Raw genomic sequence first — 57,671 nt, 5'->3', positions numbered from 1 at the left:
CGGCCACGTTTCTCCGTGCCATCGGACCGGAAACCTGGAACGCCGCCTACGTGCAGCCCAGCCGCCGCCCCACCGACGGTCGTTATGGTGAAAACCCCAACCGCCTGCAGCACTACTACCAGTTCCAGGTGGTCCTGAAGCCCTCCCCGGATAACATCCAGGAACTGTACCTGGAGTCCCTCAAGGCTCTGGGTCTGGATCCACTGGTTCACGATATCCGCTTTGTCGAGGACAACTGGGAGTCGCCAACCCTGGGCGCCTGGGGCCTGGGCTGGGAAATCTGGCTCAACGGCATGGAAGTCACCCAGTTCACCTACTTCCAGCAGGTGGGAGGACTTGAGTGCTACCCGGTCACCGGCGAGCTGACCTACGGCCTTGAGCGAATCGCCATGTACCTGCAGGGCGTCGACAGCGTTTACGACCTGGTCTGGACCGAAGGCCCTGAAGGGGTTGTCACCTATGGCGACGTGTTCCACCAGAACGAAGTGGAGATGTCGACCTACAACTTCGAGCAGGCCGACACCGAGTTCCTGTTCCACAGCTTCGATGTCCATGAGCGGGAAAGCAAACGGCTGATCGACGCCGGCCTGGCACTGCCAGCCTATGAACAGGTGCTGAAGGCGTCTCATACCTTCAACTTGCTGGATGCCCGTCATGCCATCTCGGTTACCGAGCGTCAGCGTTTTATTCTTCGGGTCCGTACCCTGGCCCGCGCCGTCGCCCAGGCCTACTTCGACAGCCGCAAGTCCCTTGGCTTCCCGCTGGCACCCGAAGCCCTGCGCCAGGAACTGCTGGCCAACGCAGATGACGAACAAGCGAAAGACTCCGGTAAAGGGAACGCATAATCATGGCAACACAGGATTTTCTGGTCGAACTGGGTACCGAAGAGCTGCCTCCCAAGGCGCTGAAAACCCTCTCCCATGCGTTCACCCAAGGCATTACCAAGGGGCTTGAAGACGCAGGTATCGAATTTGGCGCCGTGGAAGCGTTCGCCGCACCACGCCGTCTCGCACTGCGCATCCGCAACCTGGCCGATGCCCAACCAGACAAAGCGGTTGAAAAGCGGGGCCCTGCGGTCAAGGCGGCCTTTGACGATTCCGGCAACCCGACCCGGGCACTCACTGGCTTCGCGACCTCACTGGGTGTCACCCCCGATCAGCTCGACACCATGGAAACCGACAAGGGTGCCTGGCTGGTATACCGCACCGTGGAGCAGGGCAAACCCACCATCGAACTGCTGCCACAACTGATCGAACAATCGCTGGCCGCCCTGCCGATTCCCAAGCGTATGCGCTGGGGCGCCTACCGCACGGAATTCGTTCGTCCGGTGCACTGGCTGGTACTGCTTTATGGCAACAAGGTCATTGATGCCGAGGTGATGGGCCTGCAAGCTGGTAACCAGACCCGCGGCCACCGTTTCCATTGCCCCCATGAGCTGATTGTCCCAACCCCGGCAGACTATGAAGTGGTGCTGCGGGAAGAAGGCCATGTGATTGCCAATTTCAGCGAACGCCGTGATGCCATTCGCGCCGGTGTCGCCGCCATTGCCGAGAAAGAAGGCAACGGCCAGGCCGTCATTGACGACGACCTGCTGGATGAAGTCACCGCCCTCAACGAATGGCCGGTGCCGCTGCTGGGCCGCTTCGAGGAGCGCTTCCTGGAGGTGCCGTCCGAAGCCCTGATCTCCTCCATGAAGGAACATCAGAAATATTTCCACGTGGTCGATGACGACGGCCGGATGTTGCCGCTCTTCATCACCGTGGCCAACCTGGAAAGCCATGATCCGGCCCAGGTGATTGCCGGTAACGAAAAGGTGATTCGCCCGCGTCTGTCTGACGCCGCGTTCTTCTACAACACCGACCGTAAGGTTCGTCTTGAAGACCGCATCGACCGGCTCAAGCCGATCGTCTTCCAGGAAAAGCTCGGCAGCATCTACGACAAATCGGTTCGGGTCGCGGCCCTGGCGGCAAAAATCGCCGATGCCATTGGCAGTGATCCCGCCCTGGCCGAGCGTGCAGCCATGCTCGCCAAGACCGACCTGGTTACCGAGATGGTGCTGGAGTTCACCGATCTCCAAGGCATCATGGGTCAGTACTACGCCGATAACGACGGTGAACCCGCCGATGTCGCCAAGGCGTTGAATGAGCAATACATGCCCCGCTTTGCTGGCGATGACCTGCCGACAACCCTGACCGGTTGCGCAGTGGCGATCGCTGACCGTCTCGACTCCCTGGTGGGGCTGTTCGGCATCAACCAGCCGCCGTCCGGAACCCGGGACCCCTTCGGTCTGCGTCGGGCCTCCCTCGGCGTACTTCGCATCATCATCGAGCGCGCACTGCCGCTGGATCTGCAAACCTGCTGCGAGTGGGCTGCCGAGAACTTCGACAACCTGACCGAGCAGAACACCGCCACCACGGTGGTGGACTACATGCTGGAGCGGTTCCGAGCCCATTACGAAGAGCAGGGCATCGGCGCGGAAGTGTATCTCGCGGTTCACGCTCGCCGACCGACCCGTCCGCTCGACTTTGATCGCCGGATCAAGGCCGTAGAAGCCTTCCGCCAGTTGCCAGAGGCCCAGGCCCTGGCCGCGGCCAACAAGCGGGTGTCCAACATCCTGACCAAGCAGGGTGGTGAAGCCATCGGTGAAGCTGTGGATAACAGCCTGCTGCAGGATGACGCCGAGAAGGCCCTGGCCGAACAGGTTGCGGCTCAATCTGAAGCGGTGTTGCCACTGTTCGAACAGGGCGACTACGGTGCCGCCCTGAGTTCCCTGGCCAACCTGCGTCAACCTGTGGATAACTTCTTCGATCAAGTCATGGTCATGGCCGACGACGAAGCGATCCGCAACAACCGCCTGGCACTGCTGAACCGTCTGCGCAACCTGTTCCTGCGGGTCGCGGATATTTCACTGCTGCCCACGGCTGGTTAACAGGGCGGGGCGTTAGGCGCGATGCTGGTCATCCTCGACCGGGATGGGGTCATCAATGAGTACGATGGCAGTTATATCTGTTCTCCAACTCAGTGGCACCCCCTTCCCGGCAGCCTGGATGCCATCGGCCGACTCTGTGTCGCCGGGTATCGCGTCGCCATTGCCACCAACCAATCCGGGGTCGGGCGGGGCTACTATGACCTCGACACCCTGGAGGCCATGCATGACAAGCTGCGGCAGTTACTGAAAGGGCATGGCGGTGTCATCGACTTCATCGCTTTCTGTCCACATCATCCCGACGAACGTTGCCAATGCCGCAAACCTGCAACCGGTCTGTTTGACCAGATTCGTGAACACTTTGGTCTGGCTACGCTCGAAGGCGCAATCATGGTCGGGGACAGTCGCAAGGACCTGGAAGCCGGGCTTGCTGTCGGCTGCGAGACCTATCTGGTAAGAACCGGAAATGGGGTCGAAACCGAAGCTCACCTACAGGAACGACCACTTGAGGGCGTTGGCGTGTTCGATAACCTTGCCAGCCTCACCGACCACCTCCTCGCTAACAACAGCCTGTAAATTTCACTCTCGGGGCACTGGAATTCGTCCGGCGATTCCGTATAATGGCGGCCTTGATTCGGCGTGTGGCGCAGCCTGGTAGCGCACTTCGTTCGGGACGAAGGGGTCGGAGGTTCGAATCCTCTCACGCCGACCAATATCTCCCCTTGCATTATTCTGTCCGTTTTTCTTTTTGCCTGATCATCCCCACTTTAAGTCCCCACAAACGCCTTAAAGCACGCTAGACTTAGCATCTGTCCTGTATAGCCCACCCGTACCTTGTGTGGCTGACGCCGCTTCGACATCTGATAAGGGATTCATCATGCGCTTTGCTCGTCCGCTTTCTCTGGTTGCTGTGACTTTGATGGGCCTCTCAGGCTGCAGCAGCCTGCAGCAACTCACCGCTGGTACCGACGATGTGTGCGGCGGCCTGCAGCAGCTGATTGCTGACTACGATACCGGCTTTAGCAGTTTCCGGGGAAAGGGCACCACCATGCCGTTGAGCACAGTCTATGACGCCAAGATCGAACTGGTGCATCGTCATTGCCAAATCTGGAACTGGGGTGCTGGCGACTCTGTGTACCTCTGCTCCGCATCCGACCCCGATATTGAAGTCGCCAAGCAACGTCACCAACAGTCACTCACCTCGGTTCGTGCCTGTCTTGGCCCGGACTGGCGGGAAGAAGGAGATTGGCGTGAGCGAAATGGCCAGACCGACGGCTATGCCTCCCGCTTTCGCTCTGCGGACACCAACGCCGTGGTGTCTATCCAGACCGCGGTACAGACCACTGGACCTCGCCGACGTTACACCAACTTTCTCTACATCGGTGACGAAGCCCGTTCTTCTTCACTCGGCACACAGCAATAACCCCAGGGTCACAAAAAGCCCCTTCGGTCACCGTGGCGTCCATCGTATACTGGTTGGGCGCTACCCCGTCACACTGTTTCGGACATGATAAGAAAGTTATCCACAGGCCGTTTTATGAACCAAGTGTCGCAAACACCACGTCCCAACCACAAACCCCGTCCCTGGGTTGACCTGCTGGTCAGCATCGTCATTCCCTCGGTTATTCTGATGAAGCTCAGCGGTGACGAGTACCTGGGAAGTACCTGGGCACTTATCGTCGGACTCGCATTCCCGTTGGGCTGGGGGTTGTTTGAGCTGATCCGCTACCGCAAGTACAACTTTATCGCCGTGCTGGGGGTCATCAGCGTCGGGCTGACCGGCAGTATCGGACTGATGGAGCTTGATGCACAGTGGCTTGCCATCAAGGAAGCGGCGGTTCCTCTGCTGATCGGCCTCGCCGTTTTAGTATCCACAAGGACCCAGTACCCGTTGGTGCGAACCCTGCTCTATAACCCATCGGTGCTGGATGTGGATAAGATTCAGCAGGCTTTGGAGGCCAGGGACGCCGAAGTGGAGTTTGAACGCCGCCTGCTCAATGCCAGCTACCTGTTCAGCGGTACCTTTTTCTTTTCTTCCGCCATGAACTACATCCTGGCGAAGTGGATCGTCACCAGTCCCGCCGGTACCCAGGCATTCAATGAGGAACTCGGCCAGATGACCCTGGTCAGCTATCCAATGATTGCCATTCCGTCCATGATCATGATGATCGGCATTTTCTATTACCTGTGGCGCACCATCCGCCGGCTCACCGGTTACACCCTCGAAGAGGTGATGTCGCCCCACCTGCACCAACACCAGGAACAGGGCGGCGACCAATCCTCGTCGAAATAGCCAGTTATCCACAGGCATAAAAAAAGCGACCCAATCGGGTCGCTTTTTTTTGGGGAAAACCAGACCTCAAACGTCGAGGTTGGTCACTTCCAGCGCGTTGGTCTGGATGAATTCCCGCCGTGGTTCGACGTCGTCGCCCATCAAGGTGGTGAAGATCAGGTCTGCGGCAATCGCATCCTCGATGGTCACCTTCATCATACGACGTGTTTCCGGGTCCATGGTGGTTTCCCACAGCTGTTCCGGGTTCATCTCGCCCAAGCCCTTATAGCGCTGGATATTGAGGCCTCGCTGAGCCTCCTTCATCAACCAGGCCAGCGCACCTTCGAACGACAGCACCGCCTGCTTGCGCTCGCCACGCTGGATAAAGGCGCCGTCTTCGATCAAACCAGACAGGGTTTCGGCCATCCGGGCAATCGCCCCGTAAGACGCAGACTCAAAGAACTCGTGACTGAACACGTGCTCATGGGGGATCCCGTGGGTATACATGACAACCTGCGGCAGGAACAGGTTGCGTTCGGAATCCTTTTTCACCGAAAACTCGAACTTGGTGCCAGTGCGCGTGTCCAGAGTAAGGCCTTCACCAAGCACCTTCGCCCAACTCGCTACCGCAGACTCGTCCTTCAGGGCGTCCGACGTCAGGGTTGGAGCCTGTAGCATCTGCTCCAGCACTTTAGCCGGGTAGGCACGGGACAGCCGCTCGATCATTGCCATCACCGCCTGATAGTCCTTCACCATGCCTTCAAGCGCGGAATCCTTGATGGCAGGTGCCTCCGGATTGACGAACAGCTGAGCGCCTTCCAGGGCGGTCTGGGTCAGGTAGGCTTCTTTCGCCTTTTCATCCTTCAGGTACTGCTCCTGTTTGCCCCGTTTGACCTTGTACAGCGGAGGCATGGCGATAAAGACATGGCCACGTTCGATGATTTCCCGCATCTGGCGGAACAGGAAGGTCAGCAGCAGGGTACGGATGTGGGAACCGTCGACATCAGCATCCGTCATGATGATGATGGAGTGGTAACGCAGTTTGTCCGCGTTGAACTCCTCGCGACCGATACCACAACCCAGTGCGGTGATCAGGGTGCCAACCTCAGCGGAGGACAGCATTTTGTCAAAGCGGGCTTTCTCGACGTTAAGAATCTTACCTTTCAGCGGCAGGATCGCCTGAGTCCGACGCTCACGGCCCTGTTTGGCACTGCCACCCGCAGAGTCACCCTCCACAATGAACAGTTCGGAAAGGGCAGGGTCCTTCTCCTGGCAGTCCGCCAGTTTCCCGGGCAGGCCGGCAATATCCAGTGCGCCCTTACGACGAGTCATGTCACGGGCCTTACGGGCAGCTTCCCGAGCCCGGGCAGCCTCGATCATCTTGTTGACGATCAGTTTGGCTTCGCTCGGTTGCTCCTGCAGGAAGTCAGCGAACGACTGATACATCTCCTGCTCCACCGCCGTTTTTACTTCCGAAGAAACCAGCTTGTCCTTGGTCTGGGAAGAAAACTTGGGGTCTGGAACCTTGACGCTGATGATCGCCGTCAGGCCTTCACGGGCATCGTCGCCGGAGGTGCTGACCTTGGACTTCTTGCCCAGACCTTCATGCTCGATGTAGGTGTTCAGGGAGCGGGTGAGGGCAGAGCGGAAGCCTGCCAGGTGGGTACCACCATCGCGCTGGGGAATGTTGTTAGTGAAGCAGTAGATGTTTTCCTGAAAGCCATCATTCCACTGCATAGACACTTCAACAGCGATCCCGTCTGCACGCTCACGGCAGAAGTGGAATACCCGGTTGATGGGCGTTTTGGCGGTGTTGAGATGCTCAACAAACGCCTGCAGACCGCCTTCATACTCAAACACTTCTTCCTTGCCAGTACGCTCATCCTGTAGACGAATACGTACGCCGGAGTTCAGGAAGGCCAATTCCCGCAGGCGCTTGGCGAGGATATCGTAGTGGAACTTGATGTTAGTAAAGGTTTCAGGTGACGGGATAAAGTGCACCTCGGTGCCACTTCGATCCGTGTCGCCAACCACCGCGAGAGGCGCGTCAGGTACACCGTGGGTGTAGGTCTGCTCGTGGACTTTGTTAGCGCGGCGGATGGTCAGCTTGAGGCTGGAGGACAGCGCATTAACCACCGACACCCCAACACCGTGCAAGCCGCCAGAGACCTTATAGGTGTTGTCATCGAACTTACCGCCGGCGTGCAGTACCGTCATGATGACCTCCGCCGCGGAAACCCCTTCCTCCTCGTGCATATCCACCGGGATACCACGCCCATTGTCACGAACAGTCACCGACTCATCGGGGTGGATTACCACGCCGATTTCCGAGCAATAGCCGGCCAACGCCTCATCGATGGAGTTGTCCACAATCTCAAAAACCATGTGGTGCAAACCGGTCCCGTCATCGGTGTCACCGATGTACATTCCAGGCCGCTTACGGACCGCATCGAGCCCTTTCAGGACCTTGATGCTGGAGGAGTTGTAGTTCGATTCAGTCATTAGACGCTCCCTAAAAGCGCGGGTCTTATTCTTCCGTCAACCGGCCATGTTCCACGTGGAACATTCGGAAGTCGGGGATGGTTTCCCGCCATAACAATTCTGGCTGGGGCCGTTCGATGGAGGTCACAAATACCTGGCATCGCAGCTCGTACAGTTTTTGCGCCAACATGGCGCGATGTTCGGCATCCAGTTCCGCGTTGATATCGTCAAGCAAAAAGGTCACTTGTTTGCCCAGGTCAGCCAATACCTTGCCTTGGGCAATCTTCATCAAGATCACGAGTGTTTTCTGCTGACCACGGGAAAAAGTTTCAGCAACCGGGCGCCCCTGAAATCGCAAGCGCAGATCTGCCCGGTTGGGACCATACAGCGTATGTCCCATTCTTAATTCCTGCTCTCGATGCCTGGCCAACACCTCAAGTAGCGGTTGTTTCCGATCCCAACCGGGATAGAAATCCATCTTGAAGCCTTCGACCCAAGGGGTCTCTATCTCCCTCAACAGGCTATGAAACGCCTCCTGAAACAGGGCCACCACCGATTGCCGTGCCTCCGTTATCTGGTCTGCCAATGCTGAAAATTGCGCGTCCCAGGCCCGGAGTAGATGCTCGTCTAGTCTACCATTTCTCAGCGTTTGATTCCGCTGTGACGTGACTCTTTGGCATTGCTGCCACAGTGAAGCAAAGGAAGGTTCCACGTGGAACACTGACCAGTCTAGAAATTGGCGCCGTTGGCTTGGCCCCCCCGACACAATCTCAAACACGCCAGGATCAATCACTGATACCGGCAGCAACCGCGCCAGCGCGGAAAGATTCCGTACGTTCTCCCCATCGACCCTCAGCAGTGTTTCCTTGCCCTGGATGTCGCGGGCAAACCCGAGCCGGTGAACCTCTGCCACACCACCCGCTTGCTGCTCGGCGGCGTTGCGCCCAGGATCAACCGCTCCGAACACGGTAAACCGGACTTGACCGTGGCGGCACACCGCCTGGTGACGACTGATCCGGAACGAACGCCCCAGGCCAAGATAGCCGATGGCTTCGAGAACACTGCTCTTGCCGCTGCCATTTTCACCATAGAGAAGATTGAACGATGAGGAAAATGAAACCGGGTCTCCGGCGAGATTACGGAACTGGTCCGTCTGAAGCTTGAGCAGAGCCATAGAGTCCTGGGCTGGGAAAGGTGGTGGGTTTCAAGATTGGAACGGCTACGAGCCGAGTCATTATTACCTACACGGGGGGTTTACGAAAGTCAGCACGCCGACAACCTGCTCATCGACGATACCTAGATGTCAAAGCCCCCCGACAAAACACCCATAATAAAAAAAGCCATCGGTTGGGATACCCGATGGCCTTTCTTGTCAGCGCCTGGTGTTCGTCAGAACCACACGCGTGGCCCAACGATTTCCGGTCAATGCAACATGTTCAAACGCTCATCCATAAACACATCCATCTCTGGCGCCAGGATATGAACGTAACGATCGAAATATAGGAACTGCTTGAGCAGCAGCGCGAACTCCCTTGGGAAATGAAGGCCGTGGCTTTCCCCAATCTTGACCATCTCCATCAGGATATTATTGACGTCGTCATCAGCCTGCTCAGGCTGGTAGGGCACCTCGTCCGGCACCATCCGGTCCATTTGCTGATACAGTTTGCGCAGATCGTTGGCGAGATCGGACACCACGACGGTTTCATGGGTAATGCCGATTCGGATCATCGCATCGGCAACGCCATCGAAGTTCCCCACCATGACCGCGGAAATAAAATCCGATACCGCCTGCCAGGTATCCGGGCGAATACGCCCGACAATACCAAAATCGATAAAGCCGACCCGCCCATCCTTCAGCACCATCAGGTTACCGGCGTGAACGTCAGCGTGGAAAAACTCACACTGGGTCAGGCTGGCGAACCAGGTGTTCATCGCCGTAATCAGGGTACGTTCGGGATCACGGGCGTAGCCGCGAATACTTTCGAGATCCGTGAGTGGTACCCCGTAAAAGCGCTCCATCGTCAAAATGCGTCGGGTACTGCAGTGTTCGTAAACCTTTGGTACGGTCGCATCTTCATTATGGGTATTGTGGAGGAAATCGCGGAATACCTTGAGGTTGTTCGCTTCCTTGATGAAATCACACTCTTCCATCATGGTCCGTTGAATTTCCTCAACAATCCCGGACAGCGACGTCCAGGACAGCTTCGGTGCCAGGGTTTCGAGAATTCGAGCCGACAGGTACAGGAAGTTGAGGTCGGTCAGCAGGGTATTTTCCACCCCGGGCTTCTGTACCTTGATCACTACGTCTTCACCGGTAACCAGACGAGCAGCGTGAACCTGGGCAATGGAGGCAGACGCCAACGCGACGGGGTCGATCTCCGCGAACACCTGGTCAATAGGGCGGTCGAGTTCTTCGGCAATGATTCGGCGGATTACCGAAAATGGCAGGCTGGGCGTGCGGTCCAGGCAGTACTGGAATTCTTCAACGTAAGCCTTGGGGAAAAAGGTTGGGGAGCTGGCAATGAACTGACCCAGCTTGATATAGGTCGCCCCGAGGGATTCGAACGTTTGTCGTAACAGCTTTGGCGCAGGGGGGCGTTCGCCCAGCATCCAGTTGACGCCGGTGCGACCAAGTACTGACAGGGTCTGGCCAATTCGAAATGCGCCCTTTAACGTGTTGGTCACCGCAGTCATAAGAGCCTTCCTTTTGAACATAGTGTCCTCTATGACGTGACCCCGGAAAACCAGCGCCCACAGCAACTGGGATTTCCGGGCCACAAGTGAGAGCCATCCATGGCGCCCAATGCTACAGTCGCATGGGCATGACCACGTACAGGCTCCGGTTGTCGTTCTGTGCCTCCAACAATGCACTGCTATTGGGGTTCGCCAGGGTGATCTTGACCAGCTCTTCATCCAGCACGTTCAGCACATCCACCAGATAGCCTACATTAAAGCCGATCTGCAGTGATTCGCCCTGGTACTCAACCGCCAACGCATCTTCGGCCTGTTCCTGATCCGGGTTGTTGGCAAACACCTGAAGCTGGTTGGACGACAGATTGAGGCGAACCCCACGGATGTTTTCGTGGGACAGAATACCGGCCCGCTGCAGGGTACTTTTCAGCGTCGCGCGATCTGCCAACACAACCTTGTCGCCGCCCCGGGGAATTACCCGGTTGTAGTCCGGGAATTTGCCTTCAATCAGTTTTGAGGTAAAGGTATACGAACCAACCGTGGCGCGCAGGTGGTTATCACCAATCACCAAGGTCACCGGCGTTTCAACATCGTCCAGCAACCGGGCAAGCTCCAGTACACCTTTACGCGGCACGATCACCTGACGCGGCTCGGGGCAGCCCGTTGCCATATCCAGGTGCGCCATCGCCAGACGGTGACCGTCGGTCGCCACCGCGCGGACATGATCCTGGTCCACTTCCAGCAACAAGCCGTTGAGGTAATAGCGGACATCCTGTTGGGCCATGGCAAACGCTGTTGAATCGAGCATACGCCCGAGTTCTTTCTGCGGCAGCTCAAGTCGGAAGCTTTCGGGCTCATCTTCCACATTGGGAAAGTGTTCCGCCGGCAGCGTAGACAGCGTGAAATGGCTGGCGCCGCTACGCAGGTGCAGGCGATCTCCTTCCAGGGCCAGCTCAATCGGCGACTCATCGCCAAGCGCCCGACAGATATCTGCCAGCTTACGAGCCGGCACCGTAATGCGTCCGGGCTGATCAATATGAACCGGCATCACCCGGCCAACCAGTTCCACTTCCATATTGGTACCGGTCAGGGTCAGGGTATTACCTTCAGCCTCCAACAACACGTTGGACAGCACGGGCATGGTCTGTTTTTTTTCCACAACCCCGGCAATGGAGAGCAGGGGGGTTAACAGGGACTCGCGGCTGATCGTCAGTCTCATGGCACTCGGCTTTGTTATCAATGAATTAAGTTAGCGTTGGGTCAAACAGCAATTCACAGTATCGGTCAGTTGGCGATCAAGTCGTCAACAGACGCATGAAGTTCTGGTAGTCCTCACGGATGTTCGGATCCGTTTCCTGCAATTCGACAATTTTCTTACAAGCATGCAACACCGTGGTGTGATCCCGTCCACCAAAGGCATCACCAATCTCTGGCAACGAGTGATTGGTCAGTTCCTTGGCAAGGGACATTGCGACCTGCCGCGGACGGGTGACAGTACGGGTTCGCCGCTTCGACAGCAGATCGGCCACCTTGATCTTGTAATACTCGGCCACGGTACGCTGAATATTGTCGATGCTGACCTGCTTCTCATGCAGAGCCAACAGGTCTTTCAGACTTTCCCTTATAAAGGGTGGGGTTATTTCCGAACCGGTAAAATGGGCATTGGCAATCACCAGCCGCAACGCTCCCTCCAGTTCCCGGACGTTGGAGCGGATCTTCTGGGCGATAAAGAAAGCCGCCTCACTGCTGAGTCGGACATTCGCCTGCTCAGCCTTTTTCATCAGGATAGCAACCCGTGTTTCCAGCTCCGGCGGCTCAACCATCACCGTCAGTCCCCAACCAAACCGCGACTTGAGGCGCTCCTCCATGTCCACGATCTCTTTGGGGAAGCGGTCACAGGTCACGATGACCTGCTGGCCACCTTCAAGCAGTGCATTAAAGGTGTGGAAAAACTCCTCCTGGGAGCGTTCCTTGCGGGCAAAAAACTGGATGTCATCGATCAACAACGCGTCAACAGAGCGGTAATAACGTTTGAACTCATTGATCGCGTTGAGCTGCAACGCCTTGACCATATCCGCCACGAACCGTTCCGAACGCAGGTAGGCCACCTTGGCTCCGGGATTACGGCGTACGATTTCATTGCCGATGGCATGCATCAGGTGAGTTTTACCGAGACCAACCCCACCATAAAGGAACAGTGGGTTATAGGCACCGCCGGGATTCTCTGCCACCTGCATGGAGGCCGCTCTGGCCAGCTGGTTCGACTTACCCTCAACAAAGGTCTCGAAGGTAAAGCCTTCATTAAGGAAGCTTTGGTGCTTGATATCCCCTTCAACCTGGACCGACCGGCGATCCTCAACCTTGGGCTTCACCTTCGGTTCTGCCACCGTGGCCGCCACGCCCTTTTCCTCTTCCGTCACTGATACCGATTCCTCGGTCAGTGCCGGTCGTACAGGCACGGCCTTGCGGACAGGTTCCGCCGCTGGTTCGGAACTGTCGCCGGGTTTAGGGGCAGAGCCCACCTTCATATTAACCCTGGGCGCTTGGCCGCCCAGCAAATCCTTAAGTACTTCTTCTATACGCCGCAGGTATTTCTCATTGACCCAGTCCATCACAAAGCGGTTGGGGGCGAACAGCATCAGCTGCCCTTCGCGATGATCAGACTGCAACGGCCTTAGCCAGGTATTGAATTGCTGCGCGGGAAACTCATCCCGGAGTACTTCGAGACATTGATGCCAAATCGTCTGCGGCACGAGCCTGCCTCCGATGCTAAACATAGCCCGCCGCTTCCTGACATAAAGGAACGGGGGAACGAGTAAAAGATGATCCCGAATTCTACCTCGCAGGGCGGTCCAGTAAAAGGGCAAAACAAAAGTAACTAACAGCCTGTGGAAATCTATTCTTATATTTATCATATTATTACAGACTTACCTACAGCCTTGTGTACAGAAAAATTATTGTGAAAAGTTACCCACAGCAGGTTGTTAACACCCTGCATAGAACCCTGTTATCAGCACCCCTAACAAAACGTGGACAACCCGGGCCATTTTCGGAACCAGGACTTTTCCCCATTTCTTTAGATCGTTACTCACAGCCCTCAATGGCACTCTTCAACCTGGTTGTCATTCATCCAACAACTTGGATCTATTAAGATTTTTTGACATTTCCACAGAAACCAAGATGCTCTATAACAGTAATAAATAATCTTTAAAAAAAATTTCAAAAGAACTTTTTAAACTTATTAGTTTTCCATTCAGTCTTCCGTTCGCCGGCCACCGACAACACCGGTTACAAACTCCTCGTTTTCAACCATTGAATTACCGCGCCAGTTTGCATAGAATGCCGCTCCTGTTTTGGCTGTTCATTTTGCAGCCAGCCACTGAATATCAATTTCTGTTATGTGAGAGCATTCCCATGAAAAGAACGTTTCAACCGAGCGTACTGAAGCGTAAGCGCACCCACGGCTTCCGTGCCCGTATGGCTACTGCCAACGGCCGCAAGATTCTGGCCCGTCGTCGTGCCAAGGGTCGCGCACGTCTGTCTGCATAATCAGACAACCTGCTGCCATGAAGGCCTTGTCTTTTCCCAAGAACGTACGCTTGCTGCGTCCAGGGGACTACGGCAAGGTCTTTGATAATGTTCAGGTTCGGGTACCTCACCGACACTTTTTACTACTGGCAACCCCCAATCAGCTTGGGTACGCCAGGGTCGGGCTGGTATTTTCAAAGAAAAACCTGAAACTTGCTGTACAGCGCAATCGCATCAAGCGACTGGTACGGGAAACATTTCGGCAGCAGAGCGATCTGCCGTCTCTGGACATTGTTGTTCTTGGACGGCAAGGTCTTGCCAGCATTGAGAATCCGCAACTTCATAGCATCCTCAATGAACTCTGGCATCGCCTGAAACGAAAGGCACAACCGGAACACCCCAGGCCGGACTCAGCATCGGCCAAACGACACGACTCCCAAACTGACCAGCCACCTCCTGGTGACGGATAAAGGAACGGGTCAATGCGCAAGCTGCTGCTTCTGCCCATTCGCTTTTACCAGTACGCGATCAGTCCCCTGATGGCCAGTCACTGCCGCCACTACCCCACTTGCTCTGCTTACGCGATTGAAGCCATTGAACACCACGGCCCCCTCAAGGGTTTGTTTCTGGCAACAAAACGTTTGTTAAGGTGTCATCCATGGGCAGAAGGCGGTTATGATCCTGTTCCGGGTACCTGCCAGCACCACCCAGATCCGGAGTCGGTGACCCACTCAACCCATGCTGCTCACGCCAACAAGACGACACAGTAGGTTTATGGACATCAAACGCTTAGTGCTATTCGCCGGCCTCGCCATTGTCAGTTACATGATGGTTTTGGCCTGGAACGAAGACTATAACCAGCCACAACCAGTGGCGGTTACCAGTCAGGCCTCAGGTGAAACGCCTGCTCTCGCGTCCGGGACTGCCGGTTCTTCAGGGGTCTCTTCATCCGCTGGAGAAGAGTTTTCAACCCCGGAAAACGCGTCCGGTACCACAAGCCTGACGGACAGCACAGGCAATGGTCAGATCAGCGATCAACTGATCACCGTAACCACTGACGTAATGAGCCTGAAAATCGACCGGGTTGGCGGCAACCTGGTCGAAACGGCGTTGCTCCAGTACGACGACAGCCTCGACAGTGGCCAGCCACTGAAACTGCTGGAAAATTCCAACGTCCGTACCTACCTGATGGAAAGCGGTCTGATTGGAAAAAACGGCTTTGATAGCCGTCGCAATGGACCAACCCCGGTATACCAGACCAGCGCCACCGACTTTGAGCTGACCGAAGGCCAGGACGAACTGGTCGTTGACCTGGTGTTTGTTGCCGACAACGGTGTAAAAGTCACCAAACAGTACCGGCTGGCACGGGATAGCTACCAAATCGATGTCCGGTACCTGATTGATAACCAGTCCAACGCTCCCTGGGAAGGTAATTTCTCAGGAAAGATTGTCCGTGACCTGAGTCAGGACCCAACCGCCCAGCACTCCTTGGGTATCCAGGCATTTCTCGGCCTGGTCGTCAGCACCCCGGACGACCCCTATGAGAAATTTACCTTTGACGACCTCAAGGAAAGTCCAATCAACCAGGCCGTTACCAATGGCTGGATGGCATTCCTGCAACACTACTTCCTGACTGCCTGGATTCCCCAGCCGGATGCCCAGCAGCAGTTCCAAAGCACCACCCGTGGCAACCTCAACGTGGTTGGTTTTGTCAGCCCCGCCACCGTTGTTGCTCCTGGCGAACAGGGCGAAGTGGGTGCGACTGCTTACGTGGGTCCAAAGATCATCGACCGCCTCGAACAGGTTGCCCCGAACCTCGACCGTACCGTTGATTTCGGCTTCCTGTTCTTCATTGCCCTGCCGCTGTTCTGGATCCTCGAATGGTTCCATAGCTTGGTGGGTAACTGGGGTGTTGCCATCATTCTGCTGACGGTGCTGGTAAAAGGGGTGTTCTTCCACCTCTCCGCGACCAGTTACCGCTCCATGGCCAGAATGCGTGCTGTTGCGCCGCAGCTGACGCGGCTCAAGGAACTTTATGGCGACGATCGTCAGCGTATGTCCCAGGAAATGATGGCGTTGTACAAGCGGGAAAAAATCAATCCGCTGGGTGGCTGCCTGCCGATTCTGGTGCAGATGCCGGTGTTCATTTCGCTGTACTGGTGTCTGTTTGAAAGTGTCCAGTTGCGCCATGCGCCGTTCATGCTGTGGATTCAGGATCTTTCGGTCATGGACCCGTATTTCATCCTGCCGATCCTGATGGGTGCCAGCATGTTCATTCAGATGAGCCTGAACCCGTCGCCGCCTGACCCGATGCAGGCCAAGATCATGAAGATGATGCCGCTGATCTTTACGGTGTTCTTCCTGTGGTTCCCATCAGGCCTGGTTCTGTACTGGCTGGTGAACAATATTCTGTCCATTGCCCAGCAGTGGTACATTACCCGACAGATTGAAGCTGAAAGCGGCACCAAGAAGAGCTGACGCAGCCACTGACACTGTCAGGTTATCCACAGGGGCCCCTCTTGGGGCCTCTTTTCGTTCACTGACCGGAGCTCACCATGCAACCAAGTACCGACACCATTGCCGCTGTTGCCACCGCACCCGGTCAGGCCGGCGTTGGTATTGTGCGGGTGTCCGGACCCAGGGCGAAGGCGATTGCTATCGACCTCTTGGGCTTTGAACCCCGCCCGCGGTTTGCCCATTACGGGCCTTTCGTCGATGGTGACGGGCTGGTGATCGATGAAGGCATCGGGCTGTTTTTCCCCAACCCCAACTCGTTTACCGGTGAGGATGTGTTCGAGCTCCAGGGCCACGGTGGCACTGTGATCCTGGATTTGCTCCTGCGACGGGTGTGTGAATTGGGGGCCCGACTGGCTCGCCCCGGAGAATTTTCAGAACGGGCGTTCCTCAATGACAAACTGGACCTGACCCAGGCCGAAGCCATTGCCGACCTGATCGAAAGCAGCTCGGAGCAGGCCGCTCGTTGCGCGGTTCGTTCTTTGCAGGGTGAGTTTTCGCGCCGCATCAATGCCCTGGTGGAGTCCCTCACGCATTTGCGGATTTACGTAGAAGCTGCCATCGACTTCCCCGAAGAGGAAATTGATTTTCTGGCCGACGGCAAGGTCTCTGAAGACCTGTCCGGCGTGATGGCGGAGCTGGATGGCATTCTGGCGGAGGCCCAGCAGGGCACCATCCTCCGCGATGGCATGCGGGTGGTGATTGCCGGACGGCCAAACGCCGGTAAATCCAGCTTGCTCAATGCCCTCGCCGGGAGGGAAGCAGCCATTGTTACCGACATCGAAGGCACCACCCGGGATGTGCTGAGGGAACATATCCACATTGATGGTATGCCGCTGCACATCATCGATACCGCTGGGCTAAGGGAAAGCCCGGACGAAGTGGAACGGATCGGTATTGCCCGGGCCTGGGACGAAATCCGCCAGGCCGACCGCATACTGTTGATGGTGGATGCCACCACCACGCCGGAAATTGAGCCCCATGAAATCTGGCCAGACTTCATAGACCATCTGCCGGATTCGGCGCCAATCACCGTGATTCGCAACAAAGTGGACCTGTCAGGTGAAGCGGTCGGGCTTGTGGATAACTCTTCGGCTCCGGTGCTACGCCTGGCGGCAAAGTCCAGTCAGGGTCTGGAGCAGCTTCGTGACCATCTCAAACAATGCATGGGATTTGTCAGTACCACCGAAGGTGGTTTCCTGGCGCGCCGCCGCCACCTTGATGCCCTGCAGCGGGCCAGGGAGTTCATGATCCAGGGGCAGGACCAGCTCAACGGCTATGGTGCTGGTGAATTGCTGGCTGAAGACCTTCGCGCTGCCCAGGATGCGCTGGGTGAAATCACCGGTGCGGTAACCCCGGACGACCTGTTGGGCAAAATCTTCAGCAGTTTCTGCATCGGCAAATAAGCCTTAGCCCGGTTAACCCCAAACTATTCCACCTGTTATCGGGCTGCACATCCGGCAGCCTGAGGCGCCCCTGTGCCCGGATGCGCCTGTGGATAACTCTCCGGATTCGGGGTATGGGTTTTCCACAGGTGTTTGGGTGCGGTATGATCATATGATTAACATGTAATTATCACGTTTCCATCATTGGTAAGGTTGCTATGCTGGCACTTTGGGAAGCCAAGAAAGCTGGACTTCTGCGGCGGGATCACTGGTTAAGGAACTGTATATCCGGGGTGATAGTTGGCGTCGTGGCGCTGCCCTTGGCGATGGCGTTTGCCATAGCCTCAGGGGCGCAGCCGGAACAGGGGTTATATACCGCCATTGTCGCTGGCTTCGTGGTATCGGTCTTTGGTGGCAGTCGCCTCCAGATTGCCGGGCCGACCGGGGCCTTCATCGTCATCCTGGCAGGAATTACTGCGGAATATGGGATTGAGGGCCTGCAAATTGCCACACTCATGGCAGGCATCATATTGATGCTACTGGGCATGGCCAAGCTCGGTTCGATCATCAAATTCATACCGGACCCGGTTATCGTTGGTTTTACCGCCGGTATCGGCGTGATTATCTGGGTTGGCCAATGGAAACCGTTCTTTGGCCTGCCGGAAGTCACCGGCGAGCATTTCCATGAAAAATTGTGGCAGACCCTCCAGGTGTTGCCGGAGCTTCACTGGACCACCACTTCGTTGGCGGTGCTTTCTCTGGTGTTGGTTATCTATGGCCCCAGGATTCCGGGGTTGAGCCGGGTGCCGGGGCCACTCACGGCGCTGGTGGTGGCAACGTTGCTGCAGGTGGTATTTGCCCCGGCCGGAGTTGCCACCATTGGCAGTGCGTTTGGGGGTATCCCCCAGGGGTTGCCGGGATTCCAGGTTCCAGACATCACCTGGAACAAAGTCGTCGAACTGATCGGGCCGGCGTTTACTATTGCCATGCTCGGTGCGATTGAATCTTTGCTGTCGGCCGTGGTTGCGGACGGTATGGCGGGTACCCGTCACGATTCCAACCAGGAATTGGTCGGGCAGGGCTTGGCGAATATGTTAACGCCGTTGTTTGGCGGGTTCGCGGCGACCGGTGCGATTGCACGTACGGCGACCAACATCCGCAATGGCGGTACCGGACCACTGTCCGGTATCGTTCACGCGATTACCTTGGTGCTGATGCTGCTGTTCCTGGCGCCTTTGGCAACGAACGTTCCTCTAGCTGCCCTTGCTGCGATTCTATTTGTGGTTGCCTGGAACATGAGTGAGGTGAAGCACTTCGCCAAAATGGTCAGACGGGCGCCCCGGGCTGACGTGGTGATCCTGCTGGTAACGTTCGGGTTGACGGTGTTTGCAGACCTGGTTGTGGCGGTGAACATCGGGGTGATCCTGGCAACCCTGCATTTTTTGCGACGGATGGCGACCAGTGTGGAGGTTCGCCAGGCAACAGAAGAGGAGCTGTGCCGGGAGATCGACCAGTCCGGGCAGTGCCAGTTGCCGCCGGACGTACTTGTTTACAACGTAGAGGGGCCGTTTTTCTTCGGGGCTGTGGAAAATTTTGAACGGGCCCTGGCGGGAACCCATAGTGACCCCAGGGTATTGATTATCCGACTGCGATGGGTGCCATTTATTGACATCACCGGACTACAGACTTTGGAAGAGGTTATTACAGACCTGCAGCACCGCGGTGTCAGCGTTGTGCTGTCCGGGGCCAACGCTCGGGTGACTGGCAAATTACGTCGGGCCGGAATCATCGACCTGGTAGGCGAAGACGCGGTCTACGACGACCTGGGGCAAGCTCTGGCCGTCTATGCCAGGGAGGCTACTTGACCTGGGGGTTCCTGGCAGGTGCGTCTGCTCCGTAGGACACCTGGTGCTTTTCCAGATAGTCACGAATCAGCTGACGGACGACCTGGGAGGTGGTGAGATCCTGTGAGGCACATAACTGCTCGAATGCCTGTTTCTTGCTGGGATCGATCAGTACGGTCAGGCGGGCGCTCTTGGTTTCCATGGTTTTTATGATTCCGGAAAAGTAACACAAATGATGATCATCAAATTGTAATTCAATTCACATAAAGGGCCCAGCCGGGTTGGTGCCGCCTGCTTAATTCCCAGCGTACTTTCTGCAGCCTGGTGGCTATCCGGGTAACGACAAATGCGTATGTGGCGCGACAAAACTCTCCTGGCCAATTGCAGTAAACTCAGGGTATCCGTATTTCACCCTTGTACCATGCCCGAAGGCATCAGGAGGCTTTGATGCGATTGTTTGCAGCAGCGCTGTTGGTGTTGGCCGTGTTGGGGTCAGCAGCCGTGGCCCAGGCGGACGAAAAGCTTTATCTCTATACCGAAAACTTTCCGCCCTACAACATGAGCTCCACCGGCAACGCCTTTGAGCACGACGGCGACAATGTTGAGGGTGTCTGCGCAGACACGGTCAAGGCCATGCTTGCTCGGACCAATCTGGATTACGTGATCAAGTTACGGAACTGGGACTATGGCTATGGCCGGGCTCTGGAACGGGCCAATCACGGTATTTTCTGCACCACCTATACCGAGCAGCGGGCTCCGTTGTTCAAGTGGGTAGGGCCTCTGGCGACTCACCAGTGGACGATTTTTGGTCCCCCTGGGTCGGATCTCGAGATCGGGGCACTGGAGGATATCGGGGAGATGACGGTTGGCAGTTACCGCAATGATGTCAGGGCGCAGTATCTCAAGGAGCGCGGTTTTAATGTCATCGAATTTGACCGTGATGACCTGAACCCCAAGCGTTTGGCCCTGGGCCAGATTGACCTGTGGATTGCCGACCGCCAGGCAGGACCCTACTTTGCTGCGCAACAGGGGGTTGAAGGCCTGGTTCCACTGTATTCCTTCAATGACTCGGAGCTCTATCTGGCCATCAACCCGCAGACTTCAGATGAGGTCGTCGACCAGCTGAATGAGGCGTTGGAGGCAGTGAAGGCGTCCGGCCTGTTAGAGACCCTTGTGGATAAGTACGGTCTGTAAGTGAGATTGTGGATCGGGTCTGTCAAAAAGGAGCCTTAAAGGCTCCTTTTTTGTGGATAACCAGGCCTGTGGATAACTCCTTTGAGATAGCAAGGAGTCAGCACCACGATGATTCAGAACTGATACTGCAGCACGGTGGCTGCCGAGGGGCGGAAATCGTGGGTACTCTGTTCCAGCATTTCTTGCACCCGCTGGTGTTCACGTATCTCATCGTAGCCAAATTCTATGCGGCCGCCGGTCTGGTCGTCGTCACTGGCTCGCCAGTTGGCGTTGCTGCCGTCAGAGCGCCATTCGTTCTGGGTTTCCAAAACCTGATTCTGGAAGGTAGATCCGTACATTTGCGATAGGTCCAGGTCGCTCAGTCGTTCCGCCGCCACCACTGCCAGCGAAGCGGACAGTGTCAGTAACCCGGCCAGCCAGAACCGGGCATCCATGGTATGTGTCATGGTGTCTCCTTACTGAGCTGCAACTCGGGTTTGCCAATCGAGACTCTTGAACCAGTAAGCGTAGTTGGTATCGAGCCAGCCATCGGCCTGATGGACGGTTACCCAGGCGTTAAGGAAATTGAGCCATTCCTGTTCACCTCTACGGACGGCCAGTCCGGCTTTGGAGGCCACCAGCGGTTTGCCCAGGGGCAGGTCAATGGTGCCGGGGTTGTCCAGAGCCAGGTACAGGGTTTCCGGAACGCTGGCAACATAAGCATGGGCCCGTCCGCTGGTTATCGCTTGCTGGGCCTCTTCCTTGGTGGCAAACGGAAGCTGTGTGGCCCGGTCGAACAGGGTCGCGGCTAGCTCATTGCCAAAACTGTCGGTAACCGACGTAATCACCACCGACTCCTGGTTGAGCTGTTCGAGGGAATGGATACTCTGGGTTTTGCCGGTATTGGTCGCCAGCGTGACACCGGAGGTCATATAAGGCAGGGAAAAGTTCACCTGAAGGGCGCGATGAGGCGTAATTGCCATACCAGCGGCAATCACATCAATTTCGCCCTGCTGCAGGGCGGCGATGATCTTGTCCCACTCATAGACCTTGAGCTCGGTATCAACCCCAAGGTCGCCAGCCAGTTTGTTGGCCAAGTCCACCTCGAAACCGATCAATTGATCATCGGCAGCCTCGATCGTCCAGGGGGCAAACATCGACACGCCAACGCGAAGCGTTTTGCGTTCGAGGATATCGTCAAGAGTATCGGCCTGAGCCAGGGGAAAAACAGCGAGCCAGGTGATGAACAGGGTCAGGGCTGAAAACAGTCGCGTCACAGTAACGTCCTTTGTTGAGGGATGGTTTTTCTTATTGGACTCAGTATAGGAAACGTACAGTGATCGGCGAGGGGGGCTTTGCTGACGGGTTCATGTTTTGGTGAAAAAGCGGCCAGATGCAGGAAGCCGGCGCGGAGCTGTTGTGCCCCGGCCGGCAGTGACCAAGCGGAGAGATCAGCCGTGGAAGGCCATATGCTCAACGTCCAGCTGCATAAGGTTGCTGGTAGGCGACAGCATACTGGTGGCATGGCTCTGGGCCCGGGGCAGCAGGCGCTCGTAATAGAACTCTGCGGTGGCCAGCTTGGCGTTGTAGAACTCGGTGGATTCGCCGCCTTCGCCACTGGCCAGGTTGCTGGTGGCAACGGCGGCCTGACGGGCCCACATGTAGGCCATGGTGACGTAGCCGCTGTACATCAGGAAATCGTAGGCGGCAGCGCTGATGGCGTCGCGGTCCTTGCGGGCGGTCAGCATCAGGCGCAGCGTCAGCACGTTCCACTGGGCGGTGAGCTTGAGCAGCTCCAGGGCGAACGGGCGCATGCGTTTGTTGGTCAGTTGCTTACGGGCAAAGTTGGCCACCTTGAGGGTGAACTCCCGCACGGCGCCGCCCTGGGTCATCAACAGCACCTTACGACCCAGCAGGTCGAGGGCCTGGATGCCGGTGGTGCCTTCGTAGAGGACCGCAATCTTGGTGTCGCGGATGATCTGCTCCATGCCGTGTTCACGGATGTAGCCGTGACCACCAAACACCTGGGCACCGTGGTTGGCCGCTTCAAAGCCCATCTCGGTCAGGAAGCCCTTGAGGATCGGGGTCAGGAAGCCCAGTTTGTCGTCGTAGGCTTCGGCCTTCGCGGTGTCACCCTGTTCGTGTCCTTCCACCATGTGGTCGGCCAGGCGGGCGGCGTAATACATCATGGCACGACCGCCTTCGGCGATGGCCTTCTGGGTCAGCAGCATGCGGCGGACGTCGGCGTGGTGGATCAGGCTGTCAGCGATCTGCTCCGGCTCCTTTTTGCCCGACAGCGCACGCATGGAGCGGCGATCCTTGGCGTATTCCAGAGCACCCTGATAAGACAGCTCTGCGGCGCCCACGCCCTGGATCGAGGTACCGATGCGGGCGGTGTTCATGAAGGTGAACATGCATTCCAGGCCCTGGTTTTCCGGGCCAATGAGGAAGCCGGTGGCGTCGTCGAAGTTCATCACGCAGGTGGCGGACGCCTTGATGCCCATTTTCTTTTCCAGGCTGCCACAGCTCACCCCGTTACGCTCGCCCATACCACCGTTGCCATCCGGCAGGAATTTGGGAACGATGAACAGCGAGATACCCCGGGTTCCCTTGGGGGCATCCGGCAGGCGGGCGAGAACAATGTGGACAATGTTCTCGGTCAGGTCGTGTTCACCGGAGGAAATGAAGATCTTGGTGCCGGTGATCTTGTAGGAACCGTCCGCCTGGGGCTCCGCCTTGGTTTTGACCTGGCCCAGGTCGGTGCCACACTGAGGCTCGGTCAGGCACATGGTGCCGCCCCAGCGGCCTTCCGTCAGCGGTACCAGATAGGTTTGCTTCTGCTCATCGTTACCATGCAGGTAGATGGTGTTCATGGCACCGAGGGACAGGCCCGGGTACATGGAGAAGGACCAGTTGGCGGTGCCCATCATTTCCTGCTTGAGCAGGCCCATGGATGCAGGGAGGCCCTGGCCACCAAATTCTTCCGGTGCTGACAGGCCTTGCCAGCCGCCCATCACGAACTGGTTGTAGGCTTCTTTGAACCCTTTCGGGGTGGTCACTTCGCCATCTTCAAACTTACAACCTTCCTCATCACCGATCTGGTTCAAAGGACCGACCACTTCCTCACAGAATTTGCCGCACTCCGTCAGGATGGCGTCGACGATATCCGGAGTGGCATTTTCACCACTGGCGAGGGAGGCATAGTGCTTGGGGTAATCGAAAACTTCGTTGAGCAGAAACTTCATGTCGCGCAGGGGCGCCTTGTAAGCCGGCATAGTCAACAACCTCTGTCATTCTTCTCATTGGCGGGAATGGCGCAGCGTTGGCCATTCATTGGCGTCAGTTTTACGGCGCGCCAGGGATGCAGGCATTGACCCATCGGCTTTTGCGCCTGTCAGGAAAGACAATGGATTGAAATGAGGGGGCATATTGAAGCGGGTAAATTTCATGTAAAAACAGCGGAAACGGGGCCTTAGCCGTGGCAGGATGGGCTTGGCAGCACTGTTTGAACTATTTGACCGAGTTCAGGTCATCCAAGATCTATGGCCTGAAATGCCAATTCCAGGCGACGATTTTCGATAAGGGGTAGGGAGTGAAACAAGGGCTGATCGCACTGGCGATTCTGATGGTGGCTGTGATCACGGCCATGGGTTATCAGTGGCTGGCGCCAACGGAAGAGGCGGGGACTGGCCGCAGCCGTCCACCGAGCTTGGTCAATATCACGACTCCGCTGGTGGAGGTGGTCGCTGATGCCCTGACTGCCGTGGGAACCCTGAAATCCCGCCAGGCCGTGGCGGTAACGGCGGAAGTCAGTGGCCGGGTTGTCGAACTGAACGTTCAACCCGGTGAGGTAGTGGCCAAAGGTCAATTGCTGGTTCGGCTGGATGATCGTCAGGCCCAGGCCGACCTGCAGGTAGCGGATGCCCAGTTTGCCGATGCCCAGCGTCAGTACGACCGCGCCAGCCGCCTGGTCGCCAACAACAGCATTGCCCAGTCCCGTCTCGATGAATTGCGTACCGCCCTCGATGTTGCCCGGGCCCAGCGCGTGGCCGCGCGAATCCGCCTGGAGAATCACCGGATCGAAGCGCCATTTGCCGGGATTGTCGGTTTGACCGATATCTCCCTGGGCAGCTACCTGAGTGAAGGCGAGACGATCACCACCCTCGACGATACCCGTGAGATGGAGCTGGAGTTCTCTGTGCCGGAGCGCTACCTGGGTCAACTGGCTCAGGGCCAGCAGGTGGCGGGGGAAACCCCGGCTTACCCCGGACAGGTCTTCCATGGAACCCTGGTGGAGTTGGGAGCCCGGGTCAGTGAACTGAGCCGGACACTGCCGGTGCGGGCGCTTGTGGATAACTCCGAGGGCCGCCTGCGCCCGGGGCAGTTCATGTCCGTCAGCCTGACCCTGGGCCAGCGCGAGGCACTGGTGATTCCGGAACAGGCGATCCTGATGCGGGGAGCCGACAGCTTTGTGTTTGTGGTGGAAGACGGGGTGGCAAAGCGAACCCGAGTGACACTTGGTAGCCGCGAGCCCGGGCTGGTGGAAATTCAGAGTGGGTTGAGTGCGGACGATGCGGTGGTAGTGACCGGTCAGGACCGTCTCAGCAATGGTGAATCGGTCCAGGTTAGCACCGATGATGAAGCGATGCTGGATCATCATCTGGCGGACCGGACCTGGGCCAGCAGCGGAGCGAATCCGGCACCATGATCCTGTCAGACGTTTCCATCAAACGACCGGTTTTCGCCACCGTTCTCAGCCTGCTGATCCTGGTGTTTGGCCTTGCTGCGCTCTTGGGGCTGCCGGTGCGGGAATACCCGGACATTGATCCACCGGTGGTGTCCATTTCCACGGACTATAAAGGGGCCGCGGCGGAAGTGGTGGATACCCAGATCACCCAGGTGGTTGAGGGGGCGATCAGTGGTATCGAAGGCATCCGCAGTATCGAGTCGAGCACCGAACAGGGTGAGTCCCGGACCTCGATTGAATTCAATACCTCCCGCGACATTGATGTGGCCGCCAATGACGTCCGCGATGCGGTGGCGAGTGTTCGTAACCTGTTACCGGACGAGGCCGATGCCCCGGTGGTCCGCAAGGCCAACTCCGATGCCCGGCCCATGATGTGGGTGACCCTGCGCAGTGATGTCTGGGACAGTGCCGAGCTCAGTGACTATGCCGACCGGGTGCTGGCAGACCGGCTTTCGGTGCTGGACGGTGTCGCCGATGTGCAGATCGGCGGTGAACGGCGTTACGCCATCCGGGTCTGGCTTGATCGCCAACGCCTCGCGGCCCGGGACATCACCGTGGCCGAAGTGGAGCGGGCGCTGCGGGCCAACAATGTGGAATACCCGGCCGGATCGGTGGAATCCACCACTCGCGATTTTACCGTGCGGGCTGAGGGGCGGCTGTCATCGGTGGAAGAGTTCCGCAACCTGATCATCCGCCGCGATGGCAACGAGCTGCTGCGACTGGGGGATGTCGCCAATGTCCAGATGGGAGTGGAGTCCGACATCAGCCGCCTGCGGGCCAACGGCCAGACCGCGGTTGGTATGGGCATCATCCGTCAGTCCAAGGCCAATACCGTGGCGGTGTCCAACCGGGTAAGGGAAGAGTTGGAGAAAATCCGCCAGACCCTGCCACCGGAAGTCGCCATTGCCGAGAGCTACGACGAATCCATCTTTATCCGCGCCTCGATCCGGGAGGTGATGATTACCCTGGCCATGGCGGTGAGTCTGGTGATCCTGGTGATTTTCGTGTTCCTGCGGTCGTGGCGGGCGACGCTGATCCCGGCGGTCACCATTCCGGTTTCGGTGGTGGGCGCCTTTATCGGGCTTGGCGCACTGGGGTTCTCGGTCAACGTCCTGACCCTGCTGGCGATCATCCTCGCCATCGGTTTGGTGGTGGACGATGCCATTGTCATGCTGGAGAACATCCAGCGCCGTATTGATGAGGGCGAGCCGCCGCTGCTGGCCTCGTTCCGGGGCGCCAAGCAGGTGGCGTTCGCGGTGATTGCCACCACCCTGACGCTGGTGGCGGTGTTCGTACCGATCTCGTTCATGGGCGGTAATATTGGCCGCTTGTTTGCCGAGTTTGGTTTTACCCTGGCCGCGGCCGTCGTGGTGTCGAGTCTGGTGGCACTGACGCTGGCACCGATGCTGTGTTCCAAGTGGCTCCGCCACAGCCCGGAAACCGCCGAAGGTCACCGCCTGTGGATGGCGACGGAACGGGCGCTGTCGGCACTGAACCGCGGGTACGAGCGCCTGCTCAGGGCGTCACTGCGCCAGCCGGGCCTATTGCTTGGTCTTGGCCTGGCCGGGTTGGTGCTGGCGGCGGTGGTGTTCCCCCGTCTGCCCCAAGAACTGGCGCCCACCGAGGACCGTGGCGTCATCATCATGCCGGTGAGCGCGCCAAAGGGCGCCACGGTGGACTACACCGATCATCACGTTCGCAAGATTGAGAGCCAGTTGCTGCCGTACCTGGAGTCCGGTGACGTTGATCGCCAGCTTTCCATCGTCGGCTTTCGTGATGAGCAGGATCGGGCGTTCATGATTCTGGGACTGGCGCCGTGGGAGCAGCGCGACACCCCGCAGCAGGCCATCACTGGTCAGCTATGGCCTATTCTGGCCAGCGTACCCGGGGTACGGGGCGCTGCCATCAACCCGCCAGGGCTGGGCCAGCGGGGATTCAACCAGCCGTTGCAACTGGTGGTGGGTGGTCCGGACTACGCCACCGTCCAGGCCTGGAGTGAGGAGTTGATCGAACGGGCAAAGGCGAACCCCAACCTGCTCAACCTGGAAACCGATTTTGAGCTGACCCGGCCGGAGTTGCGGGTGAGCATTGACCGGGATCGTGCCGCAGACCTGGACATCACCATCGAAGACGTCGGCACAACGCTCCAGACCATGCTGGCCTCGCGACAGGTGACAACCTACCTGGACCGTGGCCGGGAATACGATGTGATTGTCCAGGCGGCGGATGCCGACCGGGCCACCCCGGAAGACCTGGGGCGGGTATTCCTGAGGGCCCGCAGCGGTGGTGAACTGATTCCGTTGCAGGCGCTGGTTGAGGTGACGGAGCAGGGCGCCAACCCGGACCTGCGCCGGGTTGACCGCTTGCCGGCGGTGGTGATCAGCGGCTCGCTGGCCGATGGCTACGACCTGGGGACAGCGCTGGCGTACCTCTCGGACCTGGCCGTGGATACGCTGCCACCGGAGGCCCGAATCAGCTACAAGGGCCTGAGCCGGGAGTTCGAGGAATCGTCGGCGGCGATCTACGTCACCTTCGCCCTGGCCTTTGTGATCGTATTCCTGGTACTGGCGGCGCAGTTCGAGAGCTGGATCCATCCGATGATCATCATGCTGTCGGTGCCGCTGGCGGTCACCGGTGCCCTGGTGGCGTTGTGGTGGAGCGGTATCAGCCTCAATATCTACAGCCAGATCGGCATCATCATGCTCCTTGGGTTGATGGCGAAGAACGGCATCCTGATCGTCGAATTTGCCAACCAGCTGCGGGATCGCGGTTACGAACTCCATGAAGCCATTCTCCAGGGCGCCATCCTGCGCTTCCGGCCGGTGCTGATGACCACGGTATCGACGGTGTTCGGGGCGGTTCCGCTGGTGCTGGCCACGGGCGCTGGCGCCGAGAGCCGGGCCGCCATCGGTATGGTCATCCTCGGTGGTCTGGTGTTTGCCACCACCCTGACCCTGTTCATCATCCCGGTGCTCTACCAGCTGCTGGCCCGCTTTGCCCAACCCGCCAACGCCGTCGAGAAGGAGTTGGAGCGACAGGCACTGAGGCAGGGCGGCGGCAGCGGTCACACGGCCATGCCGCAATCCCCCCGGCCGGAAGATTTCTAGCGTCGCCACTGTGTATTGGAGAGTCTGGGCGGCTACTGACTGAAAGTGCCGCCCAGCTGCCTGACCCAGCGGCACCCGCCCGGATTCCCACAATGCAGCCAACGGAACTCGAAGCAATTCTTGTTGCTCCCATGAGGAGTTTGTCGCATGGTTGCACTCTTAATCAGATCAAGTAATCAGATCAAGGTGTTGGCGACATTCTCAGTCAGGAGGAGACAGGTTCTATGGCCGATCACAGTCAGTTCAGGTTATTGCGGGAGCGCCGTTTCCTACCGTTTTTCCTGACGCAGTTTTCTGGCGCGTTCAACGACAACCTTTACAAGAACGCCTTGCTGTTGCTGGTGACCTACACCACCGGCAGTCTGTTGGGGTTATCCACCGATGTAGTGGTTAACCTGGCGGCGTTCCTGTTTATCCTGCCGTTTTTCCTGTTCTCCGCCATCGCCGGCCAGATTGCCGACAAGTATGAAAAATCCATGGTGATTCGCCGGGTCAAGCTGCTGGAAATCGCCATCATGGCGATCGCCGCCGTGGGACTCTGGCAGGGCTGGTATGAAGTCTTGCTGCTGCTGCTGTTCCTGATGGGCACCCAGTCGGCGTTCTTTGGCCCGGTCAAGTACGCTATTTTGCCAGAAGTGCTCAAGGACGATGAGCTGGTGGGGGGCAATGCCCTGGTTGAAATGGGCACCTTCGTGGCCATCCTGCTGGGTACCCTGGCTGCCGGCCTGATCATGGCCGGTGACCAGCCGCAACGGGTGGCTGCCATCGGAGTGTTGGTGATGGCCGTGGTGGGTTACCTGGTGGCCCGCAAGGTACCGACAACCCCGATTGGCGATGCCGACCTCAAGGTTCGTTTCAACCCGCTTCGGGAAACCTGGCGGTTGATGGGCATGGCACGGGAAAACCACTCGGTGTTGCTCAGTATCATGGCGATCTCCTGGTTCTGGTTTCTCGGTGCCGCCTACCTCACCCAGTTCCCCAACTTCGCCCAGAAAGAGCTGCTGGGGGATGAGTCAGTGGTCACCCTGTTGCTGGCGATTTTCACCGTCGGTATCGCCCTGGGTTCCACCTTGTGTGAACGTTTGTCCGGTCACCGCGTAGAGCTGGGTATCGTGCCGATTGGCTCCCTCGGTTTGAGCCTGTTCGGTGTGGATATCTATCTGAACATGCCGGTGGCCACCGCTGCGGTTGACTGGTGGTATGTGCTGACCCACTGGGAGTACCAGCGCATTGCCCTGGACTTGCTGGGCATTGGTCTGTTTGGTGGCCTGTTCATCGTGCCGCTGTATGCGTTTGTCCAGCAGGAGACGCCAGAACCCAAGCGCGCCCGGGTGATTGCCGCGCTCAATGTGTTCAACGCCCTGTTCATGGTGGTGAGCGCGCTGCTGGGGGTGGTGATGCTGGGCATCATCGGGTTGTCGATCCCCGAGTTTTTCCTGGTGCTGTCGATCATGAACCTGATCGTGGCCGGCTTCGTGTACCAGCAGGTGCCGGAGTTTGCCTTACGTTTCGTGATCTGGGTTCTGTCCCATACGATCTACCGGGTTCGCCACCAGGGCCTCCACCACATTCCTGAGGAAGGCCCAGTGTTGCTGGTCTGCAATCATGTCTCCTATATGGATGCCCTGGTCATTGCTGGTGCGGTGCGTCGCCCGGTGCGGTTTGTCATGGACTACCGGATCTTCAAGACGCCGGTCCTCGGAGCTTTCTTCCGGCTGGCGAAGACCATTCCCATCGGCTCCCGCAATCGGGTACCGGAGATCTACGACCGGGCGTTTGAGCGTATCGACGAGGAACTCGATGCCGGCCATGTGGTGTGCATCTTCCCGGAGGGCAAGCTGACCAAAGACGGCGATATTGATATCTTCCGCGGCGGCGTTGAGGTCATCCTGGAACGGCGACCGGTGCCGGTGGTGCCGATGGCGTTACGGGGATTGTGGGGCAGTTTCTTCAGTCATTGTGGTGGCCCGGCGTTCTCGCATTTGCCGAAACGGTTCTGGTCGCGCATTGAATTGGTGGCATCAGCTCCGGTTCCACCCGAGCAGGCCAGCGCCGACGCGCTTTATCAGCAGGTGTCCAAATTACGGGGTGACCGACGCTGAGGATAACGGCCCCGCCGTGTGGATAAGTTCAGGGATAAACACCGGATAATCCGTGGGTTAATTTTATAAAATTGTTATTTATCAAATAGTTGTTTTTGTTTTGGCGGGTTTTGGAAAACGATTTATTTGTGGATAACTTTTTGAAAACTTTTCTGAACTAGGCTTTCCAAGCCACTGAAATAATGAGTGATTTTTGATCAGAATGAATTGAGTCGCGGGCCAGGGCGCTGGCCCGATACGACAAATTCCCGGACCCGGGCTATTCTGGTTAAAATTTGCACATTAAAACTGCATTTTGGCGGGCGAGGCGTTATACTCCCCGCCCAATTTTTTCTCCCTGAGTTCCGAGGTGACGTGTGGACTTTCCAACCCGTTTCGATGTCATTGTCATTGGTGGTGGCCATGCCGGCACCGAAGCCGCACTGGCGGCGGCCCGAATGGGCTGTGCGACGCTGCTGCTGACCCACAACATCGAAACCCTCGGTCAAATGTCCTGTAACCCGGCGATTGGCGGTATTGGCAAAAGCCACCTGGTTAAGGAAATTGATGCCATGGGCGGCGCAATGGCCCGTGCCACCGACCGTGGCGGCATCCAGTTCCGTGTGCTCAATTCCCGTAAGGGGCCGGCCGTGCGGGCAACCCGTGCCCAGGCGGACCGGGTGCTGTACAAGGCCGCCATCCGGGAGATGCTGGAAAACCAGCCCAACCTGACCCTGTTCCAGCAGGCCGCCGATGACCTGATCATGGAAGGCGAGCGTGTCGCCGGTGTTGTTACCCAGACCGGCATTCGCTTTCATGCACAGTCGGTGGTGCTGACGACCGGTACTTTCCTGGGTGGAGTTATCCACATCGGCATGCAGAACCACAACGGTGGCCGGGCCGGTGATCCCCCATCCATCGCACTGGCGCAGCGGCTTCGGGAGCTGCCGTTCAATGTTGGCCGCCTGAAAACCGGCACGCCGCCGCGGATTGACGCTCGCACGGTAGACTTTTCCGTCATGCAGGAGCAGTGGGGCGATGCACCCACGCCGGTGATGTCGTTTATCGGTTCCCGTGACGAGCACCCTGAGCAGGTGTGTTGTTACGTCACCCGCACCACCGAGCAGACCCACGACATCATCCGCAGCGGTTTCGATCGTTCGCCGATGTTTGCCGGCGTCATTGAGGGCGTTGGCCCTCGTTACTGCCCGTCTATCGAAGACAAGGTCAACCGCTTTGCCGACAAGGACTCTCACCAGATCTTTGTCGAGCCGGAAGGCCTGACCACCCACGAACTGTACCCCAACGGTATCTCCACCAGCCTGCCGTTTGATATCCAGCTGGCGGCGGTGCGCTCGATTCCGGGCTTTGAAAATGCCCACATTACCCGCCCGGGCTACGCCATCGAGTACGATTATTTCAATCCCCAGGACCTGCGCCACACCCTGGAGACCAAGTTCATCGAAGGGCTGTATTTCGCCGGCCAGATCAACGGCACCACAGGCTACGAAGAAGCCGGCGCCCAGGGCATGCTGGCGGGCATTAATGCGGCGCTGCGGGCTCAGGACAAAGAACCGTGGTATCCGCGCCGGGATGAGGCCTACCTTGGGGTGTTGGTGGATGACCTGATCACCATGGGCACCTCCGAGCCTTACCGCATGTTCACCAGCCGTGCCGAGTACCGGCTGATCCTGCGGGAAGACAACGCCGACCTGCGCCTGACCGAGACCGGTCGCACGCTGGGACTGGTGGATGACCACCGCTGGGATTTGTTCAATCGCAAGCGCGACGCCATTACCGCCGAACGCAACCGCCTGGAAACCACCCGCATTCATCCGGGCACTGCCCAGGGCGACATCGCCAATGGCCACCTCAATCAGCCAATGACCCGTGACCAGTCGCTGGCGGAGTTGCTGCGGCGGCCAGAGATGAGTTATCCACAGATTGCCGAGATCGGTGCTGCCCGTGCCGACGACGACGCGGTAGCCGACCAGGTGGAAATCGAGATCAAGTACGAGGGCTACATCTCGCGCCAGGCCGATGAGATCGAGCGCCTGCGCCGCAACGAGAACACCCGCCTGCCGGAGGATCTGGATTACGAGGTCGTCGGCGGCCTGTCCAACGAGATCAAGCAGAAGCTCACCGCCGTGCGACCGGAAACCATTGCCCAGGCATCGCGCATTCAGGGGGTGACGCCTGCGGCGGTATCCCAGATTCTGGTTCACCTGAAGAAACGTGACCTGCTGAAGAAGCAATCCGCCTGATGACCACCGCCGATAACCAACTCTGGCGCCGTCAGCTCCAGGAAGGGCTGGTGGCGATGGGACTGGAGCTGCCAGAGCAGACCCAGTCGCAATTGCTGGCCTTTCTGGCATTGCTCAACAAGTGGAACCGGGCCTACAACCTCACCGCTGTTAGGGACCCGCGGGAAATGGTGTCGCGCCAGCTGCTGGACAGCCTGAGCATCCTGCCTTTCATCAAGGCCGATCGAATACTGGATGTTGGCTCCGGTGGCGGGCTTCCCGGTATCCCCATGGCCATTGTTTTTCCACAGCGCCGGTTTACGCTGTTGGACAGCAATGGCAAGAAAACCCGTTTCCTCAATCAGTGCGTCCTGGAGCTCGGGCTCGACAACGTCGAGGTGATCCACGGGCGTGCCGAAGACTGCCAGCCGGAGCAGCCGTTCAGCCAGATCACCAGCCGGGCCTTTACGGCGTTGGCCAACCTGGTGAGCTGGTGCGGTCAGCTGTTGCAGGATGACGGCGAGTTCCTTGCCATGAAAGGCCAGTTTCCGGATGATGAGATAGCAGCGCTGCCGGTCGGCTGGCAGGTGGTCTCGCACCAGCCATTGGACGTTCCCGGCTGTGATGGCGAGCGCTATATTCTGACGGTAGCCCGGTCCAAGGCCGACTGAGCCCGGCTTTTCCATTTTTGAAGACGTTCAAACACGATCCCTGCACAGGAGGCGAACCATGGCGCGTGTGATTGCGGTCACCAACCAGAAAGGTGGGGTGGGTAAAACCACAACCTGCGTCAATCTTGCCGCCTCACTGGCCGCCACCAAGCGTCGTGTACTGCTGGTGGATATGGACCCTCAGGGTAACGCGACCATGGGCAGCGGCGTCGACAAGAACGAGCTCCAGGTGTCTGGCTACGACGTACTGACCAAACGGGCAACAGCGGCAGAGGTCATCATTCACGTCGACACCGCCGGGTTTGACCTGCTCGGCACCAACGGCGACCTGACCGCAGCGGAAGTTGAGCTGATGAACGAGATCGGCCGCGAACACCGCCTGCGAATGGCGTTGAATGAAGTCCGTGACAACTACGACTACATCCTCATCGACTGCCCGCCGTCGCTGAACCTGCTGACCGTCAATGCTTTGTCGGCCTCCGACTCGGTGCTGATACCGATGCAGTGCGAGTACTATGCCCTGGAAGGTTTGGCCGCTTTGATGAACACCATTGAGCAGATCAAGGAAACGGTGAACCCCAACCTCCAGGTAGAGGGTATCCTGCGGACCATGTACGACCCCCGCAACAGCCTGACGCTGGATGTCTCCGGCCAGCTCAACGAATATTTTGGCGACAAGGTCTACCGCGCGGTGATTCCCCGCAATGTGCGGCTGGCGGAAGCCCCTTCTTACGGTTTGCCGGCCCTGAAATACGACCGCGCCTCCAAGGGCGCCATAGCCTACCTGGCCCTGGCGGGTGAAATGGTTCGCCGCCATGGTTTGCAAAAGACATCGGCCGCAGTTGCCGTGTAACATAACGACCTGACTGATTTAATCCGGAAGAATGATAAAGACCATGGCGGCGAAAAAACGAGGATTGGGCGAACGCGGGCTGGGTGCCCTGCTGGCAGGCTCCAAAGTAAATCTGGAGCAGGACAGCCGCGACCGGGATGGCGAGCTGCGGGAGTTGCCGGTAGACCTCATTCAGCGTGGCCGTTACCAGCCCCGCCGGGACATGGACCCGGCGGCGTTGCAGGAGTTGGCAGACTCGATTCGCCAGCAAGGTGTCATGCAGCCGGTGGTGGTTCGCTCCATTGGTGAAGGCCGTTATGAACTGATTGCCGGTGAGCGTCGCTGGCGCGCCACCCAGATGGCAGAGCTCGACCGTATCCCGGCCATCATCCGCGAGGTGCCCGACGAAGCCGCCATCGCTATGGCGCTGATCGAGAACATCCAGCGGGAAAACCTCAACCCGATCGAAGAAGCGTTTGCGCTTCAGCGCCTGCAGGAAGAGTTTGGTCTCACCCAGGCCCAGGTCGCGGAAGCTGTGGGTAAGTCCCGCACCACCATCACCAACCTGCTGCGCCTGATCGGCCTGACCGAAGATGTCCGGCTGATGCTGGAGCATGGTGACCTGGAAATGGGCCATGGCCGTGCCATGCTTACCCTGCCGCCGGAGCAGCAATTGCAGGTTGCCCGTATGGTGGTGTCCAAGTCGCTGTCGGTTCGTCAGACCGAGGCACTGGTTCGCCGCCTCCAGCAACAAAGTCAAACCGCCAAGCCCGCCGGCTCCGGCGAGCTCGATCCGAATATTCGTGCCCTTCAGGATGACCTTTCGGAACGTCTGGGTGCCAGGGTGTCCATCGCCCATGGCCAGCGCGGCAAAGGCAAGCTGGTGATCGAATACAGTTCGCTTGATGAGCTGGATGGCATTCTGGGCCATATCAAGTAACAAATTCCCCCCGTTTCATCTTTGTGACATTTTGGTGCTGTATTCATGAGACTTGAGTAGGGCATCAAATTGTCTACTCAGCGTGGCAACCACTACATATAGTGGTTAAAAAAGGATCAGATACCCATTTGTGTCCGCCTCCCCGCCAGCCTAGCGTTTTCGCCCGGTTACGGGGGTTCTGGCCCCGGCGGTTGTATTGATTCATGAGGATTGAACACATATAATCTGCCGCGCTTAATTACGGTGTGATTGTGCGCACTTTATTTCGCCACCACCGTTAGGCGGACACTTTTTGAGGCATAAATGACGATGGCACACAGGAACGGCATACGCCGTCCGCCCATTGGACAATGGTTTTTGATCCAGGGTGCGGTGCTGGTTTTCGTCGGTCTGGCGTTCTCGTTGAGAAGCCCCGTAGCCTGTTATTCCGCCTTTCTGGGAGGCCTGGTTTTCCTGCTTCCCCACGGTTATTTCGCGTTCAAGGCCTTCCGCTACTCCGGCGCGCGGGCGGCCAAGCAGATCATGAGTTCTTTTTATCAGGGTGAGGCCGGCAAGCTCATCCTCTGCGCCATCCTGTTTACGATGGTGTTCAAATGGATTCAGCCGCTTGATGTAGCGGCACTTTTTCTAACCTTTGCGATCATGCTGGTTACCAATCTGGTAACCCCGTTCCTTGCGAACGGCAGAGCGCAGCGAAATTAACTGGACCTGAGAGAACGTTATGGCAGGCAGTGCATCTGAATATATCCAGCATCACCTCCAGAACCTCACCTATGGACAACTGCCGGCCGAGTATGTGCGCGCCGATGGCACTGTTCTGAGTGAAAGTACCTGGACCTTGGCTCAAACCGCTAAAGAAGCCGGCGACATGGGCTTCTGGGCCATCCACGTGGATTCCATGGGCTGGGCCATTGGTCTGGGCGTCCTGTTCCTGTTCCTGTTCCGTATGGCTGCCAAGCGTGCCACCAGTGGTATCCCCGGCGGTTTGCAGAATTTCGTCGAAGTGATGGTTGAGTTCGTTGACAACAGCGTCAAGGAAACCTTCCACGGTCGCAACAAGGTTATTGCCCCGCTGGCACTGACCATCTTCTGCTGGGTCTTCTTGATGAACCTGATGGACCTGGTGCCGGTCGACTTCCTGCCCCAGTTGTTCCACATGGCAGGTCTTGACTACATGAAAGTGGTACCGACCACCGACGTTAACGTCACTCTGGGTATGTCCCTGTCGGTATTCGCACTGATCATCTACTACAGCCTTAAGGTCAAGGGCGTGGGCGGCTTCATGGGCGAACTGACCCTGCATCCCTTCTCCTCTGACAACCTGTTCCTGAAGATCCTGCTGGTTCCGGTGAACTTCCTGCTGGAAGGCGTGAGCCTGATCGCCAAGCCGATCTCCCTGGCTCTGCGTCTGTTCGGTAACCTGTACGCCGGTGAGCTTATCTTCATCCTGATTGCACTGCTGCCGCTGTGGGCACAGTGGACACTGTCCGTGCCCTGGGCGATCTTCCACATTCTGGTTATCACCCTGCAGGCCTTTATCTTCATGATGCTGACTATCGTGTACCTGAGCATGGCGCACGAAGACAGTCACTGATTGAGTAGGCAGTAGAAACAGAGTTGTCGTAATACCCGTTTTGAATTGAATTAAACCCTAACCATTAACTGAAAACTTAACTGTAAAACTAGGAGTTAACATGGAAACTGTAGTTGGAATGACCGCGATTGCCGTTGCACTGCTGATCGGCCTGGGTGCTCTGGGTACTGCTATCGGCTTTGGTATCCTCGGTGGTAAGTTCCTGGAAGGCGCTGCGCGTCAGCCGGAAATGACCCCGATGCTGCAGGTTAAAATGTTCATCGTTGCTGGTCTGCTCGACGCCGTAACCATGATCGGTGTTGGTATCGCCCTGTTCTTCACCTTCGCCAACCCGTTTGTTGCCCAGGTAGCTGGCTAATCGAGTCGCCATTCCGGGGCCCGCCCCGGTTTGTTGATTCACTAAACGACAGGCGAGAGGTGAAGACGTGAACATTAATTTGACGATTATCGGTCAAGCCATCGCGTTCTTTATCTTTGTTGTCTTCTGCATGAAGTACGTATGGCCGCCGGTCATGGCTGCCCTGCAGGAGCGTCAAAAGAAGATCGCGGACGGACTGGCTGCCTCTGATCGCGCCGCGCGTGACCTGGAACTGGCTCAAGAGAAGTCAGCCCAGGAACTGCGTGAAGCGAAGCAGCAGGCTGCTACTCTGATCGAACAGGCCAACAAGCGTGCCGCCCAAATTGTGGAAGCTTCCAAAGAGGACGCCCGCAAGGAAGGTCAGAAGCTGATTGAGCAAGCCAAGGCCGAAATTGAACAGGAGCGCAATCAGACTCGTGACGCACTGCGTGCAGAAGTTGCCGCACTTGCGATTGCTGGTGCTGAGAAAATCCTGGAAACCTCTGTCGATGCCTCCAAGAACAGCGAGATGCTGGAAAAGCTGGCAGCAGAACTGTAAACGACGAGGTTCATCATGGCAGAACTGAGAACGCTGGCTCGCCCTTACGCCAAGGCTGCTTTTCAGTCCGCTCAAGCCCAGCAACAGCTGGCTGAATGGGCTGAAGTGCTGACGGTGTCAGGGCAAATCACAGCGAACGAAGTAATTCGACAGCTTCTCGCTAATCCGGGAATGGACGAGCAGAAGAAAGCGGACCTGATCCTTGAGACCACCGAAGTATCGGTGTCTGAAGGTATCCGCAACTTCTTCACGATTCTTGCTGAGAATCGTCGTCTCGCTCTGCTACCCGAGATTGCAGCGCTCTTCAACACGTACCGCGCTGAACTGGAGCGCACTGTTGATATCGACGTTACCACAGCTTTCGAGCTGTCGGACGAACAGCAGCAGAAGCTCGCCCAGGCACTGTCGACTAAACTCGAGCGTCAAGTGTCACTCTCCGCATCAATGGACAAGTCTCTGATTGGCGGCGTGGTTGTACGCGCCGGTGATCTGGTTATTGATGCATCTGTACGCGGTAAGCTGAAAAAGCTGGCCGAGGCTCTGGGCTCCTGACTTCAGCACAAGGTTTGAGGATAAAGGCATGCAGCAACTGAATCCATCCGAGATCAGTGACATCATCAAGAAGAGAATCGAGAAGCTCGATATCTCTTCCGAAGCAAAGAACGAAGGTACGATCCTGTCCGTTTCTGACGGCATCGTACTGATCCACGGTCTTGCCGACGTTATGTACGGTGAGATGATTGAATTCGCCAACGGCACTTACGGCATGGCTCTGAACCTGGAGCGTGATTCCGTTGGTGCGGTTGTGCTGGGTGACTACGACGATCTGGCCGAAGGTCAGAAAGTACGTTGCACCGGTCGCATCCTGGAAGTACCGGTAGGTCCGGAACTGCTGGGCCGTGTTGTTGACGGTCTGGGTAACGTGATCGACGGCAAAGGCGACCTGGCTACCGAACTGACCTCTCCGGTCGAAAAGGTTGCTCCGGGCGTTATCGCTCGTCAGTCCGTTGACGAGCCGGTACAGACGGGTCTGAAAGCCATCGACACCATGGTTCCCATCGGTCGTGGCCAGCGTGAGCTGATCATCGGTGACCGTCAGATCGGTAAGACCGCTGTCGCTATCGACGCGATCATCAACCAGAAGAACACCGGCATCAAGTGTATCTACGTTGCCGTTGGTCAGAAGCAGTCTTCCATTGCTGCCGTTGTGCGCAAGCTGGAAGAGCACGGCGCCATGGACCACACCATCGTGGTTGCTGCCGGTGCGGCTGATCCTGCTGCGATGCAGTTCCTGGCTCCGTACTCCGGTACCGCCATGGGTGAATACTTCCGTGACCGCGGTGAAGATGCCCTGATCGTATACGATGACCTGTCCAAGCAGGCCGTTGCTTACCGTCAGATCTCCCTGCTGCTGCGTCGTCCGCCAGGCCGTGAAGCTTACCCAGGTGACGTTTTCTACCTGCACTCCCGTCTGCTGGAGCGCGCATCCCGCGTTAATGCTGACTACGTAGAGCAGTTCACCAATGGTGAAGTGAAAGGCAAGACCGGTTCCTTGACCGCTCTGCCGATCATCGAGACTCAGGCCGGTGACGTATCTGCATTCGTACCGACCAACGTAATCTCCATTACCGACGGTCAGATCTTCCTGGAAACCAACCTGTTCAACTCTGGTATCCGTCCGGCCATGAACGCCGGTATCTCGGTATCCCGTGTTGGTGGTGCGGCCCAGACCAAGATCATGAAGAAGCTCGGCGGTAACATCCGTCTGGCTCTGGCCCAGTACCGTGAACTGGCTGCGTTCGCACAGTTCGCTTCTGATCTTGACGAAGCGACTCGTAAGCAGCTCGAGCACGGTCAGCGTGTTACCGAACTCATGAAGCAGAACCAGTACAGCCCGCTGTCTGTAGCTGAAATGGGTACGGTTCTGTTCGCAGCCAACGAAGGCTTCCTGGACGACGTTGACGTAGAGAAAGTTGTGGCTTTCGAAGCCCAGCTTCTGGACTGGATGCGTGCGGAGCAATCCGCGCTTCTGGCCAAGATCAACGAGAAAGGTGATTTCAACGACGAAATCGCTGCCGGCCTGAAAGCTGCACTTGAGACATTCAAGACCACTCAGAGCTGGTAACGGAATTCGGCCTGCGATCAGTCGCAGGCCGGCTTTTGTGTCAGCGAGTGTCTAACTTGAGAAGGCAGTGAGTTATGGCCGTCGGAAAAGAAATACGTAACCAGATTTCCAGCATCAAGAGCACGCAGAAAATCACCAGCGCCATGGAAATGGTTGCGGCGAGTAAGATGCGTAAAGCTCAGGACCGCATGCAGGCCACTCGCCCGTATGCGCAGAAGATGCTTCAGGTTATCGGACACATTGCGAAGGCAAATGCTCAGTATCGTCACCCGTTTATGGTCGAGCGCGAAGTAAAGCGTGTGGGCTATATCGTGGTATCGACGGACCGGGGCCTTTGCGGTGGTCTGAACGTCAACCTGTTTAAAGCGCTTGTCCGTGAAATGCGAGCGTGGAAAGAAAAAGGTGTGGACACCGATCTGTGCGCCATCGGACAGAAAGGAACCTCCTTTTTCCAGAACTACGGCGGAAACGTCGTTGCGGCGCTGACCCATCTGGGTGACAGCCCGAGTTCTGACCAACTCATCGGCAACGTCAAGGTCATGCTGGATGCCTACAACGAAGGCAAGATCGACCGTTTGTACGTGGTACACAACGAGTTCGTGAACACCATGACCCAGAGCCCGAAGGTAGAGCAGTTGCTGCCCCTGCCGGAAGGTGAAAAGGACGAAGAAGAGATCAAGAGCCAGTGGGATTATCTCTACGAGCCCGATGCCAGGCAGATCCTCGAAGGTCTTCTGCCACGTTACATTGAATCCCAGGTGTACCAGGGTGTGGTAGAAAATCTGGCATGTGAACAGGCCGCCCGAATGATCGCCATGAAGAGCGCAACTGACAACGCCGGTGGCATCATCGACGAACTGCAGTTGGCTTACAACAAGGCGCGTCAGGCAGCTATTACCCAAGAGATATCGGAGATTGTGAGCGGCGCGGCTTCGGTCTGATCCTGCCCCACAGTCCTACTGGTTTTATTGACTATATAGATAACGAGGAACCGAGCATGAGTAGCGGACAAATCGTTCAGATCATTGGCGCGGTTATCGACGTGGAATTCCCACGTGACTCCGTACCCAAAGTGTATGACGCACTGCTGCTTGAAGGTGGCGACACAACTCTGGAAGTTCAGCAGCAGCTGGGCGACGGCGTTGTTCGTACCATCGCCATGGGCAGCACCGAAGGCCTCAAGCGTGGCCTGACCGCAACCAACACCAACGCACCGATCTCCGTCCCGGTCGGCACCCAGACTCTGGGCCGCATCATGGACGTTCTGGGTCGTCCCATCGACGAACAGGGTGACATCGGTGAAGAAGAGCGCTGGGCGATCCACCGCAAAGCGCCTGGCTATGCTGACCAGTCAGCTTCTGCCGACCTGCTGGAAACTGGCATCAAGGTTATCGACCTGATCTGCCCGTTCGCCAAGGGTGGTAAAGTTGGTCTGTTCGGTGGTGCCGGTGTTGGTAAAACCGTAAACATGATGGAACTGATCAACAACATCGCGAAAGAGCACTCCGGTCTCTCCGTATTCGCCGGTGTTGGTGAGCGGACCCGGGAAGGTAACGACTTCTACTACGAAATGAAGGAGTCCAACGTTCTCGATAAGGTGGCCATGGTTTACGGCCAGATGAACGAGCCCCCAGGAAACCGTCTGCGTGTGGCACTGACCGGCCTGACCATGGCTGAGAAGTTCCGTGACGAAGGTCGTGACGTACTGTTGTTCGTAGACAACATCTACCGTTACACCCTGGCCGGTACTGAAGTATCCGCACTGCTGGGCCGTATGCCTTCCGCAGTAGGTTACCAGCCGACTCTGGCCCAGGAAATGGGTGAGCTGCAGGAGCGTATTACCTCCACCAAGAACGGCTCTATCACGTCTATCCAGGCGGTCTACGTACCGGCGGATGACTTGACTGACCCGTCTCCAGCCACCACCTTCTCGCACCTTGACGCGACTGTGGTACTGAGCCGTGACATCGCCTCCAAGGGTATCTACCCGGCGATCGATCCGCTGGACTCCACTTCCCGTCAGCTGGATCCGCTGATCATTGGTGAAGAGCACTACGAAGTTGCCCGTGGCGTGCAGACCAACCTGCAGCGTTACAAGGAACTGAAGGACATCATCGCGATCCTGGGTATGGACGAACTGTCAGAAGACGACAAACTGACTGTTGCCCGCGCCCGTAAGATCGAGCGTTTCCTGTCCCAGCCGTTCCACGTTGCTGAAGTATTCACCGGTTCCCCCGGTAAGTACGTGTCGCTGAAGGAAACCATCAGCAGCTTCAAGGGCATCCTCAACGGTGAATACGATGATATGCCTGAACAGGCTTTCTACATGGTAGGATCCATGGAGGAAGCGGTCGAGAAAGCGAAGGAAATGAAGGCCAAGGGTTAATTCCACTGAGCCAAAATTTTCGGATCGACCAAAGAGGCAACTGACATGGGTATTACCGTGCATTGTGACGTGGTGAGTGCCGAAGAGAAGATCTATTCCGGCCTGATCGAAATGCTGATCGCGGCTGGTTCAGAGGGTGACCTGGGTATTGCCCCGGGTCACGCTCCGCTGCTGACTGCATTGAAGCCCGGCCCTGTCCGGGTGGTCAAGCAAGGCGGTGAGGAAGAGATTCTTTACGTCTCCGGCGGTTATCTCGAGGTTCAGCCGAACCTCGTCACGCTGTTGGCTGATACTGCGGTTCGTGCAAAGGATGTGGACGAAGCCGCGGCTGTAGAAGCCCAGCGCGACGCCGAGAAGGCGCTCGCCAGCAAGACCGGTGAATTCGAGTATTCCCGTGCTGCTGCGGAACTGGCCGAAGCTGTTGCTCAGCTTCGGACCATCCAGCAGCTGCGCCGTAAGATGAAGTAAGTCCTTACGGTCAGGGATTGCTGATCACCAAAGCCGCATCCTTATGGGGCGGAAGCAGGTTTCTGTAACTGTTTCCGCAACCAGGGATTGCGGCTTTTTTTTTATAACTGAGCGATACCAGAGTCACCGTACAAACAGGAGACCGTACTGCCATGAACCCGCTTCACGTCGTCATTCTGGCCGCCGGCCAGGGCTCGCGGATGAAATCCTCACTACCGAAGGTGCTGCACCAGGTAGCGGGCAAACCGATGCTGCATCATGTCATCGACACCGCCCGGACGTTAGGCGCGGCAGGCATCCACGGGGTCATTGGCCATGGCGCTGATCAGGTCAGGGCAGCAACCCCGGCGGACGATCTCCAGTGGGCGTTGCAGGAACAGCAACTGGGTACCGGTCATGCCGTGGCACAGGCGTTGCCCAATGTGCCTGACGATGCGGATGTCCTGGTGTTGTACGGCGATGTACCTTTAACCAGCGCCGATACGCTGAAGCGACTGGTTTCCGAGGTGAGTGAGCAGTCACTGGCATTGTTGACGGTCACCCTGGAAGACCCCCATGGCTATGGGCGGATCATCCGTGACCAGAGTGATCGGGTTCTGGCCATCGTTGAGCAGAAGGATGCCAACGAACACCAGCACCGGATCACCGAAGTGAATACCGGCATCCTGGCGCTGCCAGCGCGATTCCTGAAGGACTGGCTGCCCAAGCTGTCCAATAACAACGCTCAGGGTGAGTACTACCTGACAGACATCATCGCCATGGCGGTGGCCAATGGGCTGGCGGTGAACGTCGCCCAGCCGGACAACGAATTTGAAGTTCAGGGCGTGAATAACCGCCTGCAACTGGCCGAGCTGGAGCGCTGGTTCCAGCGCCGCGAGGCCAACCGACTGATGACCGAAGGCGCCACCCTGGCGGACCCGGCCCGTGTTGATGTGCGTGGCAACCTGGAGATCGGGAACGATATCCTGATAGACGTCAATGTGGTGTTTGAGGGAGACGTCAGCCTCGGCAGTCATGTTTCCATCGGCCCGGGCTGTGTCATCCGCGATGCGACCATTGGTGACGGCGCGGTGATCGAAGCCCATTCGGTGATCGATGGGGCTGAGGTCGGCTGCAATGCCAAGATTGGCCCGTTTGCCCGTTTGCGTCCGGGTACCCGGCTGGCCGCCAACACCAAAGTGGGCAACTTCGTCGAAACCAAAAAGGCCGTGGTGGGCGAGGGCAGCAAGATCAACCACCTCAGCTACGTCGGCGATGCGACCCTGGGGCGGGACGTGAACGTCGGTGCCGGTACCATCACCTGCAACTATGACGGCGTCAACAAGTATCAGACGGTGATTGGCGATGACGTTTTTGTAGGGTCCAACACCTCGTTGGTGGCACCTGTTACAGTAGAGGACAAAGCCACCATTGGTGCTGGATCGACCATTACCCGCGCAGTTGAGGCGGGCGAACTGGCCGTGGCGCGGGGCCGTCAACGTAATGTGCAGAACTGGCAGCGTCCCGAAAAGAAAGCGTGATAGCATCGTAATTATTCAGATTGATCGAAAGGCAGGTAAGACCCCATGTGTGGCATTGTAGGCGCGGTATCGGAAAGGGACGTTCACGGCATTCTGCTTGAGGGACTGCGGCGGTTGGAGTACCGCGGGTATGACTCTGCCGGCATGGCCGTGCGACAGGCGGACGGATCGATTAACCGGGCTCGGGAAGTGGGCAAGGTTTCGGCACTGGCTGACTTTGTCGAGCAGAACCCCTGCAAGGGCCCGCTGGGCATTGCTCACACCCGTTGGGCCACCCACGGTGAACCCTCCCAGATCAACGCTCACCCCCATATGTCCGGTGAGCGTCTGGCCATCGTCCATAATGGCATCATCGAGAACTATCAGGAGCTGCGCGAGGCCCTGATGGCGGAGGGTTTCGAGTTTACCTCCCAGACCGACACTGAAGTGGTTGTGCACCTGATCGAGAAAGAGTATCGGGTTGCCGGTAATGTGTTGCAGGCGGTACGGGCGGCGATTGCCCAGCTTCGTGGGGCCTATGCGCTGGCTGTTTTGCACGCCGATGAGCCGGATCATCTGGTAGTGTGCCGTGAGGGCAGCCCACTGGTGATTGGCGTGGGTATCGGTGAGCATTTCATCGCTTCGGATCAACTGGCGCTGCTGCCGGTCACGGACCGCTTCATGTTCCTGGAAGAAGGTGACCTGGCGGACATCCGTCGTGACGGCGTGACGATCTGGGACCGGGAGGGAACACCAGTTGAGCGTGTGGTCACCCGCTTCGAACACGGCATCGACTCCGCCGACAAGGGCGAGTTCCGTCACTACATGCTCAAGGAAATCTACGAGCAGCCCAAGGTGATCAAAGCCACCATGGAAGGCCGTATTACCGACCGCCGGGTGCTGGAGCAGGCGCTTGGCACCGGTGCCAATGAACTGCTGGCCGATGTTCGCCATGTCCAGATCATTGCCTGTGGCACCAGTTACCATGCCGGCATGGTGGCCCGTTACTGGATTGAGGAGCTGGCCGGGATTGCCTGCTCGGTGGAAGTGGCGTCGGAATACCGCTATCGCAAACACGTCATCCAGCCAGACACCCTGTTCCTGTGCATTTCCCAGTCCGGGGAGACGGCAGACACCCTGGCGGCGTTGCGCCAGGCCAAGCAGGCGGGATTCCGTGCTGCGCTTGCCATTTGTAACGTGCCGGGAAGCTCGCTGGTACGGGAATCCGACCTGGTGATCATGACCCATGCCGGACCCGAGATTGGTGTGGCCTCCACCAAGGCGTTCACTACCCAGCTGGTGTCGCTGCTGATCTTTACCCTGGCACTGGCCCGTCATAACGGCCTGAGTGAGGAACGGGAAGCGGATATCGTAACGGCCTTGCACCAGCTGCCGGGTCAGATTGACGATGCGCTGGCGCTGGATGGCAAGATTGCCGAATTGAGCCGTGCCTTCATCGACAAGAACCATAGCCTGTTCCTTGGCCGTGGCGCGATGTACCCGGTAGCGATGGAAGGGGCGCTCAAGCTCAAGGAGATTTCCTACATCCACGCCGAAGCCTACCCGGCGGGTGAGCTGAAACATGGCCCGCTTGCGCTGGTCGACAGCGAAATGCCGGTGGTGACGGTGGCTCCCAACAATGAGCTGCTGGAAAAACTGAAGTCGAACCTGGAAGAAGTCCGGGCACGGGGCGGCGAGCTGTTTGTGTTTGCTGACGGTGACGCGGAGCTGAAAGAGCAACCTGGCATTCATGTCATGCAGATCCCCGGAGTTCACAGCATCACCGCGCCCATCGTGTATACCTTGCCGCTGCAGCTGCTGTCCTATCACGTTGCCGTGCTCAAGGGCACCGACGTGGACCAGCCGCGGAACCTGGCCAAGAGCGTAACCGTGGAATAAGGCCTGCCGGTTGGCAAAGGGCCACTCCGGTCACCCTCATCGCAGTGCCTGAACAGCCTTCTACCCCCAGCCGGGGTAGAAGGCTTTTTCGTGTTAGCGGCAGGCTTGTCCTGGCCTAGTATCGGCACAACGGCTTCGGTGCCGCATCCGCTTCTACCCAGATCGGGCTGGAGAACGCCACCGGACGCCCGGTTTCAGGATTCCTGACCCTGAGGAAGTAGTACGGCTCATCCGCTGAAACATCGATACTGAACGTACTCTGCGATCCTGAAAACGTCTGTACCACGCGATTGCCCCGGGTCACCATTTCCACCACGCTGTTAAACGCTTCGGGGCCGCGATTGACCTCGAACCGTCCCTGCAGGGTGAACCCCTCGGAGCGGCCAAGTCGCGAACCCATGGGGGCGTTGTCGATGCGGAAATCCATCCGGATATCATTGAAGTTCTGGGCGACGGCATAGAACCGACGGGCCAGCATGGCTTCTTTCAGGTCACTGACACTGTTGGAACGGGCAATCATCACCGTTTTCGGTAAGGACGGAGCGCCCCAGCTGGTGCCATGGTGATCTTCCGATCCGACGGCACCCAGGTACCAGCCTTTGTCGAGGGCGTAAGACAGCCAGCTGCCGCCTCGCCCGGCGCTGTCGTACTCGGAGCCTTTGCCAAACACCTCAAGGCCCACCACCCGCATGTTTGCTCCGGGAACGTGTTCGAAGTTGTTAAAGGCAAAGGCCGGGTCACCGCCACCGGGGATGGTCGACAGGATGTTCTCAAACAGGTCTTCCCGGCCGGGGTGGTTGAACACCAATACGCCGTCATTGCCACCACCCAGGAAATCCGGGTACAGGAACCACTGCCAGAACAGCCCCATGGACACCAGGTAGCCGGGACCGGTCTTGGCATTGATCACGTGATCGGAGAAGAGCACATTCAGGTGCCCGAAGCGGTCAGAGGTCCACTCTAACCCGCGCAGCGCAGTGAATGTCGGGCTGGAAGCTTCCAGCGCCTGATCCCGGGTGGCGTACCACTTACGGAAGCTGTCTTCGGGGTTTTCCGCATCGGCAATCAGGCAGTCCAGGAACTGTTCGGAAAAGCAGTCGCCGGTGACGGTCAGGGGCAGGCGGGCATTGTCCGAGTGGTCTGTGACCGCCATGAAGCTGTGGCCTTGCTGGGCCACACGATCAAATGCGGTGGCAGGGCGGGATCCGATGGCGCCATCGGAATAGCCGGTGTGACCGTGGATAACCCCGGCGTAATGCTCAAAACTCAGCTCATCAAAAGCTGGGGTGCATTCAGAAGCCATATCCGGCCTGGGCAGGGTACGGAAAACGAACAGTGGGTCTGCTAGTTGTCCGAGAACCTGCGCGCATCCTTCCAGAGTTGGCTCGACCAGACATTCCGCAATCGGCGGGCTGACCCGGGCCAGGGTGTTCAAGGGGCAGTCGAGCGAGAATGGGTTATCCTCGCATCGCAGCACACCGCCATCCCCGATCAAGTCACCAATCAGTTGCAGCGGGCAGTCCGCCTGAAACGGGTTGAACAGGCAGTCGAAAAAGCCGGGCTTGGGTTCTGCTCGGGGCACAATCTGAAGCTCTGCCGAACGGCTGTCCTGGAGGGCGCCATCGGTGACCGTCACGGTAAAGTTCAGGGTGACTGGATCACTCAACTCCGGCACAACAATCTGGGCGTTGGCGGCGGAGGCTTCGCGGATGGCCAGGGGGAATGGGTCGTTCGGTGACTGCGTCCATTCATACTGGATGGCATCGTTTTCGGCATCTATCGCCTGAGCCTGAAGCGCTACGTATTCGCCGCCGGTTGCTACGCCCGGGTTCACTTGCAGACCCTGGAGTACCGGGGCGGTGTTGGTGACCGCAGGTTGGGCGGTCACGGCAACCACGTCCACGGACGCCCCGCCGTGGTTATCCACAGCCTGGAAAGCAAAGCGGTAGGTCCGGTTTTCGGAGACCCTGGGCAGGGTAACGGTTGCCTGTTGGGTCTCGGCACCGCTGATCGATATCGGCTCGACGGGGTCGACCAGGCTCCAACGCACTGACGCTATGCCATCGTCGTCCGCGGCGGTGCCCACCAGGGTGAAGGGTTCGCCGCCAATCACCGAGCGGTCTTGCCCGGCAAACACCTCCGGTAGTGTATTCGCAATTACATCGCGCACCGTCACAGTGACCTTATCCGTATAGATCTGGCCGTCCAGTGTTTCGACCTCGAACTGGAACACCAGTGTGTTGCCGTTGCCTTCCACCTGGGGCGCACTAAAGCTAACCAGGTTCTGATCGGGCTGGGTCAGTACCGCGGCAAAAGGCCCTTCGAGCTGCGTCCAGAGCACCCGCACGACGGGTTGATCACTCTGCCCGGTCAGCTCGCTACTGCCGTAGAGAGTAAATTCATCGGCCTCATTGACGGTGAGGTCCGCGCCTGCGTTGACGCTGATGTCGGCGGTTCCATCGGTTGGAGGCGGATCGGGTTGGGCGGGCTGTTGTTTGTCCGGGGGCTGGGGCTGTTCATTGTCCGACGATGAGCCGCCACAGCCGGTCAAGGATAAGGTGGCGGTCAGCAATGCGATGGTCCAGTAACGGTGCATGGATGTCTCCAGAGAGGTTAGGTTCCAGGTGTCAGTTTTTTAGCGGTAAGGGGTAATCTGGCTGGCATCCAGCCGATAACTTGAAACGGCGAGTTCGGATTCGGCGTGTTCGATGCTGAGCCGGCCGGTGACCAGAACCGGTGCGTCTGGATGTGCCGGGAACTGCCTGGCGGCGAGCTCGGCGTTTACCAGAATGATCTGGTTGCTTGCCGGTGGTGGCACATGAATACAGGCGCCGCTGAAAGGAACCAGCAGGAATTCCTGAATCGTTTGGGTTTGAGGTTCGAAGCGCAGAGGAACGACAAAGCCGGGTATGGCAACGGTTTCATTGTCCAGCGATGGAACGACCGGGGCGTTGTCCAAATACTCCCTGAGCACGGCATACAGACGTTGGGCTTCCGGGTCACCATCGTCCAGCTGGGAAATATCCTGGCCATCCAGTGGGTCGCGGTCGGGCCACCCAAGGGGGACCAGGTCCTGCCAACCAAGCAGACGGGGCTCAGCCTGCACCGACACGGGCTGGGCAACGATGGCCAGTGTCAGTAGCACAAAGCGGCTACCTCCAACGACAGTGCCCACCCATCGGGCAATCCGGCGCGCCATCAGCACTCGTGCTCGTCCCGGTGGTTGCGCTGCTTGGTGTCGTAGGCCACCAGCGCATAGTTTTTCAGGATTTCAGACTTGTCCCTCGGCAGGACGGCGTGCTCCCTGGCTGAAAGCAACGACCGCTTGTGGACTTCGAAGGAATCGCGGATTGAGAAGGCTTCGGTGACCGTTTGACGGGAGCTGTCATCAAGGCCTTCGGGTCCGGCTCCCCAAAAGTTGGCCCGGATTCGCCCGGGCTCGACGTCGTAGGTGACAAACCCGATGCCCACGAACTCGGATTCGCTCCAGGCCTGCGGGGCTTCGTCGAAGAGACGGACGGATGCTCCACCGGTGCCGGCAAGCACCTGAACATAACCCTGGGGGTTCGGGATGCCGTAAAACATCGGGGCTGAGCGTTGGTAGATGTGATCGTGTCCGACCAGTAGCAAATCCACGCCGTAGCGCACCAGGATCTGCTCCTGAAGTGCGACCAGGGTAAAGTTGGCGGGCGACCGTCCTTCCTGATCGGTCCAGATTGGGTAGTGTTGTACCACGACAATAAAGTCAATCTCTCCGGCAAGGCGGCGCAAAGCCGCCTTGGACAGGTCCACTTCCATGTTGATGAGCTCCTCGGGAAGGGAGAAGTCTTCAATAACGGCACCGGCACTGCTGACCAGGAAATGAACCCGGTTGATGTCGAAGCTGTAAAAGGTGCTGCCTGGGTTGGACGCCACCACGGAAATGTCGGGCTGTGGGTGCGACAGCCGGGTCTTGAAGCCACCGGCGGACTCCAGGAGAGCACCATCTTTATTCTCGTGGTTGCCTGGGGCCGCCAGCGTCACGGTGCTTGCCATATGGGGTTCGTTCTGGTCGAACCACAGGTCCCAGATCACCTGGTCGCCATTGGCGTAGGACAAGTCACCGGCAATCAGGCACAGGTGTTTGGGGTGCCGGAGAAGTTCGGCGTGCAGCTTTTGCGCGTTGTCGGTTGTCCCCTGGTCGCCGTAATGTACAAATGTCCATTGCTCTGTCGGCAGGGGAGGCAGGGTGTAGATCCTCGACCAGCCGCCGATATCCGAACCCACCTGATAGAAAATGGGCAGCTCGGGATCGAGGGCCGTGAGCGTGGCCCGATGAGTTTTGGCCGCAACGCCGAAGGTATCGCTTTCCTCACTGGTCACGCTGTGTTCCAGCGGCACCCGGGGGTTGCCCTGGGCGTCGAAGATGGACGAATCCTGGGAAAACCGAACGAACGAAAGCGGAGGCTCCAGCCCATCGGTAAACCAGGTGATGGTCCGTGAAGTATGTGGGTCGCCCGTTATGCTTGCATGCACCCCTCGGGGGGGATGGCTGCCGTCGGACGGGTACAGGTCGGTGTCGGGGATATCCGGAACCACGTTATCAACCGGAGGCGTGGGGTCATTCCCGTTGTTTTTTGGCGGTGTTGGCGTTGTCCCCCCAGCTTCGGGGTTGCTTGAATCGCTGCCTCCACCACATCCGGACAAGCCCAGGGCGGCCATGCCACCCATGCTTGCGACCAGGGTTCGTCGGGTACGGTCGATCGGACTGACGGATTGTTCGGTTGTCTTCATGGTTCTGGCGCTCCGGATTCTTCAGTTGGCAGCTGCTACCAAGCCCGGAGCGTCTGTTTCAGCGGATGAAGATACTGACGTCTCTCACCGTTCAACTACTGCATGACGGGCTGGAAGATGTGGTGCGCATGCTAACGGTGACTTGTGGCGCTTCCATGACGTTTGGCGCGGCAGAGGCTGGCCGATCAGGCCAATTTTTGGCATTGCGGGGTGGCCGTCGGCTCCAAGCAGCAGCGCTGCCGACACGAGGGTCTGGGAGGGGAGGTCTGGGATGCCGCACGGGGTGAAGAGCCAGCTAGAGCTTTGGGCCCATCACCCGGTATCGGTTGGCAGCGTTCAGTACACCGGGTAGCGGCGACACAACGCCACCACGTGTTCGCGTACCCGACGACGAACCTTTGCCAACGCCTGTTCGCCTGAGGTCAAGGCATCCAGTACATCGCACAGCCAGCCGGCAAGTTGTTCACATTCAGCCACGCCAAGGCCCCGTGTCGTCACTGCCGGAGTACCGATACGCAGCCCTGAGGTCACAAAGGGCGACCGTGGGTCGTTCGGGACTGAATTCTTGTTCGTGGTGATATAGGCGTCGCTCAGCGCGGCGTCAGCATCCTTGCCGGTATACGGCAGGCTGGAGAGGTCGATCAGTATCAGGTGGTTGTCGGTGCCATTGGACACGATCCGGTAGCCCCGGCTCTGGATCACGGCAGCCATGGCCCGGGCATTACTCAGGACCTGGCGCTGGTAGGCCCTGAACTCAGGCTGCAGCGCCTCTCTGAAAGCCACCGCTTTGGCGGCAATCACGTGCATCAGCGGGCCGCCCTGGATACCGGGAAAGACCGCTGAATTGAGCTTCTTGCAGAAATCCTCGTCCTGTCCTTTCGCGAGGATGATTCCGCCCCGGGGGCCCCGCAGGGTCTTGTGGGTGGTGCTGGTTACGACGTGAGCGTGGGGCAGTGGGTCAGGGTATTCGCCGGCCGCCACCAGGCCTGCAACATGGGCCATGTCTACCCAGAAGATCGCGCCCACTTTGTCGGCGATCGCGCGCATCCGCGCCCAGTCCTTGTGACGGGAATAGGCTGAGAAGCCACCGATGAGCATCTTGGGTCGGGCCTCCAGGGCAATGCGCTCCATCTCGTCATAGTCGATCAGCCCGGTCTCGGGGTCGAGTCCATAGGGCACGATCCTGTAGTGGCGACCGGAAAAGTTGGACGGATTACCGTGGGTCAGATGGCCGCCCTGAGCCAGGTTCATCCCCATCACGGTGTCGCCGGGATTGGTCAGCGCCAGGAACACCGCTGCGTTGGCCTGGGCACCAGAATGGGGCTGGACGTTGGCATAGTCACAGTTAAACAGCGCCCGGGCCCGCTCAATGGCCAGGCGCTCCGCCGTATCCACGTGCTCGCAGCCGCTGTAGTAGCGTTTGCCGGGATAACCTTCGGCGTACTTGTTGGTGAACACCGAGCTCTGAATAGCCATGACCAGCGGGCTGGCGTAGTTCTCGGAGGCGATCAGTTCAGCGTGATCCTCCTGGCGGCGTTCTTCATGCCGGACGGCTTCGGCCAGTTCGGGGTCGAAGTCAGCGAGGGTTATATAAGCGTCGTACATGGGGCTAGGGCCTATCATTCGGAAACGTTGAGTTGGAAGCTGGCTGCGGCTTCGGCGAGGGGCGGCTTGGTCGCTGTGCTGGTGGACAGCAAGTCACTCACCCGCACCACGATGTCGTCGATCTGCTTTTCATCGCAAATCAGCGGCGGGAGCAGCCGGATGACACGGTCGCGGGTTACCGTGATGAGCAGGTGTTGCTCCTTGAGTGCCCGCGCCACCAGTTCCTGGCAATTCCGGTTCAGCTCAATCCCGACCATCAGTCCTTTACCGCGGATGGCAGTGATGTCCGGGTGATCGCCCAGGGCTGCCTGTAACCCGGATAACAGGCGAGTACCCAGCCTGGCGGCCCGCTCCGGCAGGCTGTCGCGGGTCAGAATGTCGAGCACGGTGCAGGCGACGCGGCAGGCCAGCGGGTTGCCACCAAACGTGGAGCCGTGCTGACCGGGAGAGAACAGGTTTGCGGCTGCGCCACGGGCCAGGCAGGTGCCGATGGGAAAACCATTGCCCAGCGCTTTCGCCAGCGTCACCACGTCGGGGGTGATGCCCGCGTGCTCATGCCCGAACAGGGTGCCGGTGCGGCCCAGGCCGGTCTGAATCTCGTCCAGCATCAGCAGCCAGCCCTGTTGGTCGCACACCTCTCGCAGCTCATGCAGGTAGTCGGCACTGGCCACGCGAATGCCACCTTCACCCTGTACAGGCTCAATCAGCACTGCAACGATGCCGGACTCCCGGGCAGCCGCCTGCCGCACTGCTTCGATGTCGTTGTGGGGCACCCGCAGAAAGCCTGGCAGTAATGGCTCGAAGCCCTGGTGGTTGCCGGGGCTGCCGGTGGCGGAAAGCGTTGCGATGGTACGGCCGTGAAAGCCGTTGTCCATAACAAGGATCTTGGGTTCCGGGATCTGTTTGCGATGGCCATACAGCCTGGCCACCTTCAGGGCGGTTTCGTTGGCTTCCGCGCCGGAGTTGCAGAAGAAGGCCTTTTGCATACCGGCCAGTGCACACAGGCGCTCGCCCAGCTGTTCCTGCCAGTGGATTCGGAAGACGTTGGAGGTGTGCAGCAGCAACCCGGCCTGCTCGGCAATGACGGCGGTGATTTCCGGGTGGGCGTGGCCAAGACTGGTGACTGCGACACCCGCGATGGCGTCCAGATATTCCTCACCTTGCTCATCCCACAGCCGCGCACCGTCGCCACGTACGAACGAAACGGGCTGGCGGTCATAGGCCTGCATCAGGTGGGAAGTGGCAGTTTGCATCGAAGAGTCCTCACGTTCAAATCGGTCGTAAATTGACGTAGCACCCGCCCAGACCGTGCTTGGTCTGGCGGGGAGTGGAAAAGGGGAGGATCACAATGGTGGCTCCTCGGCGCTGGTTTCGCCGGGCCAGAAGTGGCTATTCTTCAGAGGGCGAGCGCCAAAGATGGCCTGGCCGACACGGACCACTGTGGCGCCCTCTTCAATGGCAATCTCGAAGTCGCCGGACATGCCCATCGACAACTCATCCAGCCCGATCGCTGCCGGCGCGCTCTGCCGCAGCCGGTCGCGTAGGTTGCGTAACCGCACAAAGCATTGGCGTACCCGTTCAGCCTCGCTGGAAAACAGTGCCAGCGTCATCAGCCCTCGTACGCGTAATGCGGTAAACGCCGGCAAGGCCTGGATGAAGGCCGGTACGTCTTCGGGGGAAAGGCCGTACTTGCTGGCTTCGCCGGAGGTGTTGACCTGAACGAACACGTCCAGTGAACGGCCTTCGATCTGCAGTCGGCGATCCAGCGCTTCCGCCACGCGCAGGCTGTCCAGTGCCTGGAATTCGCTGGCAAAACGCGCAACCAACTTAGCCTTATTGGTTTGCAGGTGACCGATGACCGACCACTGCAGGTCACTCAGGTCCTGCATTGCCTGCCACTTCCACTGTGCCTCTTGCACCTTGTTTTCACCCAGCATCCGGCAACCGGCGGCATAGGCCTGGCGGAGGCTGGTCTCGGGCTTGGTTTTACTGACCGGTAACAGACGCACCGTTGCTGGATCACGGCCGGCACGGAGGCAGGCGGCCTCAATGCGTGCCTTTACCTCAGCCAGGTTCTGCGTGAAATCCTCCACTGACGTGGCCTCGGGGTAACGACCGTGCTTGTCATGAACGGTCTGTATGTCAGGGGGTACTGACATCAGCGATCCCTCCTGCGGGGTTGTGTGGGCATAGCAGCGGATTTTGGTGTGGTTCGTAGTGGGCGGTTTGTAAACGGTATTTTTAGCCGTAAAATGGCTGGATGTTCCCCACCAATTTTACGAAGAGATACCAACCAATTGTTCAGACACGCGCAACTTGAATCCGTCAAAGCCTGGATGGGTGACCCGGTTCATGGCGCCTTACCCCTGCATGCGCGTGTGCAGCGGGCCATTCGCCAGTTGATCCTTGATGGCGCGCTTGAGGTAGGCCGACCCTTGCCCGCGTCACGCACCCTGGCGCAATCATTGGGGGTTTCCCGCGACACCGTTGAGTCGGCCTACAGCCAGTTACATGCAGAAGGTTTCATCGAACGCCGTGTGGGCAGCGGCAGTTTCGTCTCGGAACGGGCCAAGCGCATGCCGGGACGTGGTAGAGCCAGGCGTCCGCAAGCCGGCAACGAAACACCACGGCTTAGCCAGCGGGGTACGGCGATGTTTCAGGGTGGGGGGGTGCGAGACTTCCTGAGGTCTCGCCCCTTCGCCCCTGGTGTGCCGGAAACGCGTAGCTTTCCTCTACAAACCTGGGAGAGGCTGGAGCGACAGGTGTTGAAGGAGTATGGCACCCAGGCGTTGCTGCACAGTCCGCCACAGGGCATGGAGCCATTGCGGCGTGCTATCGCCGATTACGTCAACCTTGAACGCGGGGCTCGGGCCAGCCCCGAACAGGTACTGGTACTGACCAGCACTCAGCAGGCCCTGACACTGTGTGCCACTGTGTTGCTGGATGCCGGCGACCGGATCTTTATCGAAGACCCGGTGTACCACGGGGCGCGGAAAGCCTTCGATGCGGCCGGACTGGCATGTGTGCCAGTGCCACTGGATGCTGATGGTTTACAGGTGGCGCAGTTGCTTGAGGCCGCGAAGGCACCCGGTGAACCGGCAAGGGCGGTGTTCCTGACGCCGTCGCACCAGTTCCCGACCGGAGCAACGCTGTCCCTGGACCGGCGCCTGGCGGTGATCGAATGGGCCAGGCAGAACCAGAGCTGGATCATTGAAGATGATTACGACAGCGAATTCCATTACGCAGGCAAGCCGACGGCCTGTGTGCAGGGGCTGGACCCCTACGAGCGGACGGTCTATATCGGCACCTTCACCAAATCCCTGTTTCCGGGATTGCGTATCGGCTACATGGTCCTACCTTCGCAACTCGTGACGCCCATGACGGTGGCTCGTACCTTGCTGGATGGCCACAGCGCCCCGATCCCGCAACTTACCCTGGCGCGCTTCATCGAGGGCGGTCATTTCGGCGCGCATGTCCGGACCATGCGTGCCATTTACGCCGAACGGCGCAACGTGCTGGCGGAGCTGGTACGGAAGCACTTGTCTGACTTCGTGGAGCCACGAGTACCGGCCGGGGGGCTTCAGATGCCATGCGTGTTCATTCGCGACATGCCCGAAGCTGAGGTAGTGGAGTCGGCACGCTTGGCCGGCATTGACCTGTTGGGGCTGACCGCATTGCATGCGTCGAGCGAACACCAGGCCGGGTTTTTGATGGGGTTTGCGGCCCACGCTCCTTACGAGTTGGACGCTGCCATCAAAAAGCTCGCCAAGGTGCTCGCCCGGTGTTCCGCTGCATCCTCAAACGGCCGCCCCTGAGGACTTTGCTGGTAACCTACGCCTGGAGGCCCGGCTGTTGTAGATTTTGTGGGTTCAGGTTGTCCTCAACCCACTGATCGGCGGGCAGTGGTTTGCTGAAGTAATAGCCCTGAATCACCGTGTTGGGGTAATGCTTCAGGTAACTCAGTTGTTCGGCGGTCTCTACACCTTCGACCACGGTACGCAAATCCAGTGCCGCTGCCATATTGTGAATCATCGAGACGATGGGGTGGCCAGTCTGGGGGCAGCTGATTGCCTGGGTGAAGGAGCGGTCAATCTTGAGTTCCTGAATGGGCAGTTGTTGCAGGTAGCTCAGGCTGGAATAGCCGGTGCCGAAATCGTCAATCGACACTTCAATGCCCAGCCCTGCCAGGGCGCGCAGCTTGCTGACCACCGTTGTGATTTCCTGGATCATCAGGTTTTCCGTCAGTTCCAGGACGAGATGGTGGCCACCGATACGATGTTTGCGAAGACCGCTCATGATATGGCTGACAAAGTCGTCGCGGGCAAAGTGGCTGGGACTGATATTGACGGCCAGTCGTATTAACCCCAGGTTTTTCTGATGGGCCCTGGTGATCGCCATGACCTGCTCCAGCACCCAGCGGTCGAGCTCACTGATCGTGCCCTCGGCTTCCGCCAGGGGGATGAAGTCTGCGGGTGAGACCATGCCAAGTTTCGGATGCTGCCAGCGCAGCAGGGCTTCGGCCCCGACGACCTGACCATGGATATCGTGCTGGGACTGCAGGTAGACGATCAGTTCGTGCCCGGGAATGGCATTGCGCAGTGCCTGACTGAGTTGGAACTGTTCCATGGCCTCCCGCCCCATGCGCTCATTAAAGAAAACAATGTCTCCCATCTTCTCCTGTTTGGCCTTGGCATGGGCCATCTCGGCGTTTCTGAGCACATCATGGGCGCTTTCCGGAACCGTGCCGGGGATCAGGGTAACGCCCTGGGTTACACTGAGTTTGAGCTTTTCGTCGTCCATAACGATGGGCTCACCCAGCCGTTCCTGAATACGGGTGGCGATCTCCAGCGCCCGGCTCGCCTTACGCTGGCACTGGCAGGTTCGGGGCGACAGCAGGACGGCGAATTTATCCCCGGCGATCCTCGCCACCGTTTCGCTGCTACTCATCAGCTCCAGCAAACGCTCAGAAATGATGGTCAGCACCCGGTCGC

At 58.3% G+C, this 57,671-nt stretch carries 47 protein-coding genes and 1 tRNA gene (2 of these 48 only partly in view); 32 read left to right on the top strand and 16 right to left on the bottom strand.

The window, feature by feature from the left end; translation table 11 throughout:
- The 6 genes from glyQ to BMZ67_RS02995 form a co-directional block, all read left to right on the top strand.
- A protein-coding gene (gene glyQ / locus BMZ67_RS03020; RefSeq protein ID WP_092020416.1) for a glycine--tRNA ligase subunit alpha crosses the window boundary here: on the top strand, positions 1–845 show its 3' portion. It extends 145 nt beyond the left edge of the window; the window shows 845 of its 990 coding nt (coding positions 146–990); its start codon lies beyond the left edge, outside the window; its stop codon occupies positions 843–845.
- A 2-nt stretch (positions 846–847) separates the two neighbouring features.
- Entirely contained in the window at positions 848–2,929 is a 2,082-nt protein-coding gene (gene glyS, locus BMZ67_RS03015; RefSeq protein WP_092020415.1) for a glycine--tRNA ligase subunit beta, read from the top strand.
- A 21-nt stretch (positions 2,930–2,950) separates the two neighbouring features.
- Entirely contained in the window at positions 2,951–3,502 is a 552-nt protein-coding gene (gene gmhB / locus BMZ67_RS03010; RefSeq protein WP_092020414.1) for a D-glycero-beta-D-manno-heptose 1,7-bisphosphate 7-phosphatase, read from the top strand.
- 59 nt (positions 3,503–3,561) lie between these two features.
- Positions 3,562–3,638, top strand: a tRNA-Pro gene (locus tag BMZ67_RS03005).
- A 165-nt stretch (positions 3,639–3,803) separates the two neighbouring features.
- The gene (locus BMZ67_RS03000; protein ID WP_092020413.1) at positions 3,804–4,349 is read left to right on the top strand and encodes a hypothetical protein; all 546 of its coding nucleotides are present in this window, start codon (positions 3,804–3,806) and stop codon (positions 4,347–4,349) included.
- Positions 4,350–4,463: 114 nt separating this feature from the next.
- The gene (locus BMZ67_RS02995) at positions 4,464–5,219 is read left to right on the top strand and encodes a VC0807 family protein (RefSeq protein WP_092020412.1); all 756 of its coding nucleotides are present in this window, start codon (positions 4,464–4,466) and stop codon (positions 5,217–5,219) included.
- Between the two features lie 66 nt (positions 5,220–5,285).
- On the opposite strand, the gene gyrB is transcribed toward BMZ67_RS02995, so the two are convergent.
- The 5 genes from gyrB to dnaA form a co-directional block, all read right to left on the bottom strand.
- Positions 5,286–7,700 carry a DNA topoisomerase (ATP-hydrolyzing) subunit B gene (gene gyrB, locus BMZ67_RS02990; protein WP_092020411.1) on the bottom strand — a complete coding sequence of 805 codons (2,415 nt, stop codon included), beginning with the start codon at positions 7,698–7,700 and terminating at the stop codon, positions 5,286–5,288.
- Between the two features lie 25 nt (positions 7,701–7,725).
- Positions 7,726–8,853 (bottom strand): DNA replication/repair protein RecF, encoded by a 1,128-nt coding sequence (recF, locus tag BMZ67_RS02985; protein WP_092020410.1) that lies wholly within the window; start codon positions 8,851–8,853, stop codon positions 7,726–7,728.
- A gap of 248 nt (positions 8,854–9,101) precedes the next feature.
- Positions 9,102–10,373, bottom strand: a complete 1,272-nt coding sequence (locus tag BMZ67_RS02980; RefSeq protein WP_092020409.1) for an ABC1 kinase family protein — start codon at positions 10,371–10,373, stop codon at positions 9,102–9,104.
- A 112-nt stretch (positions 10,374–10,485) separates the two neighbouring features.
- Positions 10,486–11,589 (bottom strand): DNA polymerase III subunit beta, encoded by a 1,104-nt coding sequence (gene dnaN / locus BMZ67_RS02975; protein WP_092020408.1) that lies wholly within the window; start codon positions 11,587–11,589, stop codon positions 10,486–10,488.
- A gap of 76 nt (positions 11,590–11,665) precedes the next feature.
- Positions 11,666–13,123, bottom strand: coding sequence for a chromosomal replication initiator protein DnaA (gene dnaA, locus BMZ67_RS02970; protein WP_092020911.1), 1,458 nt, complete (start codon positions 13,121–13,123; stop codon positions 11,666–11,668).
- Between the two features lie 661 nt (positions 13,124–13,784).
- Between dnaA and rpmH the strand changes: the two genes are divergently transcribed.
- The 6 genes from rpmH (at position 13,785) to BMZ67_RS02940 (ending at position 19,662) form a co-directional block, all read left to right on the top strand.
- Positions 13,785–13,919: a 50S ribosomal protein L34 gene (rpmH, locus tag BMZ67_RS02965; RefSeq protein ID WP_091812379.1), complete on the top strand. Its 135-nt coding sequence runs from the start codon at positions 13,785–13,787 to the stop codon at positions 13,917–13,919.
- A 17-nt stretch (positions 13,920–13,936) separates the two neighbouring features.
- Positions 13,937–14,368, top strand: coding sequence for a ribonuclease P protein component (gene rnpA, locus BMZ67_RS02960; protein WP_092020407.1), 432 nt, complete (start codon positions 13,937–13,939; stop codon positions 14,366–14,368).
- Between the two features lie 12 nt (positions 14,369–14,380).
- Positions 14,381–14,668, top strand: coding sequence for a membrane protein insertion efficiency factor YidD (gene yidD / locus BMZ67_RS02955; protein ID WP_092020406.1), 288 nt, complete (start codon positions 14,381–14,383; stop codon positions 14,666–14,668).
- 4 nt (positions 14,669–14,672) lie between these two features.
- Entirely contained in the window at positions 14,673–16,376 is a 1,704-nt protein-coding gene (yidC, locus tag BMZ67_RS02950; protein WP_092020405.1) for a membrane protein insertase YidC, read from the top strand.
- Positions 16,377–16,453: 77 nt separating this feature from the next.
- Positions 16,454–17,818 carry a tRNA uridine-5-carboxymethylaminomethyl(34) synthesis GTPase MnmE gene (mnmE, locus tag BMZ67_RS02945; RefSeq protein ID WP_092020404.1) on the top strand — a complete coding sequence of 455 codons (1,365 nt, stop codon included), beginning with the start codon at positions 16,454–16,456 and terminating at the stop codon, positions 17,816–17,818.
- A gap of 197 nt (positions 17,819–18,015) precedes the next feature.
- Positions 18,016–19,662 carry a SulP family inorganic anion transporter gene (locus BMZ67_RS02940; RefSeq protein WP_092020403.1) on the top strand — a complete coding sequence of 549 codons (1,647 nt, stop codon included), beginning with the start codon at positions 18,016–18,018 and terminating at the stop codon, positions 19,660–19,662.
- Here BMZ67_RS02940 and BMZ67_RS02935 read toward each other — a convergent pair.
- The gene (locus tag BMZ67_RS02935) at positions 19,655–19,843 is read right to left on the bottom strand and encodes a ribbon-helix-helix protein, CopG family (protein ID WP_092020402.1); all 189 of its coding nucleotides are present in this window, start codon (positions 19,841–19,843) and stop codon (positions 19,655–19,657) included. The two genes, BMZ67_RS02940 and BMZ67_RS02935, sit on opposite strands and share 8 nt — an antisense overlap.
- 245 nt (positions 19,844–20,088) lie before the next feature.
- On the opposite strand from BMZ67_RS02935, the gene BMZ67_RS02930 reads away from it, so the two are divergent.
- Positions 20,089–20,835 (top strand): substrate-binding periplasmic protein, encoded by a 747-nt coding sequence (locus tag BMZ67_RS02930; protein ID WP_092020401.1) that lies wholly within the window; start codon positions 20,089–20,091, stop codon positions 20,833–20,835.
- Between the two features lie 113 nt (positions 20,836–20,948).
- Here the strand turns inward: BMZ67_RS02930 and BMZ67_RS02925 are convergent, their stop codons facing one another.
- The 3 genes from BMZ67_RS02925 to BMZ67_RS02915 form a co-directional block, all read right to left on the bottom strand.
- Entirely contained in the window at positions 20,949–21,281 is a 333-nt protein-coding gene (locus BMZ67_RS02925; RefSeq protein WP_092020400.1) for a hypothetical protein, read from the bottom strand.
- Between the two features lie 9 nt (positions 21,282–21,290).
- Positions 21,291–22,091: a transporter substrate-binding domain-containing protein gene (locus tag BMZ67_RS02920; RefSeq protein ID WP_092020399.1), complete on the bottom strand. Its 801-nt coding sequence runs from the start codon at positions 22,089–22,091 to the stop codon at positions 21,291–21,293.
- A 174-nt stretch (positions 22,092–22,265) separates the two neighbouring features.
- A complete protein-coding gene (locus BMZ67_RS02915) occupies positions 22,266–24,089 on the bottom strand; it encodes an acyl-CoA dehydrogenase C-terminal domain-containing protein (RefSeq protein ID WP_092020398.1) in 1,824 nt (607 codons plus the stop codon).
- Between the two features lie 317 nt (positions 24,090–24,406).
- On the opposite strand from BMZ67_RS02915, the gene BMZ67_RS02910 reads away from it, so the two are divergent.
- The 18 genes from BMZ67_RS02910 (at position 24,407) to glmS (ending at position 46,302) form a co-directional block, all read left to right on the top strand.
- Entirely contained in the window at positions 24,407–25,522 is a 1,116-nt protein-coding gene (locus BMZ67_RS02910; protein ID WP_245749847.1) for an efflux RND transporter periplasmic adaptor subunit, read from the top strand.
- Positions 25,519–28,668 carry an efflux RND transporter permease subunit gene (locus BMZ67_RS02905; RefSeq protein ID WP_092020397.1) on the top strand — a complete coding sequence of 1,050 codons (3,150 nt, stop codon included), beginning with the start codon at positions 25,519–25,521 and terminating at the stop codon, positions 28,666–28,668. The genes BMZ67_RS02910 and BMZ67_RS02905 overlap by 4 nt, the downstream gene beginning before the upstream one ends.
- 224 nt (positions 28,669–28,892) lie before the next feature.
- Positions 28,893–30,770, top strand: a complete 1,878-nt coding sequence (locus BMZ67_RS02900; protein WP_092020396.1) for an MFS transporter — start codon at positions 28,893–28,895, stop codon at positions 30,768–30,770.
- 356 nt (positions 30,771–31,126) lie between these two features.
- On the top strand, positions 31,127–33,013 hold the full coding sequence (gene mnmG, locus BMZ67_RS02895) for a tRNA uridine-5-carboxymethylaminomethyl(34) synthesis enzyme MnmG (protein WP_092020395.1): 1,887 nt from the start codon (positions 31,127–31,129) through the stop codon (positions 33,011–33,013).
- Positions 33,013–33,663 (top strand): 16S rRNA (guanine(527)-N(7))-methyltransferase RsmG, encoded by a 651-nt coding sequence (gene rsmG / locus BMZ67_RS02890; RefSeq protein WP_092020394.1) that lies wholly within the window; start codon positions 33,013–33,015, stop codon positions 33,661–33,663. Before mnmG ends, rsmG begins: the two co-directional genes overlap by 1 nt.
- Before the next feature lie 58 nt (positions 33,664–33,721).
- Positions 33,722–34,516 (top strand): ParA family protein, encoded by a 795-nt coding sequence (locus BMZ67_RS02885; RefSeq protein WP_092020393.1) that lies wholly within the window; start codon positions 33,722–33,724, stop codon positions 34,514–34,516.
- Positions 34,517–34,559: 43 nt separating this feature from the next.
- Entirely contained in the window at positions 34,560–35,435 is an 876-nt protein-coding gene (locus BMZ67_RS02880) for a ParB/RepB/Spo0J family partition protein (protein WP_092020392.1), read from the top strand.
- A 303-nt stretch (positions 35,436–35,738) separates the two neighbouring features.
- Positions 35,739–36,137 carry a F0F1 ATP synthase subunit I gene (locus BMZ67_RS02875; RefSeq protein WP_092020391.1) on the top strand — a complete coding sequence of 133 codons (399 nt, stop codon included), beginning with the start codon at positions 35,739–35,741 and terminating at the stop codon, positions 36,135–36,137.
- A gap of 19 nt (positions 36,138–36,156) precedes the next feature.
- Positions 36,157–37,029 (top strand): F0F1 ATP synthase subunit A, encoded by an 873-nt coding sequence (gene atpB / locus BMZ67_RS02870; protein ID WP_092020390.1) that lies wholly within the window; start codon positions 36,157–36,159, stop codon positions 37,027–37,029.
- A 100-nt stretch (positions 37,030–37,129) separates the two neighbouring features.
- Positions 37,130–37,387 carry a F0F1 ATP synthase subunit C gene (gene atpE / locus BMZ67_RS02865; RefSeq protein WP_091812395.1) on the top strand — a complete coding sequence of 86 codons (258 nt, stop codon included), beginning with the start codon at positions 37,130–37,132 and terminating at the stop codon, positions 37,385–37,387.
- A gap of 67 nt (positions 37,388–37,454) precedes the next feature.
- Complete coding sequence (locus BMZ67_RS02860; protein WP_092020389.1) at positions 37,455–37,925, top strand: F0F1 ATP synthase subunit B; 471 nt, start codon at positions 37,455–37,457, stop codon at positions 37,923–37,925.
- A gap of 15 nt (positions 37,926–37,940) precedes the next feature.
- Entirely contained in the window at positions 37,941–38,477 is a 537-nt protein-coding gene (locus BMZ67_RS02855) for a F0F1 ATP synthase subunit delta (protein ID WP_092020388.1), read from the top strand.
- A gap of 28 nt (positions 38,478–38,505) precedes the next feature.
- Positions 38,506–40,050 carry a F0F1 ATP synthase subunit alpha gene (gene atpA, locus BMZ67_RS02850; protein ID WP_092020387.1) on the top strand — a complete coding sequence of 515 codons (1,545 nt, stop codon included), beginning with the start codon at positions 38,506–38,508 and terminating at the stop codon, positions 40,048–40,050.
- A gap of 74 nt (positions 40,051–40,124) precedes the next feature.
- Positions 40,125–40,991: a F0F1 ATP synthase subunit gamma gene (gene atpG / locus BMZ67_RS02845; RefSeq protein ID WP_092020386.1), complete on the top strand. Its 867-nt coding sequence runs from the start codon at positions 40,125–40,127 to the stop codon at positions 40,989–40,991.
- 56 nt (positions 40,992–41,047) lie between these two features.
- Positions 41,048–42,436, top strand: coding sequence for a F0F1 ATP synthase subunit beta (gene atpD, locus BMZ67_RS02840; RefSeq protein ID WP_092020385.1), 1,389 nt, complete (start codon positions 41,048–41,050; stop codon positions 42,434–42,436).
- 45 nt (positions 42,437–42,481) lie between these two features.
- Complete coding sequence (locus BMZ67_RS02835) at positions 42,482–42,904, top strand: F0F1 ATP synthase subunit epsilon (RefSeq protein ID WP_092020384.1); 423 nt, start codon at positions 42,482–42,484, stop codon at positions 42,902–42,904.
- Between the two features lie 152 nt (positions 42,905–43,056).
- A complete protein-coding gene (gene glmU / locus BMZ67_RS02830; protein ID WP_092020383.1) occupies positions 43,057–44,424 on the top strand; it encodes a bifunctional UDP-N-acetylglucosamine diphosphorylase/glucosamine-1-phosphate N-acetyltransferase GlmU in 1,368 nt (455 codons plus the stop codon).
- Positions 44,425–44,469: 45 nt separating this feature from the next.
- On the top strand, positions 44,470–46,302 hold the full coding sequence (gene glmS, locus BMZ67_RS02825; protein WP_092020382.1) for a glutamine--fructose-6-phosphate transaminase (isomerizing): 1,833 nt from the start codon (positions 44,470–44,472) through the stop codon (positions 46,300–46,302).
- A 115-nt stretch (positions 46,303–46,417) separates the two neighbouring features.
- Here glmS and BMZ67_RS02820 read toward each other — a convergent pair whose 3' ends face one another.
- From BMZ67_RS02820 to BMZ67_RS02795, 6 genes are all read right to left on the bottom strand, one after another.
- Positions 46,418–48,898 (bottom strand): PKD domain-containing protein, encoded by a 2,481-nt coding sequence (locus BMZ67_RS02820; protein WP_092020381.1) that lies wholly within the window; start codon positions 48,896–48,898, stop codon positions 46,418–46,420.
- A 39-nt stretch (positions 48,899–48,937) separates the two neighbouring features.
- Complete coding sequence (locus BMZ67_RS02815) at positions 48,938–49,501, bottom strand: DUF3299 domain-containing protein (protein ID WP_092020909.1); 564 nt, start codon at positions 49,499–49,501, stop codon at positions 48,938–48,940.
- The gene (locus BMZ67_RS02810) at positions 49,501–51,075 is read right to left on the bottom strand and encodes a purple acid phosphatase family protein (RefSeq protein WP_175481817.1); all 1,575 of its coding nucleotides are present in this window, start codon (positions 51,073–51,075) and stop codon (positions 49,501–49,503) included. Before BMZ67_RS02810 ends, BMZ67_RS02815 begins: the two co-directional genes overlap by 1 nt.
- A 336-nt stretch (positions 51,076–51,411) precedes the next feature.
- A complete protein-coding gene (glyA, locus tag BMZ67_RS02805; RefSeq protein WP_092020380.1) occupies positions 51,412–52,680 on the bottom strand; it encodes a serine hydroxymethyltransferase in 1,269 nt (422 codons plus the stop codon).
- Between the two features lie 14 nt (positions 52,681–52,694).
- Complete coding sequence (locus BMZ67_RS02800) at positions 52,695–53,933, bottom strand: aspartate aminotransferase family protein (RefSeq protein WP_092020379.1); 1,239 nt, start codon at positions 53,931–53,933, stop codon at positions 52,695–52,697.
- 90 nt (positions 53,934–54,023) lie between these two features.
- Complete coding sequence (locus BMZ67_RS02795; RefSeq protein ID WP_092020378.1) at positions 54,024–54,839, bottom strand: YggS family pyridoxal phosphate-dependent enzyme; 816 nt, start codon at positions 54,837–54,839, stop codon at positions 54,024–54,026.
- Positions 54,840–54,977: 138 nt separating this feature from the next.
- Between BMZ67_RS02795 and pdxR the strand changes: the two genes are divergently transcribed.
- The gene (gene pdxR / locus BMZ67_RS02790) at positions 54,978–56,495 is read left to right on the top strand and encodes a MocR-like pyridoxine biosynthesis transcription factor PdxR (protein WP_092020377.1); all 1,518 of its coding nucleotides are present in this window, start codon (positions 54,978–54,980) and stop codon (positions 56,493–56,495) included.
- A gap of 16 nt (positions 56,496–56,511) precedes the next feature.
- Here pdxR and BMZ67_RS02785 read toward each other — a convergent pair whose 3' ends face one another.
- Positions 56,512–57,671, bottom strand: the 3' portion of a protein-coding gene (locus BMZ67_RS02785) for a two-component system response regulator (RefSeq protein ID WP_092020376.1). 1,039 nt of this gene lie beyond the right edge of the window; 1,160 of the gene's 2,199 nt are visible here — the last part of the coding sequence; its start codon lies beyond the right edge, outside the window; its stop codon occupies positions 56,512–56,514.

Origin of the sequence: Marinobacter zhejiangensis, assembly GCF_900114775.1 — a bacterium.
In the GTDB taxonomy this organism is placed as follows: domain Bacteria; phylum Pseudomonadota; class Gammaproteobacteria; order Pseudomonadales; family Oleiphilaceae; genus Marinobacter; species Marinobacter zhejiangensis.
This window is presented reverse-complemented; position numbering and strand designations above follow the sequence as displayed.

What these genes read in the sequence shown, in the direction of transcription:
- glyS (WP_092020415.1), top strand. Translation starts at nt 848, where the DNA reads ATGGCAACACAGGATTTTCTGGTCGAACTGGGTACCGAAGAGCTGCCT.
- gmhB (WP_092020414.1), top strand. Translation starts at nt 2,951, where the DNA reads ATGCTGGTCATCCTCGACCGGGATGGGGTCATCAATGAGTACGATGGC.
- BMZ67_RS03000 (WP_092020413.1), top strand. Translation starts at nt 3,804, where the DNA reads ATGCGCTTTGCTCGTCCGCTTTCTCTGGTTGCTGTGACTTTGATGGGC.
- BMZ67_RS02995 (WP_092020412.1), top strand. Translation starts at nt 4,464, where the DNA reads ATGAACCAAGTGTCGCAAACACCACGTCCCAACCACAAACCCCGTCCC.
- gyrB (WP_092020411.1), bottom strand. Translation starts at nt 7,700, where the DNA reads ATGACTGAATCGAACTACAACTCCTCCAGCATCAAGGTCCTGAAAGGG.
- recF (WP_092020410.1), bottom strand. Translation starts at nt 8,853, where the DNA reads ATGGCTCTGCTCAAGCTTCAGACGGACCAGTTCCGTAATCTCGCCGGA.
- BMZ67_RS02980 (WP_092020409.1), bottom strand. Translation starts at nt 10,373, where the DNA reads ATGACTGCGGTGACCAACACGTTAAAGGGCGCATTTCGAATTGGCCAG.
- dnaN (WP_092020408.1), bottom strand. Translation starts at nt 11,589, where the DNA reads ATGAGACTGACGATCAGCCGCGAGTCCCTGTTAACCCCCCTGCTCTCC.
- rpmH (WP_091812379.1), top strand. Translation starts at nt 13,785, where the DNA reads ATGAAAAGAACGTTTCAACCGAGCGTACTGAAGCGTAAGCGCACCCAC.
- rnpA (WP_092020407.1), top strand. Translation starts at nt 13,937, where the DNA reads ATGAAGGCCTTGTCTTTTCCCAAGAACGTACGCTTGCTGCGTCCAGGG.
- yidD (WP_092020406.1), top strand. Translation starts at nt 14,381, where the DNA reads ATGCGCAAGCTGCTGCTTCTGCCCATTCGCTTTTACCAGTACGCGATC.
- yidC (WP_092020405.1), top strand. Translation starts at nt 14,673, where the DNA reads ATGGACATCAAACGCTTAGTGCTATTCGCCGGCCTCGCCATTGTCAGT.
- mnmE (WP_092020404.1), top strand. Translation starts at nt 16,454, where the DNA reads ATGCAACCAAGTACCGACACCATTGCCGCTGTTGCCACCGCACCCGGT.
- BMZ67_RS02940 (WP_092020403.1), top strand. Translation starts at nt 18,016, where the DNA reads ATGCTGGCACTTTGGGAAGCCAAGAAAGCTGGACTTCTGCGGCGGGAT.
- BMZ67_RS02935 (WP_092020402.1), bottom strand. Translation starts at nt 19,843, where the DNA reads ATGGAAACCAAGAGCGCCCGCCTGACCGTACTGATCGATCCCAGCAAG.
- BMZ67_RS02930 (WP_092020401.1), top strand. Translation starts at nt 20,089, where the DNA reads ATGCGATTGTTTGCAGCAGCGCTGTTGGTGTTGGCCGTGTTGGGGTCA.
- BMZ67_RS02925 (WP_092020400.1), bottom strand. Translation starts at nt 21,281, where the DNA reads ATGACACATACCATGGATGCCCGGTTCTGGCTGGCCGGGTTACTGACA.
- BMZ67_RS02915 (WP_092020398.1), bottom strand. Translation starts at nt 24,089, where the DNA reads ATGCCGGCTTACAAGGCGCCCCTGCGCGACATGAAGTTTCTGCTCAAC.
- BMZ67_RS02905 (WP_092020397.1), top strand. Translation starts at nt 25,519, where the DNA reads ATGATCCTGTCAGACGTTTCCATCAAACGACCGGTTTTCGCCACCGTT.
- BMZ67_RS02900 (WP_092020396.1), top strand. Translation starts at nt 28,893, where the DNA reads ATGGCCGATCACAGTCAGTTCAGGTTATTGCGGGAGCGCCGTTTCCTA.
- rsmG (WP_092020394.1), top strand. Translation starts at nt 33,013, where the DNA reads ATGACCACCGCCGATAACCAACTCTGGCGCCGTCAGCTCCAGGAAGGG.
- BMZ67_RS02885 (WP_092020393.1), top strand. Translation starts at nt 33,722, where the DNA reads ATGGCGCGTGTGATTGCGGTCACCAACCAGAAAGGTGGGGTGGGTAAA.
- BMZ67_RS02880 (WP_092020392.1), top strand. Translation starts at nt 34,560, where the DNA reads ATGGCGGCGAAAAAACGAGGATTGGGCGAACGCGGGCTGGGTGCCCTG.
- BMZ67_RS02875 (WP_092020391.1), top strand. Translation starts at nt 35,739, where the DNA reads ATGACGATGGCACACAGGAACGGCATACGCCGTCCGCCCATTGGACAA.
- atpB (WP_092020390.1), top strand. Translation starts at nt 36,157, where the DNA reads ATGGCAGGCAGTGCATCTGAATATATCCAGCATCACCTCCAGAACCTC.
- atpE (WP_091812395.1), top strand. Translation starts at nt 37,130, where the DNA reads ATGGAAACTGTAGTTGGAATGACCGCGATTGCCGTTGCACTGCTGATC.
- BMZ67_RS02855 (WP_092020388.1), top strand. Translation starts at nt 37,941, where the DNA reads ATGGCAGAACTGAGAACGCTGGCTCGCCCTTACGCCAAGGCTGCTTTT.
- atpA (WP_092020387.1), top strand. Translation starts at nt 38,506, where the DNA reads ATGCAGCAACTGAATCCATCCGAGATCAGTGACATCATCAAGAAGAGA.
- atpG (WP_092020386.1), top strand. Translation starts at nt 40,125, where the DNA reads ATGGCCGTCGGAAAAGAAATACGTAACCAGATTTCCAGCATCAAGAGC.
- atpD (WP_092020385.1), top strand. Translation starts at nt 41,048, where the DNA reads ATGAGTAGCGGACAAATCGTTCAGATCATTGGCGCGGTTATCGACGTG.
- BMZ67_RS02835 (WP_092020384.1), top strand. Translation starts at nt 42,482, where the DNA reads ATGGGTATTACCGTGCATTGTGACGTGGTGAGTGCCGAAGAGAAGATC.
- glmU (WP_092020383.1), top strand. Translation starts at nt 43,057, where the DNA reads ATGAACCCGCTTCACGTCGTCATTCTGGCCGCCGGCCAGGGCTCGCGG.
- glmS (WP_092020382.1), top strand. Translation starts at nt 44,470, where the DNA reads ATGTGTGGCATTGTAGGCGCGGTATCGGAAAGGGACGTTCACGGCATT.
- BMZ67_RS02820 (WP_092020381.1), bottom strand. Translation starts at nt 48,898, where the DNA reads ATGCACCGTTACTGGACCATCGCATTGCTGACCGCCACCTTATCCTTG.
- BMZ67_RS02815 (WP_092020909.1), bottom strand. Translation starts at nt 49,501, where the DNA reads ATGGCGCGCCGGATTGCCCGATGGGTGGGCACTGTCGTTGGAGGTAGC.
- BMZ67_RS02810 (WP_175481817.1), bottom strand. Translation starts at nt 51,075, where the DNA reads ATGAAGACAACCGAACAATCCGTCAGTCCGATCGACCGTACCCGACGA.
- glyA (WP_092020380.1), bottom strand. Translation starts at nt 52,680, where the DNA reads ATGTACGACGCTTATATAACCCTCGCTGACTTCGACCCCGAACTGGCC.
- BMZ67_RS02800 (WP_092020379.1), bottom strand. Translation starts at nt 53,933, where the DNA reads ATGCAAACTGCCACTTCCCACCTGATGCAGGCCTATGACCGCCAGCCC.
- BMZ67_RS02795 (WP_092020378.1), bottom strand. Translation starts at nt 54,839, where the DNA reads ATGTCAGTACCCCCTGACATACAGACCGTTCATGACAAGCACGGTCGT.